Below are 56302 nucleotides of genomic sequence, written 5' to 3' on the forward strand. Positions count from 1 at the left end.
GACGCCGGCATCTGCTCGACGACGACGACGTCGAAGTGGCCGTCCTCCATGTCGGCCTGCCCGCCCTCCTCGACGAACTTCCGGGCGTTGCCGACGAGGACGCAGGTGGCTTCCCCCGCCCACGACCGCGTCGGCGACTCGACGCGCACGTCGAGCCCGTCGAACGCCATCGTCTCACGGGCGCCCGCGAGGAGGAACGCGAGGGTTCCGAATCGTTCCTTCAACTCGTCGGAGGTCGCCGTGCTCGCGTCGGCCGGGAGCCCGGCGATACACGAGACGAGGAACGGTTCGGCGACCTCGTCATCGCTCTCGTCCCCGTCGGCGGGATCCTCGCGATCCGTGGCGTCGTCCCCCTCGGTGACGCCCACGTCGAGCGTGCGGACCTCACCGGTGTCCGACAGCTCGATCCCGTGGTCCAGCGAGTCGATGCCGAGCCTGCCGGCGAGGAGGTTCGCCGTGCCGGCCGGGAGCACCGCGAGCGTCACGTCGCCGAGGGCGTCCGCGCGGTACAGTCCCCGGAGCGCGTCGTTGATCGTACCGTCGCCGCCGCAGACGGCGAGCGTCGAGACGCCGGTTTCACCGGCTTCCCGGGCTAACTCGACCGTATGGGCGGCGTCTTCCGTCTCGGTGACGGCGAAGCCGCGCGCCTCCATGGCCTGGCGGACGTGCTCGGCGTGGTCGCCCGTGCCGCTGTGGGGGTTAACGAGACAGCGACGCGACCCGATCTGCATGCCCGAGGAAACGCCGGCGGCGCACTTCAACCCGGCGCGTCCGTGGTCCGCCACGACCGGGCGGCTCGTCGCACGGGTGGTCCGAGTAGGGATCGTTTTGAGCCGAGGCAGTCCGAGTCGGAACGGTTTGAACCGGGGCAATCCGAGTCGGCGGAACCGGCCGGCGGAGGTACGGTTAAGTCCGTCCGAGGGAGTTGTTCGTCACATGAGCGACGAGACTGCCGCGAGCGTCGGCGACGACGTGCTCGATCGGATGCTCCGGGGCGGGCTCCCGCGAGGACAGGCGACGCTGGTGCGCGGTGGCCCGGGGACCGGGAAGTCGACGCTGGCTATGCAGTTCCTCGACGACGGCGTGCGGGCCGGAGAGGAGTGCCTATACGTGACGACCGAGCAGACGCTCGACGACGTGGCGGACTCCTTCGCGGCGTTCCCGTTCGCCCTCGACGACGACTGCCTCGACGTGCTCTCGCTGCACGCGACGCCGGGGACGACGCTCGAACACCCCGACGGCGCGGGCGACGTGATGACGCTCCAGCGACTCGACGACGACGCAGCCATCGGCGGGGACTTCTCGTTCGGGGAGTACACTCAGGAGCTGACGGCGGCGTCGCTCCGCGAGGAGTTCCGCCGCTACGCCGACTACGACCGCGTCGTCCTCGATTCCGCTAACGGCCTCGCCGGGTTCACCGACAGCCGGACGTACCGGCGGATCCTGCTCGACGTGATCGCGACCCTCACCGACGAGGGCGACGCGACGGTGCTGTTCACGGCCGAACGAGGCGGCGACAGCGGGGAGTCCGTCGGCGACCTGCTCCAGTACGCCGTTCACGGCGTCCTCTCGTTGTCGCGCGAGCGCATCCGCGACGACAGCCACCGCTTCATCGAGATCACCAAGCTGCGCGGCGTCGACCACGACACCCGGAAGCTCGAGCTTCATATCGACGACGAGCGCGGCGCCCGCGCGGTGCCCGGCCGGCGGAGCCAGCCGCCGGCGGTGAAGACCCACGGGCACCGACCGGTCGGAGTCGACGGGTTCGACGACCTCGTCGGCGGCGGGGTCGTCGCCGGCGCGGGTGTCCTCTTCGAACACGACGGGACGGCGAACGTCTCGACGTTCCTGGGGTCGTTCCTCGACGCCGCGCTCGCCCGCGGCGACCGGCTCGCGGTCGTCCCGACCATCCACCTCCGCCCGCACGGGCTGGAGACGATCCTCTCGGGGTTCGGCCACGACGCCGACGAACTGCTCGCCGACGGCCGGCTCCATGTCGTCGACCTGATCGGCACGTGGGACGCCGACCGCGACGGCGTCCACGCGCCCGACACGGCCGACGGCGTCCGCGACGCGTTCGATTCGATCCGGCCCGGCGACGACGAGACGGTGCTCACGTCGATCGTGAACGCCGACGCGTACGTGAACGCGCTCTCGCCCGCGGAGGCCCGCGAACTGCGCTACTACGAGGAGTCGCACCTGGTCCGTCCGACGGACACACTCGTGCACGTGCACAACCCGGGAATCGCGGCCGACGAGGTGTCGGCGTTCCTCGAGAACACCGCCGAGCAGGTGATCGAGACGTGGCTCTCCGACGGCGGGCTCCAGTACGTCCACCTCCGGAAGTCGCCGTGCGGCTTCGTCGGCACGACCTCGCTGGTCGAGTACCTGAACGAGGAACCGTACGTCGCGGTCCAGGGGCCGCCGAGCGATCGAGAGAACCCGATGGCCGAGGAGCCGTATCCGGAAGCGTACCCGTCCGGGAAGTAGCCGAGGAGCGGAGCCGAGAACGTTGACGGCCGCACGGAAGCGACAGCGGCGCGCCGGTTCGTGGTCAGTCGGCGCGCTCGAACACCCGCACGGTGTCGTCCCCGAGCGCCTCGACGGCCGTCTGCGTGAATCCGCGCGACTCGAACACCGACCCCCAGTCGTGGCGGTACAGCGGGAGGCCGTCGTCGACCTCCACGATGCCGCCGCCGCCGTCGCCCTCCAGCTCGACGGTCACGAGCGCGTCGCCGGCGACGCGCGCGATCTCGTCGAACGTTGTGGACATCTCCGTGGGGTGAACGTGCTGGAGCGTCTCGACCGAGTAGATCGCGTCGAACGCCTCGTCCTCGAACGTCGGGAGCACGTCGGCGATGGCGCCGGCGTGGAACGACCCGGCGTCGGCGAGGTCGGGGTACTCCTCGCGGAGCACGTCGAACGAGTTGGGGTTGATGTCGACGCCGCCGAGGTCGGTGAACCCGTCCTCGTGGAGATGTGCGAGATGTCGGCCGGAGCCGCAGCCGAGTTCCAGCACGCGCGCGTCGCGGCCGACGGCGCCGCCGAGGCGGTCGGCGACGACCTCGCTCACCTCGTTCGGGCCGTAGTGCGCGTAGTACCGCGGGGAGAACTCCCCAGTGCGGTCCGCCCAGGCGTCGCGGAGGTCGTTTGCGTTCATATCGTCGAATGGGGACGACCACGGAGAACCCTTCCGACTGGCGGCGTAGTCGGAACTCGGCATCAACACGCCGACTCGGTCGCCACACGGGACCGGACAACGCCTATGCGCCTCGGGCGCCAATCGCCGCCGTGTCACGGATCACCCGCATCCTCGTCGCCGCCGCGGTGCTCCCGCACGAGGCGGCCCACGCCGCCGTCGCGCGCCTGTTCGGCCTCGACGTCGAGATCGAGGTGCTGCCGGCGTGGGCCGGCCCCGGGCGCCCGCTCGGGCGATTCGACGCGCCCGTCTCTCGGGAGACGCCCACGGCGGTCGTCCGGGCGGTCGCGCTGGCGCCCGTGGCGTACGTCGGCGTGGCCGCGGCCCTCGACGCCCTCCTTCCGGGCGGGTCCGGGGTTCGCTATCTCGCGATCGCGCCGCTGGCGTACTGGGCGGCGCTGTCGAGCGGCGACCTCGCGGTCGCCGCCGACCCGGAGACGGTCCGCGAGCGCGGACACTTTCTCGTGGCCGACGAGGGGTGGAGCGGTCCGACCGCGGACGCGCTGACCGTGCTCACGACGGGCGCCGTGGCTGGACTGCTCATCGCGTGACCCGCATCCTCCGACGGTCCCCGCCCTCGAACGGAACCGATTAGCCGCGCGCATCCGTCGCCACGGACGTGCCACTGCTCCGTCGCGCCGGCGCCGCCGTCGCCGCGGCCCTCGCCGGCGCGGGCGTCATCGACGAGTCGCGCCTGCGCGCGACGACGGACCTGGCGTGGCCCCGGATCGTCACCGGCTTCGCCATCATGTCGAAGCGGACGGTCGACCTCGCGCTGGTCGGCCTCGTCATCGGCCCGACGGCCGTCGCCGGGCTGACGCTCGCGAACGCGTTCTGGATGGCCGCGAAGTTCGTCGCGATCGGGCTGGCCGGCGGAACGGTTTCGCTCGTCTCGCAGAACTACGGCGGCGGCGACGACGAGCGCGCCGCCGCGGTCGTCCGCCTCAGCGTCCTGATCGCGGCGGCGCTCGCGGTGCCGGCGGTCGCGGGGTTCGGCCTCGCGGCCGAGCCGCTCGTCGGCCTGCTCGGCGGAGACCGGACGGCGATCGGCTACGGCGCGACGTATCTCGCGGTGGTCGCGCCCGGCCTCCTGTTCGAGTTTCTGAACCTGATCGCCAGCCGGACGTACGCCGGCGTCAGCGACACCGTCACGCCGATGGTCGTCCGCGCGGGCGGCGCCGTCGCCAACATCGCGCTGTCGGCGACGTTCGTCCTCGGCTTCGATATGGGCGTCGCCGGCGCCGCGCTGGGGACCGCGCTGGCGACGGGGCTCGTGACGGTCGTGTTCGCGTGGGGGATGACCGGCCGGAGCTACCTCCGCGGGCGCGGCGCCAGCCCCGTCCCGCTGCGCGTCCGCGGGTCACCCCACGACCGCGAACTCCTGGGACAGATCGCCAGCGTGTCCGCGCCGCTGGTCGCCCGCCGCGCCGCGCAGGGACTCGTCGTGTTCCCGCTGCTGGCGATCGCGGCGACGTTCGGCCCGGTCGCCGTCGCCGCCGTCGGCGTCGGCCGGCAGGTGCGCGCGCTCCTCGGGAGCTTCTCGTGGGGCTTCTCCATCGCCGCCTCGACCCTGGTCGGACAGGAACTCGGCCGCGGCGACGAGGCCGAGGCCGAGGCGTACGGCCGCGGGATCACCCGGCTGTCGCTGCTCGTGTACCTCGTCGCCGCCGCGGTCGTCGTCGCCGCGGCCGAGCCGATCGCGGCCGTCTTCGTCGACGACCCCGCGAACCTGGCGCTGTCGGCCGATTTCGTCCGCGTCGCGGCGATCTCGGTGGTCGCGCTCGGCGTCGACGGCTCGATCACGGGCACGCTGCGCGGCGCCGGCGACACCCGCGTCCCGTTCGTCGCGACGCTGGCGGGCGCGTACCTCGCGGCGCTGCCGCTTGCGTGGATCGGGACGGTGATCCCCGCGCTCGGGGTCGGCGGCCTGCTCCTCTCGTTGCTTGCCGAGACGGCGGTGCCCTTGGTGGTGAACACCCGCCGGTTCCGCTCGAACCGGTGGAAGGCCGTCAGCCGGGAGTATCGCCCGAGCGCGGGCGACTGAGCGGCTCAACGGGACGCCGGCGAGGTCCCGGTTGCCGCCGCCCTGCCGAGCCGGGTCGAGTCGGCCGCACCACCCACCCTTATACTCGCCCGCGGCACCTCCCAGCTATGCGAGTCACGGTACTGGGCGCGGGGACGATGGGCGCCGGGATCGCGCAGGCGGCCGCGACTGCCGGCCACAGCGTCGCGCTGCGGGACGTGGAGGAGTCGTACGTCGAGGACGGTATCGCCAGCGTCGACGACACGCTCTCGGAAGGCGTCGAGCGCGGGAAGGTGGAGCCGGCCGCGCGCGAGGCCGCCCTCGATCGAATTACGGGTACCACAGATCTCGCGGCGGCGACCGAGGGAGCCGACCTCGTGATCGAGGCGGTGCCCGAGGACGTGGACCTGAAGAAGGAGGTGCTCGGCGAGGCCGAGACCCACGTCGGGGCCGACGCGGTGCTGGCGTCGAACACGTCCGCGCTGTCGGTGACGGAGTTAGCGAGCGCGCTCGACCGGCCCGAGCGACTGCTGGGTCTCCACTTCTTCAACCCGGTCCACCTGATGGGGCTGGTCGAGGTCGTCGTCGCCGAGCGGACCGACGAGGCGTCGCTGGAGACCGCCCGCGGATTCGTCGAGTCGCTGGACAAGACCGCCGTCGGGGTGCGCGACTCGCCGGGGTTCGCCTCCTCGCGGCTCGGCGTCGCGCTCGGCGCCGAGGCGATCCGGATGCACGAGGGAGGCGTCGCGAGCGCCGCCGACATCGATGCGGCGATGGAGTTGGGGTACAACCACCCGATGGGACCGCTGAAGCTGACGGACGTGGTCGGGCTGGACGTGCGCCTAGACGTGTTGGAGTACCTGCGCGAGGAGCTGGGCGAGCGCTTCCGCCCGCCGCAGGCGCTCAAGCGGAAGGTTCGGGCCGGCAAGCTGGGGAAGAAGACCGGCGAGGGGTTCTACGTGTGGGAGGACGGCGAGGCGGTCCGGCCGGCGGATGAGGCGGGTGAGGAACGATGACCTGCGGCGTCGGCGCCGATCCCGAGACCGTCGCCGCCGACTGCGAGTTCGTCGACTGCGCGGTCGGCGACCGCGCCGACGGCCTCGCCACGGTCACGCTCTCGCGGCCGGACGCGCGAAACGCCCTGAACGCACAGCTTCGCGAGGAGCTGAAGCGTGTCCTCGACGCCGTCGAGCGCGAGGAAAGCGACGTTCGGGTCGTCGTGCTCACCGGCGCCGACGAGGCGAAGGCCTTCGTCGCCGGCGCGGACGTGACCGAGTTGCGCGAGCGCGATATGGTCGAGCAGCGACGCGCGAGCGAGCGCCCGCGGGTGTACGAGCGCGTCGCCGATCTCCGGCAGCCGGTGATCGCCCGAATCAACGGCCACGCCCTCGGCGGGGGCTGCGAACTCGCACAGGCGTGCGACGTACGAATCGCCCACGAGCGCGCGAAGCTGGGTCAGCCGGAGATCAACCTGGGGCTCATTCCCGGCGGCGGCGGTACCCAGCGGCTCGTCAGACTGGTCGGCGAAGGACAGGCGATGAAGCTGATCTGCTCGGGGGAGCTGATCGATGCGGACGAGGCGGCCGATATCGGCCTCGTCGACGAGGTCCACGGCGACGATGACTTCGACGACCGCGTGTACGATCTCGCGGCGTCGATGGCCGACAAGAGCCCCGTCGCGCTGGAGCACGCCAAGAAGGCGGTACGAGCCGCCTCGCGGATGGGGCTCGACGGGGGGCTCGACTACGAGTCGGAGCTGTTCGTCGGGCTGTTCGCGACCACGGACAAGGACGAGGGGATCGACGCGTTCCTCGAGGGCCGCGAGCCCGAGTGGGAGGGTCGATAGGGGAGCGGAGGAAGAAGAAGCGGCCCCGGAACCGGCTCAGTACCGGGCCGCCGCGTCGACGATGGCGACCGTCTGGCCGACGCCGACGAGCGCGAGGCCGGCCAGCCGGACCGACGCGTCGATGGGAGCACCGGCAGCGAGCGCGGCGAGGTAGGCGACGGCGCCCGCGAGCGAGAGCGTCGCGGCCGCGTAGTTGACCGTTCGTGCGGTTCCCCGGGACTCACGACCCGTGTACCACAGCGCGGGAACGGGGAGGAGCGTCCAGCCGACGACCGACACCGCGACCAGCGGCGACGACGCGGGGTCGGTCGCCGTAAGCAGTCCCACGGTGCCCGCGAGCGTGACGGGGATCCCGGCGAGGATCACGAGCCGCCACGCCCGGAGAACGCCCGCGGCCATGTCGTCCCACGAGAGGCCGACGAACGCGACGAGCAGCACGTCCATCACCAGATGGGCGATCAGCACCGGCCGGTCGGCGACGAGTCCGAGGTGGGCGGCGACGGTGAATCCCCACGCGAGCGGGACGAGCCCGGCGGGCGCGGTCTCGCGGGTGCGCCGGAGCACGGCTACGGCGTTCCGGCCGCGTCGTCCGCGTCGGTTGCCGTGCCGTCGACGCGGACCCACTCCTCCAGCGTGAAGCGATCGTACTCGGCTGACTCGACGAGCTCCCAGTCGGCTTCGTCCCACTCCGGGTAGGCGGTGTCGCCGTCGTACTCGCCGTGGACACGGCTGAGCGCCATCCGATCGACGCGCGGCTGGAACAGCTCGTAGATCGCCCCGCCGCCGATCACGTAGCCGGTGTCGACCCCGAGCGATTCGACGATCGCGATCGCCTCGTCCAGGTCGGCGGCGACGTGTACTGTGTCGGCGTCGACAGCGTCGACACTGCGCGAGAGGACGATCTGTGCCGACCCGGGGAGGTCGTCCAGCATCGACTCGAACGTCCGTCGGCCGAGGATCACCGGGTCGTTCGCGATCCGGTCGCGGTACTGTCGTTTGTCCTCGGGGATGGAGGGCCACGGGAGTTCGCCGTCGTCGCCGATGACGCCGTTGTCCGCGACCGCGGCCACGGACACGAGTTCGACCATACGGTGAGCACGTGGTCCCCGAGCATACCGTTTTTCCCGCGACGTGGCGGGCGAGCGCCGCGACGCTGTCGCGGTCGCTGTCGCTGATCGACCTGACCTCCATCGAACCGCGCTGCTTTGCCCCCACTGCTCCACCACGGTTATGTACTCGCGGCGGCCGCGTTCACTCGATATGCAGATCGGAGTCGTCGGCGTCGGGGGAGGCGGCACCGCGCTTACGGACGCGCTGCTGGCGGACGACGCGGGGCGCGCCGCGGACTACCTCGTCGGCGCGGTCGCGATCGACACCGACGCGGGCGCGCTCGCGGCGCTCGATCGGGTCGCCGAGGACGATCGGCACCTGCTCGGGGCCGTCCACACGGAGGGGGCGGGAACCGCCGGCGACACGGAGCTGGCCGCCGAGATCGCTCGCGAGGAGCGGCCGGAACTCCAGGCGGCGGCCGATTCGCTCCCCGTCGGACAAATGGACGCCGCGCTGGTGTGCACCGCGGTCGGCGGTGGCACCGGCGCCGGCGTCGCCCCGGCGGTCGTCGACCTGCTCGGTCAGGTGACGAGCACGCCGGTGTACGCGCTCGGGGTCCTCCCGGGCGTCGCCGAGGTCGGCGGGGACGGCGACGCCGCCGACGCGACGACCGACGGGCCGAAGCGGTCGTCCGCCGCCGGCGCCGGTAGCGACGCCGGGAGCGGGGACGTGGACGAGGTCGCCGCCGGGGACGATGGCGACCGCGACCGACCGGATCGACCTGACGGACCGGATCGCCCGCTCGCGTCGAACGCGGCGGGCGCGGTGCGCGCGCTCTCGGCCGCGAGCGACGATCTCCTGCTCGCCGACCTCGACGTCTGGCGCGCCAGCGGCGGCACGTACGCCGACGTGTGGCCGCAGCTGGACGCCGTCGTCGCCGGACGGCTCGGCTCGCTGTTGGCCGCCGGCGAGACGGCCGACCCGATACCGGAGCGCGTCCTCGACGCCAGCGAGCTGACGAACACCCTCGGCGCCGGCGGCGTCACCGCGCTCGGTTCCGCGGCGACCGCGGTGGAGAACGGTCGTCGCGAGGGACTCGTGGGCGGTCTGCTCGACCGAATCGGCGGCGCCGACGGGCCCACCGTCGACGAGGGCGAGGCGGTGTCGGTCGCGACGAACGCCGCCCGGAAGGCTATCTCTCACCACCTCAGCCTCCCGTGTGACCGCACGACTGCGTCGCGCGCGGCGGTCGTGTTTCACGCGCCGCCGGCGTGGCTCAGCCGCCGGGGGCTCGAACGCGCGCGAGGGCTGATCGAGGAGGAGACCGGCGTGCCGGAGATCCGCTGGGGAGATCACCCCGACCCGACCGCCGAGGAGTTCCGCGTCACGGTGCTGCTGTCCGGGATCTCGACCGCCGACCGGCTCGCCGCGCTCAGCGACGCTGTCGACCCCACGCGGTTGGGGTGATCGGCTCTCGGAGGCTAATCGCCGTCGTCGGACCGCCTATCGCCGCCGAACCGACCCGTTTAGGGCGGTCCCCGCGCGAGCGTTGTGTATGACTACCGACGGGACAGACGGGATCGACGACTCCCCCGGCGGGGACGACGAGCCGACCGTCCCCATCGTCTGCGAGGAGTGTGACACCCGGACGCGCGTGCCGCTGTCGGACCTCGCGGACCAACTCGAGCGGCACAACGAGACGAGACACGACGGCGAGGACGTCGCCGGGGTCGAGCCCGCGCTCGCCGACCGGATCGCCGATCTGGTCGCCGAGGACATGGGGCTGCTGGACGGGGAGTAGCGCGACGCAATCGCCGAAAAGACACCCGGTTGAACGGCACCCGGTCGATCAGTCGTCCGCGGCCAGCTGCGACTGGAGGTGGGCGCCGATCTGCTCGACCTCTGATTCGAACGTCTCGAGGTCGTACTCCTGCGCGTGGATCATGCCGCTGTACCGGGGCGTGTAACCGGCCAGGAACGACAGCTCCGCCAACTCCTCGTCAGTCGCGCCGTGCAGCTTGGCCGCCTCGCGGTGGAAGTGAATGCAGTACGGGCACTTCAGGTTCGCGGCGACCGCGAGGTTGATCAGCTCCTTGTACTTGGCCGGGATCGTCGTCTCCCCCAGCGCCATCCGTTTGAACGTCGGCCACTCGTCCACCAAGTCGTCCCGGTTCAGATCCCCGAAGAACCCCGGAACCATGCCGAGGGTCTCCTCGATTTCGGTCACCGTGTCGTCGTACGCGTCCGCCGTCGATGTGGTCGCCATGTCTGTATCCCTCCGGTGACGGTATCCGTCCGCCACGCGTGATTCACGACGGTTCGGCCGGACTTTGTTATGAACACGGGCGGATGAGGTACGAGCGATCGCTCGAGAGAGTACGGTGCCACGTGGATCGAGTACTGTCTGATGTCCAACATCAGTTCGGCGGTGAACGCGTTTCCGAGGTCTGTCGACAGACAACACGTGACCGCGAGTAATTTCTTGATTCCAGTGGGTTCGATACTGTGTGATCACGGGCGCTCGCCGGTCAATCTGAGCGAGGTCGGATAACGGGTTCCCGTAGCGCCCACGTGTCGGCCGTCGGGGTGAGGGAACTGGGCTCCGAGCCGCGGGTCGTCAGGATCCCCGCGTGATACAGCATGGTCTTCAGTTGGAACACCGTCGGCGCGTGATACACGTTCCCGTCGGTCAGTTCCTCTCGCTGTAGCTCGCCGTCCGCGTCCAACACGCGACTCCGAACCTCGTCGTCGCCGCGCACGAACAGCTCGACGGTGAACGACGGATGCAGTTCGTGGAGGTACTCCACGAACTGTGGGAGCGTCGGATCGGCGACCCCGTCCTCGTGGAGCCGCTGGAGTTCCTCGACGAGCAGTTGCGTCGCCGGATACGCGAAGACGACGCGTCGGGTGAGCAGCCCCCACTTCGGTGCGAGATCACAGAACCGGGCCCGCGATCGCTTCCACTCCTCGAACGCGGCCAACGCGGCGTCGACGGAGCCGTACTCGCCGAGCGCGAACCTGACGACCTCCCTTCCCAGCGGCGTCAGTCGCACGCGATCGGGTCGGTCGTCCACGAGGTTCAGAAACGCGGCGCCGGTGCGCGCGCCGTCGACGGCCCGAACGACGTGCTCCGAAAGCACGCGTTCCGCCTCGTCTGGATGATACACGGCGAGGGGATACGCGAGGTAGTTCTTCGGGTGATTGAGGCTGAAGGACTTGTCGGCGACGCCCTGCGCGCTCGCTTGAAACCGGATCGCGGAGGTCTCGCTGGTCGTCCGGTTGCCGACGACGCGTGGCACCTCGACCGCGTCGACAGTCCCGTCGATGTCGACGCCGAGGACCCCGACGTTGAGTTCGCGTGCGAGCGTCCGAACCGATTGGCCGATCGATTTCCTGGGCGCCGCGACGTACACCGCGTTCGCCTCGTTGAGTCGGTCGTACGCCTGCACGACCCCCCGTTCGACGTCGACGCTGCCGCGGTCGTCGTATCCCTTGGCCTCGACGGCGACGAGCGGCGGGTCCTCGCCCAGCCGGTCGACGGCGAGGAGCTCGGAATCGAGGACGCGGACGCCGACCAGGTCCGGGTAGCCCGACCCGACGCGGACGTGGTTGAACGGCGCGAGCAGGTCCCTGACGCTCGGATCGATGGCCTCGTCGGCGAGCCACCGATCCGCGGCGAACTGCGTGTCGACGACGGCGTATCCGTCGTCGGCGTCCCCCGGGAAGAGCCGGCGCTTCGTGTGCGCGAGGACGTGCGGCTCGGTCAACGAGCGCGCCGCGCTAGCCATGCGGCCCGAGTTTTGACGGCGGGAACATGAAGATTCGGCTCAGCGGTAGCCTCTGGTCGGGCGAGTACCCGACTCGATGAGCGTGAACTAGCGCATCTCCGTTTCGAAGTCTATAGACGCTCCGGGTCATCCGCGAAAGCTGAGTAATCGGAGGCCGTTCAGCGAGACGAGCACCGTCGAGCCCTCGTGACCAACCACTGCAAGCGGCAGCGGAATCCCTCGGAGGAGGATCGTACCGACCATGAGCGCGATCGCACCGAACGCGATGGCGAGATTGACGGTGAGCGTCCGGCGGGTCTTGCGACCGAGACCGAGGACGTAGGGGATCTTGCTGAGATCGTCACCCATCAATACCACGTCGGCGGTGTCGAGCGCGACATCAGTTCCGGCGCCGCCCATCGCGATCCCGAGGGTCGCGGTCGCCAGCGCCGGCGCGTCGTTGATCCCGTCGCCGACCATCGCCACGTTCTCGTGTCGGTCGACCAGCTCCTCGATGGTCGCCACCTTCTCCTCGGGCAGCAGTTCCGCCTGCACTTCGTCGATACCGACCTCGTCGGCGATCCGCTGTGCGACACGCTCGTTGTCGCCCGTCAGCATGACGATGTGCTCCACGCCGAGTTCGCGGAGATCCTCGATCATCTCGGCAGCCCCGGGGCGAACCGTGTCGGTGAACGCGAGCCACCCCAACACGGTGACGCCGTCGCCGTCCTCCCGGGCGACGATGACGCTCGTTTTCCCCTCCGATTCTAGCGTTTGGAGCCTGTCAAGGCCAGGTTCGAGCCCCTCGATCGCTGCGTCTCCGAGGACGGTCCCGAAGTAACTCCGATTTCCGATGTGGACGGTGCCGGCGTCGACATCGGCGCGGACGCCTTTCCCCGCAACTGACTGAAACCGCTGTGCGTCGGGAACATCGAGTGACTGGTCTTCGGCTGCCGCCACAGTCGCACGGGCGAGGTGGTGCTCCGAGCGGGCCTGCACCGCGGCCGCGAGCGAGAGCAGGCCATCGTCGGTCAGCGATTCGGCTGTCGTCTCGCGGACGAAGACGTCGGTCAACTGCGTGTCGCCCTGCGTGAGCGTTCCTGTCTTGTCGAACGCGACCGCGTCGATATTCGCTGCCGCCTCGACGTGCTCGCCGCCCTTGAACAGGACGCCCTGCCTGCCGCCCGAGGCGATCGCCGAAAGCACCGCCGCTGGCGTCGAGATAATGACCGCACACGGCGATGCCGCGACCATGAGCGTCATGGCACGGTAGAACGTGCCGGTGAACTCGCTCCCGAGCGCGAGCGGGATCGCGATCGCCGCGGTCGTGAGCGCGAACACGCCGAGGACGTACGGTTGTTCGAGGCGGTCGATGAGCCGCTGTGTCGGCGCCTTCTCGCTTTGGGCGTGCTCGACCATATTGATGAGGCGGCTGATCGCCGATTCGTGGGCCTGCCGAGTCACTTCGATCTCGAGGCTCCCGCTCTCGTTGATCGTTCCGCCGAACACCTCGTCGCCGGAACCCTTCGGTACGGGCACGGACTCGCCGGTGAGCGAGGCCTGGTCGACCGTCCCCTCGCCGGACGTGACGACGCCGTCTAATGGAATGTTGTCTCCGGGTCGGACGACGAACACGTCGCCGACGGCGACGTCATCGATGGGGACGGTGACTTCCTCCCCGTCGCGGAGCACCTGGGCTTCGTCCGGCCGCATCTCGACGAGGGACTTGATCGCCCGGCGCGAACGCCCGATCGCGTAGTGTTGGAGCGTATTCGACAACGAGAACAGGAACAGAAGCATCGCGCCCTCGAACGGTGCCCCGATCGAGAGGGCACCGAGCGCCGCAACGATCATCAGGAGGTCGATGTCGACAGCGCCGTGGCGAAGCGTCTCGACGGCACCTGTGAGTCCGTACCAGCCGCCGAAGGCGTAGGCGACGCCGTAGCCGATCCACATGAGGAGTGGCGGACCGTCGAGCCAACCCGTCGCAAGACCGGTCACCATTCCGAGCAGCGTCAGCCCGACGAACACCGCTTCCCGCCCGAGTTCCGAACGAGTGCTCACGTCGTCCGTTGCCGTGTCGGGGTCGTCCTGGATCGAGACGTTTCTGTCGCGGACCGCGTCTCGAATCGTCTCCTCGGAGGTGACGCGTTCGTCGTAGGTGATCCGAACAGTCCCCCGTCGGAACGAGACGGCAACCTCGTGGACTCCGGCGATGTTCCGGAGGTGTCGTTCGAGTGCCCGCGCTCCCGCTTCCCCACGACCGCCTCGTCGTTCAATTCGGACAGTACACGTAGCTAACGAGTGCGATTCAGGTATGGCCACGTTCTCGTTATGTGTGATCTGTTCGGATCTTCCGCGTTAGGAACGCCAACGAGTATTCGTATTCTCGCCGTGTGCGGGTCATGCGATGACCGTCACCGGAATCCGTGCTCGACGGGTGACTCTCTCTGCAACACTTCCGAGGAGCGTCCGGTCGATTCCTGAGCGACCGTGGCTACCCAAAACGATCTGATCGATGCCGTGGTCGTCCACGTATTCGAGGATCGCTCGTGCCGGTTTGCCGACTTCTGTGACCGTATTGAGGTCGATATCGTGGGTAGCCGCGAGATCCGTGGCCACCGTGTGGATGCTCGTCGCGCGTTCTCGGGCATCGTCGTACCAGTCTTTGGCGACCGGGATGCCGCCAGCCTCGACGTCGATAACCGAGTCGATCGGGTTGATGACGTACAACGAGGTGATGGTCGCGTCCGGGAAGTTCTCGATAGCGTATGTGAGCGCACGCTCGGAAAGCGGAGAGCCGTCGAAGGCGACGAGAACGTTGTCGGGCATGGGAGAACGGTTTGGCCAAGTTGACATGAGTGTACTGCTCTGCGTACGCGCGTTTACTCCGTGTTTTTGCGACCAGAACCGCATGACTGCGAGTGGACGAAAGTTGTGACCGACGGAGTTCCGCAGAATACGCTGTCCCCGGAGATCCCTCCAACGCCGCATTCGGCAGCGAGAGACATGCTACCGCGAATGAGGTTGCCACCGGAACGAGTGGAACACGACTGGGCGCTGCGGTCTCCGGTTCGACTAGCGAACGAATCGACCGTTGAGTGGCCTTGTTGGAATTCGTAGAATATCAATGGCGGAACAAGTATAACCGTCCAGCGACCCTCCGTGTTGAGTGATCGCATGGATATCACAGAGATCCTCTCCGACCAGTTCATGGAGTTCGACATCGGCACACCGCTCTCGAAGGTTGCCGGGACGTTCGAGAATCAAGAACTCGACGCCGTCATCGTGACGGACGGCGACGAGTATCGCGGTGTCGTTAGTCGCCGACAGCTGGCGTCCTCGTCCAACCAGCCGTCTGCGAAGGTCGGCTCGCAAGCACAGCACGTTCCGACTGTCGAGCGCACCGAGGACGTCCGCGAGGTCGCGCGACTCATGATCGGCAGCGACGCCAAAACGCTCCCCGTACTCAACGACGACCGTGTCGTCGGCGTGGTAACCGGCGATGCCGTCCTCGAGGCAGTGCGTCCCTTCCTCGACGCAGTGACCGTCGAGGACGCCTACACGGAGGAGTTGATCAGTGCGACGTCCGAAACCACGATCGGGAAAGCGCTCAATCTGCTTCGAGAAGGCGGGATCGCCCATCTCCCCGTCGTCGACGAGGGCGACCTCGTGGGAATGTTGAGCCTGTACGACGTCATCGATTTCACGACCCGGGGGGGCACGAAGAGCCAGGGCGGTTCGTCGAGCGACTTCGGTAGCCGCGGCGGTGGCGGGCAGAACCGTGGCGGGTTCGGCGCGCGCGAGGGCGATGCCGACCGGATGCTCGACCTGCCAGTGCGGGACCTGATGTCCGATGCGGTCGTGACGGTCGAGCGGAGCGCGCCGCTCGACGAGGTCGTCGAGACGATGTTCGAGCAGGAGATCTCCTCGCTCGTCGTCACGGCCGACGACACCGCCGATCCGATCGGTATCGTCACGAAGACGGACGTCATCGAGGCGCTCACCTGGGAGCGCGATGACCGGAACGCAGTGCAGGTGTTCGGGATCGACCTGCTGGAGGGGATGGACTACGACGGCGTCTCCGATCTGATCGAGGGCATGACCTCGAAGTACGGCGAGATGAGCGTGATCAAGGCCAGCATCGAACTGCAAGAGCACAAAGAGCAGAGACGGGGTGTGCCGGTGGTGCTCGCACGAATTCGGCTGACCACCGACCGCGGCTACTTCACGGCCGATGGGGAGGGATACGGCGCCTCTCACGCCCTTCGAATCGCCGCAAACGCGGTCGAACGCCAACTCCTCAAAGGGAAGACCTACGGCCACTCGATGAAGCGTGTGGACACTGACGAGCAGGCACAACTCTATGGCTGGTGGCTTGGGGGGTGATCGGATCGATATCTCCATCCGGACGAGTACTCGTTGCCGGCTAGCATACTCGTTACCTGGAAAAGAGTGGTCAGGGTATTCCCCGTTATTGTCCATACTGAGCTAGGAATTTATCAAATTCCCCGGTGATCGGGACTCCAATGGCGGAACATACTCGAACACTGGATTTCAAGATCGCCTTCGCGATCGGCCTCGGCACGATGATCGCGGCGGGGATCTTCTCGCTGTCCGGAGCCGCTGTCGCGATGATCGGGTCCAGTGCCGTCATCGGGTTCGTCATCGCCGCGGTCGTCGCGGGCATCACCGCCGCCAGTTACTCCGAGTTCGCCTCGATCTACTCGGAGAACGGCGGAGGATACCTCTTCAACTCTCGAACGTTCGAGGACAGGCGGCTGCTGACCTACGGGGTTGGGATGTCACTGTTCCTCGGGTACACCGGCACTACCGCCTTCTACCTCGCGACGATGGACGAGTGGTTCGTCCGGTTCATCATCCCCGAGTCGTTGCAGTGGCTCCCACACGGAACCGTCGCTGTGGTGACAGCGGTTCTCCTCGGCGTGTTGAACGGCCGCGGTACCGAGGAGTCGGGGATCTTTCAGCTGTTCGTGACGGGCGCGAAGGTGGCCGTTTTACTCGCCTTCATCGCCGGTGCGTTCGCCTTCCGCGGACCAGCCACGGCAACGGCCAACTTCGCGGGTCAGTTCCAGGCCGACGCCGTCGGAATCATCACGGTTGCCGCGCTGGCGTTCATCACGTTCTTCGGCTTCTCGGCGATCGCGGCCAGTGCCGGCGAGATCATCGAGCCCCGCAAGACCGTCCCGCGAGCTATTGCCGCCAGCATCGTCACTGTCACCGTCCTCTACGCGCTCGTCATCGTCGCGATGACGAACTCGACAGTGCCCCCGGAAATCGTCGCCGAGGAGGGTGAAACGGCGATGGGCCTGGTCGCCGAGGGATTCCTCGGGCCCGCCGGGCGGTCGCTGATCGTCGCCGGCGCGGTGTTCTCGATGGTGTCGGCCTCGAACGCGTCGATACTGGCCGCGACAGGGATCGGGTCACTGATGGGACGACGCGGGCAGGCTCCTCGCCCCTTCACGCGCATCCACCCGGAATACGGAACGCCGATCTGGAGCGTCACGACCGTGATCGCAACGATCGTGGCGATGATCGTCTTTTTCATCGCTCTGTTCCCCGCGGAGGGCGCCCCACTCGGGCTGGATCTCGGGTTGACGGCATTGACCGGGTTCGCGACGCTGAACCTCCTGTTGCCGCTGTCGGTGGTGAACGGCGCGCTGATCGTCCACCGCCGGAAGTTCCCCGACATGGAACGTGGCTTCAGCGTCCCCGGCGTCCCGGCCGTTCCCATCCTGGGTATCCTCGCGAACCTCGCGCTCATCATCAATCTGCCAGTCGATGGGATCGTCACCGGAGTCGTGCTTGTAACCGTACTCGTGGTTGCGTACCTCGCATGGGGCGGAGCACCCGAGATCGAGGACCTGTTCCGGGAGGCCGTGCCGGCCGAGCAAGCCGAACCCATACCGGCAGGCGAGGCTGCCAGTGGAGTCGACGGAACGCAGACACATGAGGATGTATCCGAGACGGGTGAAGAGCCCGAAACAGCGCACTTCCGCGTGCTGGTTCCGATCGCGCGACCCGATCGCGCGCCGCGCTACGTCCGGTTGGCCGCGGCCCTCGCAGGGGGCCGCGAGAAGGAACCGTTCGTGCAGGTGGTCAACGTCACCGAGCTTCCGGACCAGACACCACACGAGATGGTCGCCGAGAGTGCCCAGAGACGGGCCGACCGTATCGCCGATCACCTCGCTGAGGAGGACTTGGCCGTCGAGTACTCCGTCGAGGGCCACACCTCGAGGAACGTCGCGTTCGACATCGTTCAGACCGCCCGGAACGATGAGGTAGACCTCATCCTGATGGGCTATCCCGAGGAGCGTCCGGAACTCACCCAAGCGGTGGAGTACAAGGCGCCGTGTGACGTGGTGTTCGCGTCGGGCTTTGGGAGCACAGCGATCCCGCCGATCAAACAGGTGACTGTGGGCGCAGGAGGGGGACCGCACCACCGGGGATCGCTTACGATGGTGCGCGCGCTCGTCGCTCAAGGAGCTGATGTCCAGATCGTCTCGGTTACGTCGAGTAGTGACGAAACCGCCGAGGATCCAACCGAGACCGCCGCTGCATTCGAAGAGTTCGAGGTCGACGTCACGGAGATCGAGGCGCCCACGATAGCCGACGGACTGGTCGAGGCGGCCACGGTCGAGGGCGGCGTGCTCGTGATCGGTGCGTCTCGGGATCGACGCCTCAGCCAGTGGGTGTTCGGCAGTACGCCCGATCGCGTGGTCGAACACGCCGAAGCGAGCAACGTTCCAGTCCTCGTTTACGCGACGTCCGGGGGTATTACCGGACGCATTGAGGACTATTTGTTCCCGGTCTACCGCTACCTGCGTGCACGCCTGAGCCGGGGCGACACAGCCCCGACTGGTAACCCAGCGTCAGAACAAGGTAGATGATTCCGGCCCTCCGCAAACCCCTTGATCGGTGTTGGGTTTCAGCGACCGTGCTGCATACAGTCTCTCAGCACCTCTATTCAGCAGATTATCTCTGAAAACAATTTGTTAGAGCGACCAGCTTCTGATGCATATCGGGCACGTTTCGATCACCCGTCCCACGACGTCAGGGGAGGAATGGGATCGATAGCGACAGGTAACATCCACATCGATACTCCACTTCGCGTCGGTTAGTCCGGTTGATCCACACGTGGAAGAGCGATGACGGGGAGATCCGCGTCAGTGACCAGTTTTAGCGAAATATCACCGGACAAGAACTGCATGAGCCGGTTTCCGCCACGAGATCGATAGGCGATCGCGGTGGCCCCGACCTCCTCGGCGGCTTCAAATATTTTTCCAGCAACGTCTCGCCCATAGGCGGTATGGCCGTCAGCGTCAGGGAACACTCTGCGAACGGCTGCATACGATTCTTCTGCCAACTCTTCCGATTGTTCGACGGGCGTTTTATCCGGAACTCCGCCCCCTTTCTCGACGACGTGAAGGGCAGTTACGTTCTCGGGGCTATACGGTTCGAGAGCGGTCGCCGTCGCCAGCGCGTCTTCCTCGTGAGCAACCGGGAGAAGAACATGCGCGAGCAGCTCCTGAGAGACCGTGTCACTTTCTCTCGTCATATTGCCCACTACGGACCCTTGAGTTAAGAATATGTATCCGACTGGGAGATCGGAGTGAGGGGTCTATTCGTTTGCAGTATGAGAACAGAGGTCACTACGGGATTTTGATCGATTCTGGGCGGATCCCCGGCTTACACGTATAATTATCGGACGGATATTCCTGAAACAGTATCGACCCGACGAGCAGCACGTCGAAGTACGGCATCGCCCCGAGACAGGAACTCCAAGCAAGAACCAGGGTGACGGCGAACGGCTGATCGCCCTCTCCGACGACATCTGTGACCTCCTCGACGACTGGGTCGATACTCAGCGTCGCGACGCCAGGGACGGATATGGCCGTGAAGCACTATTGATGACTGCCCCGGGTCGGCCCTGCAAGTCGACCTTCCGAGTCTCCGTCTACGAGTGGACACAGCCCTTCCGATACGGTACAGAATGTCCCCATAACCGCGACCCGGATCGCTGCGAGGCGACTGACCGCGACCACCGCTCGACGTGTCCGTCGTCGGTCAGTCCCCACGTGATTCGTCGCGGGAGTATCACGCATCGTCTGAACAACGATATGCCCGACAAGGTCGTCGGTGACAGGGCGAACGTCAGTCAGGAAGTGATCGATACTCAACTCGATTTGGGGATCGTTACCGTAGCAAGGGGGCTCGCAATGCCATTTTCCCACCTGCCCACCTCAATCAGTCTATAACAAAGCCGCTACAGACTCGACTGAATCAGTGGATGGTGACGTACAAGCAGGCCCCGTATCACCCCACAACCGATACCAGCACGAGCGAACCACCCCCGACTACGGAGGCCCAGGTTGCGAACCGAGTCCACACACTCGATTGAATGTGCGTATCGAACACTACTCCCGAAAGTGCGTTCGCCGCGTCAGCAGCCGACCTGAATGAAGCCCCGTACTTGCGGACGCTCGTTGAGGACACCTCCGACGCGATTCTCACCCTCGACACCGACAGCACCATCGTCTTCGCGAATTCGGCTGTCGAGCGTCTCCTCGGCTACCAACCCGAGGAACTGGTCGGACAGTCGAACATGCAACTCATTCCCGAACGGTTACGCGACCGGCACTTCACGGGATTCAGTCAGTATCTCGATACCGGTGAACGCACCATCGACTGGGACGGCATGGAACTGCCCGCCCTCCACAAGGACGGTCACGAAATCCCTGTCTCGATCTCGTTCCATGAACACGAGTTCGCCGGTCGACGCCTGTTCACCGGTATCCTCCGCGATATCTCCGACCGGAAACAACGCGAACACGAACTCCGACGGGAACGGAACCTCGTCGACCAACTGCTAGACATCAGTCCCGTCGGCCTCGTGATCCTCGACAGGGACGGCGAAATCGTGCGTGCGAACGACCGGGCGGCGACCATCTACGGCACGTCACAGAGCGTGCTCCGCTCGCAAACGGCCGACAGACTGTGCGACGCGGTCACCGACGACTCCGCCGATTCCGGCCCGGGCGCCGACCACCCGTTCGCCCGCGTCTTCGCCACCGGCGACCCCGTCCACGACTGGGAGTGTGCCCTCGACCGCCCCGACCGTACCCGGAGCTATCTCTCGCTCAGCGTCGCTCCCGTTCTCACAGACGCCGGAAAAATCGAAGCAGTCATCGCCGCCGTCGAGGACATCACCGACCGCAAGGAGCGCGAACAGGCGTTGCGCCACCAGCGAAACTCCCTCGAACGGGTCCGCAAAGTCACCGACAGCCTCCGCGCCATCAACCCGCTGCTCACGCAAGCGACGACCCGCGAGGAACTCCAGCAGTCGGTCTGTGACCGGTTGGCGAGTTCGGAAGCCTACACGTTCGCGTGGATCGGTGACTACGTTACCGACGATCACACCATCGACCCCCACACGTGGGCAGGCATCGAGGACGACTATCTCTCCGAGGTCGACATCACTGCCGCGACCGACCCCGAGAACGGACACGGGCCGACGAGCCGGGCTATCCGGACCCGGTCGGTACAGGCCGTCCAGGACATCCTTCACGATCCGTCGTTCGAGCCGTGGCGCGAGCAGGCCCTCGAACGGGGGTATCGAGCGGTAGCCGCCGTCCCGCTCGTCTACGGCGGGACTCTCTACGGGGTACTCGATGTGTACTCTGACCGACCGTTCGCGTTCGACGACTACGAACAGGCACTCCTCGAAAACCTCGGTGAACGCATCGGCCACGCCATCTACGCCCTCGAGAATCAACGGCTCCTGCACACAGACTCCGTCGTCGAACTCGAATTCCAAAGCACCTCGTCGGAGGCCCTTTTCATCCGGTTGTCCGAAGAGTTGGAGTGCCGGTTCGAACTCGACCGACTGGTTCCCCACTCGGACGGCAGATACACGGGGTACGTTTCGGTTGACGGGGCAGAACCGTCCCGCGTCCGTGACCGGCTCACCAGCACAGCGATCGTCGAAGACGTGCGGGTGATACGGGCAACTGGGTCGCAGGGCGTCATCGAGTGTACGCTCACCGGGGCGTCGCCTGCCCTCACGCTAACCAAGCACGGCGCGAAGGTCACGGCCGCCGTGGTCGAAGACGGGACGGAGACGCTCGTCGGCGAACTCCCGGCGGAGGCGGACACGCGACCCGTCATTGAGCAACTGCTTGCCGAATTTCCCGGCACCGAGTTCGTCTCGAAGCGCACACTCGACCGCTCGGTGAACCCGCTCGCCAAACTGGATGGCGAGACGCTCGATGCCGTCCTGACTGATCGCCAGCAGGAGGTGTTGGAAGCCGCCTACCACGCCGGGTTCTTCGCCTCGCCCCGGGATTCGACGGGCGACGAGATCGCGGCGACACTCGACATCTCCCCACCGACCTTCTATCAACATATCCGTAAAGCCACTGAGAACCTACTGGACGTGATACTCGACGACGCGGCCACGTCTGGATCGCCACCGCCCTAGCCTACTAGCGTCCAAGTGGAAGTCTCCGAATTGTGGACCTAGTAGACTATCCGCCGAGGCTTTGCCCGGATATCTTGTACAGAGAGTTGAACAATGAAAGAACCCCGGTCCCCGTATACAGACCCCCCGACTACCGACTCTGGGTCGTCGAGTACGCCTTTCGAGTTGCTGGCAAATGAACGCCGTCGCTATACACTCCAGTACGTCCGCCAGCAGACGGGCGCTGTCGGACTCGATGAACTTGCCACCGAAATCGTCCACTGGGAACAAGAGGACACCACGGAGGTCGAACACATGAATCACGAGGACCACCACGAGCGTGTCGTGGCGAGCCTCTGTCACGCGCACCTCCCGAAGTTGGCTGACGCGGGCGTACTCGACTACGACGCCGACCGTGGAACGGTCCAGTCTGGGTCCGACGTCCGGTTGGAGACCGTTCTCTCGACGGCGGAGGACTTCGATCTGTCCGACGCCGAGGCACCGCCTGATGCGGTGTTCGACGTCCTCGCTAACGCCCGGCGGCGCACGGTGGTCCGGATGTTGATGACCCACGGCGACGTAGCGCTTCCGGACCTCGCCGACGAGGTCGCGGTCGCCGAGCACGACCGGCCGCTCACCGAGATCGACGGTGACGCGGTCCAACAGGTCTATCTCTCGTTGTACCACACCCACGTCCCGAAGCTCGCTGATGTGGAGTTTGTGGCCTACGATCAGGACACCGATTACGTGGCCTTAGCCGATGTCGGTTGTGCGAGTGCATCTTTCTGAGGGTTTACTGGTTGCTGTGCAGGTCCCGGGGTTGCGAATGGCGGGCGGCGATAGGCAGTGCAGAGTTGTGGTCGGTCGCGGCGTGAGGGGTGTCCTGACGTTTGAGCTCTCCTGTACGGTCTGTCTGTTCGAGCGAGAAGTCAAGTCGTTAGCAGTAGCTTTCGATCTCGAAGCAGAACATCGTGATGAACGGGGGAACGCTCATCTCATTGAGATACTCCGACGTGATCCGTTCGACAAACGAATAGGCGCTGCAGGCTTCTGTTCGAGTATCGAACGATTCCCCTTAGAGGCTGTGAGGCGGTCAAAATCAGCGGATCGGAGATACACCGAAAGACACAGTATTCTGTGTATCCATAGATCCCTGTATGCCCACTATCACCGTCAACGTGGATGACGACCTCAAAGAGCGAATGGAAAACCACCCCGAGATCAACTGGAGTGAAGTCACGCGCCAAGCCATTCAACAGAAGGTCGAGACGCTGGAGGTGATGGACGAACTCACCAGCGAGAGCGACCTCACCGAGAACGACGTCCATGAAATCGCCCAGAAGATCAACGAAAGCGGACGTAGGCGCGTTGACGAGGAATCAGCGTAGACACGGCGAATGAAGCTGGTCATCGACGCCAACGTCGTCATCTCTGCACTCATCGCCGATTCGAAAACGCGGGAACTCATCGTCACGCTCGAACCTGACCTGTTGACACCTGCGTTCGTCCACGACGAAATCGGGAACTACCAAGATCTGATCGTGGAGAAGTCCGGGATGGAATCGGACCGAGTAGCACAGTTCATCGATCTTCTGTTCCAGTATGTCGAAATCGTTCCAGCCGAGGAGTTCTATCCCGCTATCGAGAGAGCAGATGAAGCAATTGGCGACACCGATCCCGACGATGTACTGTATTTGGCGTGTGCGATAGCCTGCGATGCGGCCATCTGGAGTGACGATTCAGATTTCGACGATCAGGATCTAGTTGAGACGTACTCAACGAGTGACGTCATCAACTCGTTCGACACGCTCTGACTCAATGTGCGATTGATTTTCTGAATCAGTATCTGTTTGGCTGTACGCGAACCTCGGAGGGAAGCGCGCTCGTTCGGAATCGTTCGCCTATCGAACGAAATCACACTCAGCAGTAACAGGAGAAACGTGAACAACCCACCCACGTCTATCGGTTCGGACCGTTCGAAAAACGAATGGGCGCTGCAGGATTTGAACCCGCGGCAACTTGGTCCGAAGCCAAGCACTCTGTCCAGACTGAGCTAAGCGCCCGCATCCGTTCGTACCGGACAGTCCCGCTTAAGTCCCGCGCTTCGGCTCGATCGATAACTACGGGCGAAAATATTCATATAGCACATGTTAGTCACCGATCGGCGACGACGGCCACCAACGGTCGGGGCGGAGGCGGGCAGTCGGTCGGGCGCTAGTTCCATGTCGGGTTGGGCTCCGATGTCGGGCTCTCCGCGTGGTCGCAGTTCAACCGGCGGAATAGTGGCACCGGGACGTTCGGGCTCCACCGCCCGAACACTCTCTCAGGATCCGACAGATGTCGAGGTGTACCGCTGACAGGCGTCGCGGTCGTCCCGCGTCCTTTATCCCTGACGGGCGGGTGACCGCGAACGATGGACGCGACCCGGACGATCGGCGGCTACCTCGAACTCGCCCGCGTCGGCAACGCGGTCGCGGCGGGTTCGCTCACCTTCGTCGGCTCGTTCGTCGCGGGAGGGCTCGATACGCTCTGGGCGGTCGCACTCGCGGTGATCGCGACCGCGGCGGCCACGGGCGCGGGCAACGCGGTCAACGACTACTTCGATCGCGACATCGATGCCGTGAACCGACCCGATCGCCCGATCCCGAGCGGTCGGGTGTCGGCCCGCGCGGCCGCCGGGTTCGCGGCGACGTTGTTTCTGGTCGCCACTGCCGCCGCGCTGTCGCTGCCGCCGCTGGCGCTGGCGATCGCGATCGTGAACCTCCTGGCGCTTTTGGCGTACACGCAGCTGTTCAAGGGACTGCCCGCGGTGGGGAACGTCGTCGTCGCGTATCTCACCGGCTCGACGTTCCTGTTCGGGGCGGCCGCAGTCGGCCCGATCGCGCCGCCGACGTGGACGCTGTTCGGGCTGGCCGCGACGGCGACGTTCGCCCGCGAGGTGGTGAAGGACGTGGAAGATATGGCGGGCGACCGCGAGGAGGGGCTTCGGACGCTTCCGATCGTCGTCGGCGAGGGTCCCGCACTCGCGCTCGCGACCGTCGCGATGGCGGCGGCAACGCTGGCGAGCGTGCTCCCGTACGTCGACGGGACGTTCGGCCCGGCGTACCTCGCCGTGGTCGTACCCGCGGACGCGACGATGCTCGGCGCGACTGTGTGGGGATTCCGTGACCCGGCGGCGGCCCAGCGGTGGATCAAGCGTGGGACCTTCTTCGCGGCGGCAGCGTTCGTCGCGGGTCGTCTCGTAACGGTGGTCGGATAGTCGTGGAACTGCATCACGTCGCCCATCTAATCATAAAGAATAATACCCGCTCACGGCAACCAACTCATAGTTGGATGACTCCCGGCGAGACGGAGCGAACGACGAGCCCGCGGGAGCGCGCCGTCTACGCCGATCGGTTTGGGGGAACACTCTATGTATGAGGTCGAGGCGTTCGGGACCGAGATCGAGCCCGGATCGAACGTGCTCCTCACCGGACCGGCCCTGAGCGGAAAGCGCGAACTCGCACTCGACGTGCTCGCGGAAGGAACCCGCAGCGGCGAGGGCGCGATCATGGTGACGACCAAGGACTCCGCCGACCGGCTCCTCAAGCAGTTCGCCAAGCGGGAGCCGTACGAGGGTCGGCCGGTCGCCGTCGTCGACACGGTCACCCGGCAGCAGGGCGTCAACGACGTGCGCGACAGCGACCGCATCAAGTACACCTCCTCGCCGGTCGACATGACCGGCATCGGAATCAAACTCTCGTCGTTCCTCGAGGCGTTCTACAAGGACCGCGGCATCCGCCAGAACCGTGTCATGGTCCACTCGCTGTCGACGCTTCTCATGTACTCCGATCTCCAGACGGTGTTCCGGTTCCTGCATGTATTCACCGGCCGGATCCAGAGCGTCGACGGGCTCGGACTGTACTGCATCGACTCGACGGCCCACGAGGACCAGACGATGAACACGCTGAAACAGCTGTTCGACGGGATCATCGAAACCAGCGAGGACGGCGAGCCGACGGTCAGGCTGGCGAACGCCTGAACTCGGTTCGACGCACGAACCCTTTTGACCCGAGACGCCGCACCTCCGAGTATGCCAGTCACCGACGACGACGGCCTGCGCGAACTGCTCTCGATGGACCCCGTCGCGGTCGTGGGGTGTTCGAGCACGCCGGGGAAAGCCGCCCACGACATCCCGGCGTACCTGCAGGACCACGGGTACGAGGTGATCCCGGTAAACCCCTATGCCGACGAGATCCTCGGCCGTGAGGCGTACGACTCGCTGGCGGACGTCGACGAGGAGATCGAACTGGTCGACGTGTTCCGTCCGAGCGAGGAGGTACCTGGTATCGTCGACGACGTGCTCGGGCGCCACGAGGACCGCGGCGACGTGAAGGGCCTGTGGCTCCAGCTCGGCATCACCGACGACGAGGCGCTCGCGCGCGCCGAGGACGCCGGGCTGGCGGCCACGGAGGACCGCTGCATGAAGGTCGAACACGGACGGCTGATCGCGTAGCGCAACCGTCGCGTCGCGTACCTGTCGTGTCTTCCGTCAGTTCCGTCTCGCGCACGACGCTGCCGCGCACCCGGTTGGTCCCTCGGTGCCCGCTCAGAACGACTGCTCCTCGTCTTGCATCCCGCTCTGGCTGCCGCGGTCGTCGTAGAACTTCCGCCCGATGAACGCGTCGTCGACGAACGTCACGACGCTGTCGTACAGTTCGTCCGGGGAGTCGAACTCGGCGGTGTCCACCCGATCGAGCACCGCCGCGACCGTCGTGTCGTCGCCGTTCGGTGCCTCGAGCGTCACGTCGCCGACGCGCTCGACGACGGTATCGCGGTCGGTCGGGAACGAGAGCTGGGTCGCGAACGCCTCACGGGCCTCGGGGAGTCGCATGGGTCCACACACGCGACAACGCGGGAAGTGTCTGGTTTCGGAATGTGTTTCGAGTGTCTACCGCCGAACGCCGCGCGACGTACCATCGTGGGTCCGCGGGGCGTGCCATCGTAGGTCTGCAGGCGGCTCGCGGCGGTCGGCGCGGGACACGCCGTTTATCCGCTCGCCGGTCGAAGCCGAGCGCATGACCGCACGCGCCCCGAACCGGAACACGCTGTGGGGTCGCGCCGTCGCCGACGAACTCGCTGCCGCCGGCGTCGGCGCCGTCTGCGTCACCCCCGGTTCGCGTTCGACGCCGCTGACCGTCGCGCTCGCCGAACATCCCGATATCCACGTGTTCTCACACCTCGACGAGCGCGCCTCCGCGTTCTTCGCGCTCGGCCGGGCGCGCCGAACCGGCGGGGTGACGCCGCTGGTGTGTACCTCCGGCACCGCCGCCGCGAACTTCCATCCGGCGGTGATGGAGGCTGGGCAGTCCAGGGTGCCCATGCTCCTGCTCACGGCCGACCGTCCGCCGGAGCTACGCGACTCGGGCGCCAACCAGACCGTCGACCAGGAGAAGCTCTACGGCGATGCCGTCCGGTGGTACAAGGACCTGCCCGAGCCCGAGGCCGACGACCGGAAGCTCAGGTCGCTGCGTACCGATCTCGCCCGAGCCGTGTCGACCGCCGAGGGCACCCCCGCTGGCCCGGTCCACCTGAACGTCCCGTTCCGCAAGCCGCTGGAGCCGGTCGAGGTCGAGGGCGACGTGCCCGACGCCCTCTCGGAACTCGCCGCCGGGGGTCGCGACGGGGATCGCCCCTTTGTCTCGACGACTGCCGGCCACCCGATGCCGGACGACGGGGACCTCCAGCAACTGGCGCGCGCGCTCGCGGTCGAACGCGGATTGATCGTCGCCGGCCCCGCGGACCCGCCCGGCCCCGACCCGCAGGCGGTGACGGCGCTGGCGCACGCGACCGGCTTCCCCGTGCTCGCGGACCCGCTCTCGGGGCTGCGGTTCGGCTCGTCCGTCCGCGTCGCCCCCGTCCTCGGCGGGTATGACGGGTTCCTCGCGGCCGGCGCCTCCGATGAATGGCCGAACCCGGAGGTCGTGCTCCGCTTCGGCGCCTCCCCGACCTCGAAGCCGCTCCGGACGTACCTCGCCGGCACCGGGGCCCGCCAGTTCGTCGTCGACCCCGCGGGCCGGTGGCGCGAGGCGGAGTTCGCCGCCACGGACCTCGTCGTCGCCGACCCCTCCCGGCTGTGCGGCGCGCTCTCGCGGCAGGTGGGGCAGGTCGGGAGCGATCCCGACTCGACGGCGTGGCGCGAGCGCTGGGAGGCCGCCGAGGCCGCCCACTGGGACGCCGTCGAGGCTGCCGCCGACGAGAAGCGCTTCTTCGAGGGGCGGGTCCTCGCCGACGTGGCCGAGTTGGCCCCCGAGCCGTCGACCGTGTTCGTCTCGAACTCCATGCCCGTCCGCGACGCCGACCGTTTCGCCGCCCCCGCGGCGAAAGGGCTCACGATGCTCGGGAACCGCGGCGCCTCCGGCATCGACGGCATCGTCTCGACGGCGCTGGGCGCCGGGTCGGCGACGACGGACGACCTGACGCTCGTGACGGGCGACCTGGCGTACTACCACGACATGAACGGCCTGCTCGCGCTGGCGCGCTGTGACGTTGACGCGACGGTCGTCCTGATCAACAACGACGGCGGCGGCATCTTCCACATGCTCCCCATCGAGGAGTTCGACCCGCCGTTCACGGGGCAGTTCAAGACGCCTCACGGCCTCGAGTTCGAGCCGACCGAGGACCTGTACGACCTCTCGTTCGCCCGCGTCGACGGCGACGGCCGTGAGCGGTTCCGCGAACTGTATGATGAGAGCACCGCGAGCGCGGGGACGACCGTGATCGAGGTGACGAGCGACGCCGAGGCGAGCCACCGCGTGCGCGAGGGGATCGCCGACGAGGTGGCCGAGCGCGTGGCGTCGCTCGAGTAGCGGCTCGCCGACCGCGACCCGGCCCGGAACGCGCCGTTCGGGGTGACGGTTTTTGTCGTCCGGGCGCCCACTACAGGTATGGTCTCCCGCGGGACGGACGAATCGACCGAACGGCGCAAGCTCCGCCCGCGCGAGAGCACCGACCGCACCGGGCGATTCCTGGAGGACATCTTCGACGCCTTCGGCGAGCTCGGACTGATCGCGGTGCCAGCGCTGGTGGGGGTCGCGCTGTCGGTCCCGCCGCGGGAGTCGACGGCCCTGCTCGCGGGATACGTCGCGCTCGTGCTCGGGTTCGCGGTGGTCCGCGGGAACCGCCTCGCTGGTCGGGACCGCGGACCCATGTTCCCGGAATGGCCCGACGGTACGGGCCGGATGCTGCTGGTTCGCGTCGGCTACTACAACCTCACGGTCGTCGCGCTCGCGAGGCTCGCCACCGCGGGTGCGGCGCCGGGATGGGGTGAGTCGCCGGCGTCGCTGGCGGCGGCCGCGACCCTCGGCCTCACGCTCGGCGTGGGGTTCCCCCTCGTCGCCGCGGCGGTCGCACGCCTCACGGGCGGCGGGCCGCGGGCCCGCCCCCGCGACTGGGACTCCCTGCGGGCCGACCGCAAGCGGCGCGACCGCTGATGTCGCCGTCGCAGCCGCTACCTACTGCCGGTCACGACCGTCGCCGGCGGACCCGTCCGGGTAGCTATTTGAGGCCGCCCGCCGGGGATCCGGTATGAGCGACACGGAGGCCGTCTCGGAGATCTTCGACCCCGACCGGTGGGAGCCGGTCGACGGCAGCGACGCGTTCGACGACATCACCTATCACCGCGCCGTCGACTCGCCGACCGTCCGGATCGCGTTCGACCGCCCGGAGAAGCGCAACGCATTCCGTCCCGGCACCGTCGACGAACTGTACGCCGCCCTCGACGACGCCCGCAAGCGAGCGGACATCGGCTGTGTCCTCCTCACCGGGAACGGCCCGTCGCCGAAGGACGGCGGCTGGGCGTTCTGCTCGGGCGGCGACCAGTCCGTCCGCGGCGAGTCGGGCTACGAGTACCGCGACGACGACGAGGCCGACGAGTCCGACGACGAGTTGGTTCGGGAGGCGAAGGCGGGCCGCCTCCACATCCTCGAGGTCCAGCGGCTCATCCGGTTCATGCCCAAGCCCGTCGTCGCGGTCGTCCCGGGCTGGGCGGTCGGCGGCGGCCACTCGCTGCACGTGATCTGCGACCTCACGCTCGCCAGCGAGGAGCACGCGAAGTTCCTCCAGACGGACCCGGACGTGGCGAGCTTCGACGGCGGCTTCGGCTCGGCGTACCTCGCCAAACAGGTCGGCCAGAAGAAGGCACGCGAGGTGTTCTTCCGCGGGAAGACGTACTCTGCGGAGGAAGCGGTCGACATGGGGATGGCGAACGAGGCGATCCCGCACGAGGAACTGGAGGAGGTCGCGCTGGAGTGGGCCGACGAGATGACGAGCAAGTCGCCGACGGCGATGCGGATGCTGAAGTACGCGTTCAACATGACCGACGACGGGATGGTCGGACAACAGGTGTTCGCCGGCGAGGCGACCCGGCTGGCGTACATGACGCCGGAGGCGCAGGAGGGCCGGGACGCGTTCCTGGAGGGGCGCGAGCAGGACTTCTCCGGGTATCCCTGGCACTACTGACCGACCTCTTTTGCCGGAGTGGCTTCCTCGCGAGCGGCTTCGCCGCTCGCTGCGGAGAGCCACCCCGGCAAAACCCGTCGATGCCAAAAAGGCCGCTCGCTCGCCCTCCGGCCTCGCTCGCGGTACGATTGCTGGCGACTCCCGCACTGCCACAACACCGCCACCGCAACCGCGACAGCACCGCCGCCGCGACCACGCCGGCTACTCCCGCGGATCCCAGCCCACGAACTCCTCGCCGTCCTCCAACTCCACGTCGAGGGCGTCGATCACGCCCGCCAGCGACGTGTAGCCGTTCGCCAGCGACGCCACGCCGACGGCCGTGGAGTCGTCGCGGGCGGCGACGAACTCCTCGTGGACCGCGTCGTCGACCTGGCGACCGAGCGCGGCGTGGGCGTACCGCAGCAGCAGCGCCTCGTCGTCGTCGAACGCGTCGAAGTCGCCGTCGGTGATTGCGGCCATCTCCTCGCGGGTGACGCCCGCGTCGCCGCCGATCCGGACGTGCTGGTGCCACGCGTATCGACACCCGTTCTCGGCCGCGGCCAGCAGGATCACGAGCTCACGCTCGCGGTCGTTCAGGCCGCTGGACTCCCACAGCGACGAGAGGAACGCGCGTGTCCCTGCCAGCACCTCGGGGTTGTTGCCGAGGGCGGCGTACACGTTCACGGGCTTGCCCTGCAGCTTCGAGACGACGAGGTCGCGGTGCTCCTCGGGGAGGTCCTCCGGGTCGACGTAGGGAACGCGTGCCATACGACGCCCCTCTCGCGGGCGACGTATAGCTCTCCCCGTCTCTGCAGTGTTCTTCCCGTCCTTGCAGTACCGTCCCCGGCCGCGAAGCCCACCCTTCTTGCCCCGCCCGCCCCTGCCTCCGGCAATGAGTACGGAGACGAGTCAGGCGGACATCTCCAGACGCCGGGCGTGGGTGATCGCCGCGCGCCCGCAGACGATGCCGGCCGCGCTGGCGCCCGTCCTCGTCGGGACGGGCCTCGCGGTCCGCGATGGGGTATTCGCGCCCCTGCCGGCGCTCGTGGCGCTGGTGGGCGCGGCGCTGATACAGATCGGGACGAACTTCGCGAACGACTACTACGACGCCGAGAAGGGCGCGGATACTGCGGATCGCGAGGGGTTCACCCGGGTGACCGCGGGCGGCCTCATCGACCCCGCCGAGGTGAAGCGCGCGATGTGGCTCACCTTCCTCGCGGCGATCCTCGTGGGGGCGTACCTCGTCGCCGTCGCGGGCCTGCCGATCATGATCGTCGGGCTCGTCTCGGTGGCGATGGGGGTCGCCTACACCGGCGGGCCGTACCCGCTGGCGTACCACGGGCTCGGCGACGTGTTCGTGTTCGTCTTCTTCGGGCTCGTCGCCGTCACGGGCACCTACTACGTGCAGGCGGCCGCCGCGCTGGGCGTCGAGTTCCTCACGCTCGTCCCGCGCGCGGAGTTGGTTCCCCTCGCCGCGCTCGTCGCGGCGCTGCCGATCGCCGCGATCTCGACGAACATCCTCGTCGTCAACAACCTCAGGGACAGGGAGGAGGACGCCGCGACCGAGAAGAACACCCTCACGGTCCGGTTCGGCTACGGCTTCTCGCGGGCGCAGTTCGTGCTCCTGCTCGGCATGGCGTACGCGATCCCGCCGGTGTTCGCCGCCTCGACGGGCGATCTCACGGTGTTGCTGCCGATGGCGACGCTCCCAGTCGCCGTCCCCCTCACGAGGACCGTCCTGACGGAGACCGCGGGCGACGCGCTCAACCCTGCGTTGGAACGCACCGGGAAACTGCTCGCCGCGTTCGCGGCGCTGTTCGCCGTCGGGCTGGCGCTGTGAGCGTCGTCGCGCTCCGCGAGTTCGCGCTCGATCTCGCGGCGCCGCTGTCGACGGCCGCCGGCGACATCGAGACCAGAGCGGGCCTGCTCGTCCGGGTCGATCTCGGCGACACGACCGGCGTCGGCGAGGCGGCGCCGCTGCCGGGATGGACCGAGTCCGTGGCCGCGTGTCGCGCGGCGCTCGAACGTGCCCGCGACGAGGGCACCCCGCCGGGGCCGGAGACGCCCGCGGCGCGTCACGCGGTCACGCTGGCGTACCGCGACGCGTTCGCGCGACGAGCCGGCTGCTCCGTCGCCGCGTCGCTGGCCCGGGACACGCCGGCGGCATCGGTCCCCGCGAACGCGACCGTCGGCGACGCGTCCCCGGTCGACACCGTTGCGGCCGCGAAGACGGCGGTCGATGCCGGGTACCGAACGGTGAAACTGAAGGTCGGTGCGCGCGACCTCAACGAGGACATCGAGCGGATCCGCGCGGTCGCCGGGGCGGTCGACGATCGGGTACCGGGCGACGACGCCGTCGCGCTCCGAGCCGACGCCAACGGCGCCTGGGACCGCGAACCCGCGCGCGAGGCCCTCGCCGCGTTCGACGGACTCGTCGAGTACGTCGAACAGCCGCTTCCCGCAGACGACCTCACGGGCCACGCCGCCCTTCGCGGCGTCGGCGCCCCGATCGCGCTCGACGAGTCGCTGGCGCGGTACGGGATCCGCGAGGTGATCGCGGCGGGCGCCGCCGACACGGTCGTGCTCAAGCCGATGGCGCTTGCCGGGCCGTCGCGGGCGCTCGCGGCGGGTCGCGCGGCCGCCCACGTCGGGATCGATCCGGTCGTCACGACGACCATCGACGCGGCGGTCGCGCGGACGGCGGCGGTTCACGTCGCGGCGGCGCTTCCCGGCGGCAGTGAGCGCGCCCACGGACTCGCGACTGGCGACCTGCTGGCGGCCGACCTCGTCGACGAGGATCCGGTTCCCGTCGAGAACGGCCGGATCGCGGTGCCGGCCGGGCCGGGACTCGCCGGCGACGCGTTCGACGGACTCGCGTGACGGGATGTCCGCGGCCAACCGTCGTCGCGTTACCCGTCGACGACCTCGACGGCGCCGATCATCCCGAGGTTCTCGTGGGGGGTGCAGTAGTACTTCGCGACGCCCGGCTCCGCGAACTCGTGGGAGAACGTCGCGCCCTCGGCCGCGTAGTAGGAACTCTCGAACCCGCCGGCGTCGTCAACGACGTTGTGCCGGCTCCCCATCCCGCTCCACTCCCAGGTGACGGTCGTCCCCGACGAGACGCGGACGGCCGCCGGTTCGTAGGCGAACCCGTCGCCCGCGCCGACCGCGATCATCACTTCGTCGGCGTCCGTGCGGTCCGCGACCTCGCCGTCGTAGCCGTTCGCGTTGGCGAGCCAGCCGTCGTACTGGGCAGTCCCGTCGCCGCTTCCGCTCCCGCCGCCGTCGCCGCTGGCGGCACAGCCCGCGAGGGCCGCAGTCGCTCCGGCTCCGACCGCCGTGAGGAGTCGTCTGCGCGTCGCCGCGGGACGATCGCGGTCGCGTCCGGCTGTCGTCGGATCGCTCATGCGCGCCCGTCGGTCCCGCACCGCAATGGCTCCACCGACTCGCGATCGCTTCGCGTCACCGGATCGGCCCGCGACTCACGGACGGATCCCCGCCACGCGGATCGCCCGGCGCCGTCCACCTTCGTGAACGACCGGGAAAGACTTTAGCCGGGACCGACCTTCCGGTCGGATGGCATGACAAACCTCGTCACGAACGTCGGTTCGACCGCGGAGGAACACCCGGACGAGACGGCGGTGTGGTACGACGGGACCGACATCAGCTATCGGGATCTGTGGGGCCAGATCGGCGCGTTCGCGTCGGGGCTCGACGATGCCGGCGTCGACGTCGGCGGGCGCGTCGGCATCTACCTGCCGAACCTCCCGCAGTTCGTGATCGGCTTCCACGGGACGTTGCGAGCCGGGGGCGTCGTCGTCCCGATGAACCCCCAGTACAAGGCTCGCGAGATCGAGCACATGCTCGCCGACTCCGGCGCCGAGGTGGTCGTCACCCTGCCGGATCTGGCGGAACACGTCGCGGAGGTACGCGACGAGACCGACGTTCACACCGTCGTCACGATCGGCCAGGCCGTCGAGGGGACCGTCTCCTTCGAGGAGTTCTGTGGCGACCCGGCGTTCGAGACCGTCGATCGCGCCGCCGACGACATCGCCTGCCAGCCGTACACCTCGGGGACGACCGGGACGCCGAAGGGCGTCCTGCTGACGCACGACAACCTCGCGTCGAACGCGGAGATGTCCGTCTCGCTGGTCCCCGACGGCATCGGGACCGACGACAGGCAACTGGGCGTCCTCCCGCTGTTCCACATCTACGGGATGACGGTCGTGATGAACGCGACGCTGTTCGACGGCGGGGCGTACTACCCGCTGCCCGCGTGGGACGCCCAGCAGGCGTTCGACCTCATCGAGTCGCAGGAGCTGACGCTGATGCACGGCGTTCCCGCGATGTACAACGACGCGATCAACCAGCCCGACGCCGCCGAACGAGACCTGTCCTCGCTCCGGCTGTGTGGCGTCGGCGGCTCCGGCATCCCCGTCGAGGTGCTTCGGCGCTTCGAGGAGCTGTTCGACGCGACGATCTACGAAGGGTACGGCCTCACCGAGACCAGCCCGGTCACGCACTTCAACACGCCCGAGACGGGCCGTCGCGTCGGCTCGATCGGGAAGACGCTCCCCGGCGTCTCGTCGATGATCGTCGACGACGAGTTCGCGGAGATCGCCCCCGTCGACGAGGGACCGGTCGACGAGGACGAGGTCGAACTGGACGACGTGACCGGTGAGGTCGTCGTCAGCGGGCCGAACGTGATGAAGGGGTACCACAACCGCCCCGAGGCGAACGAGGAGGTGTTCACCGAGTCGGGCGGCAAGCGGTGGTTCCACACCGGCGACATCGGCTACCACGACGCGGACGGCTACTTCTACATCGTCGACCGCGAGAAACACATGATCAACACCGCCGGGTACAACGTCTACCCGCGGGAGGTCGAGGAGTTGCTCTTCGAGCACGAGGCCGTCGCCGACGCGGCCGTCGTCGGTATTCCCGACGAGCGCCGCGGCGAGACGGTGAAGGCGTTCATCGTTCCCACGCCCGACTCGGACGTGACGCCCGACGAGATCAGGCAGTTCTGTCTCGACAACCTCGCGGAGTACAAACACCCGCGGGAGGTGGAGTTCGTCGAGGAACTCCCGCGGACGACGACCGGGAAGGTCCAGAAGTTCGAGCTTCGCGGGGAGTAGGTTCGCGAGCGAGCGCGTCCCCCTCCCTGAGGCGGGGAAACGACCAAACCCCAGGGCTCCGTCGCCCCGGTATGGCAGACGTCACTGAGTTCTCCGACGGGACGGTCCGACTCGAACGCGACGACGGCGTCGCACGTATCGTCCTGAACGACCCCGACCGACGAAACGCGCTGTCGGTCGCGATGACCGACGGCATCGAGGCGGCGATCGACGAGCTGGAGGGTGGCGACGCCCGCTGTGTCGTCGTCGAGGGTGAGGGGCCCGCGTTCTGTGCCGGCGGCGACATCGACTCCATGCTGGAGCGGCAGGAGTCCGACGAGCCGGTGGACCACGCGGTTCGTCACATCGTTCAGGAGATCGGGCGGTGCGTGAAGCGGGTGTACGAGTGCGAGTTCCCGACGGTCGCCAAGGTGGACGGCGCCGCGTTCGGCGCCGGCGCGAACCTCGCGATCGCCTGCGACGTGACCGCGCTCCACGAGGAGGCCCAGATCGGCTTCGGCTTCCGCGAAGTCGGCCTCGCCGTCGACTCCGGCACCTCCTATCTCCTCCCGCGGCTCGTCGGCGAGAACGTCGCGAAGGAACTCGTCTACACCGGCGAACTGCTGAGCGCCGAGCGAGCCGAGGAACTCGGCGTCGTGAACCACGCCGTCGACGACGACGAGTTCGAGGCCCGCGTCTCGATGCTGATCGATCGGATCGCGTCGGGGCCGACGGTCGCGCTGCGGACCTCCAAACGCCTGCTGCGCTCGGAGTTCACGACCTTGGGCGAGGCGATCGAACACGAGGCGGGCGCGCAGGCGGCCGTCTTCGACACGCACGACCACGACGAGGGCGTCGCCGCGTTCACCGAGAAGCGCCAGCCGGAGTTCGAGGGGCGGTGACGCGGGCACTCGCGTGTCGGTCGCCTGCGCCCGGTCTCGACGCCTCCCGCGCTCCGCCGGGCGGGACTCCTCATTGCGGATTCCACGGGCGCTGATCCGCCGATCGGCCCTTTTGTCGCCGGGCGCCGTCGACGACGGTGATGGAACCGCTTCAGCTGTTCCCGTGGAGCGAACCCGACCGCCTCGTGCGGATCGGCCAGCAGATCGCCGAGTTCGTCGTGGTCGTCACCCTGCTCTACTTGCTCGGTCGGTTCGTCGTCGTGCCGGCGGTGAACTGGGCGCTGGAGGCCCGCGGCGTCGAGCCGACACTGGCGTCGGCCATGCGGAAGGCCAGTCGGACGGGGGTCGTCGTCGTGGCGGTGGTGTTGGCCGGGGGGTTCGCCGGCTTCTCTAGGCTGCTCGGCGGGTCCGCGCTGCTCGCCGCCGCGGCGACGATCGCGCTGGGGTTCGCCGCCCAGGGCATTTTCGTCAACTTCATCGCGGGGGTGTTCATCGTCCGCGACCCCTACTTCAACATCGGCGACTGGATCGAGTGGGAGGACCAGGTGGGCGTCATCGACGACATCAGCTTTCGAGTGACGCGGATACGCACGTTCGCCAACGAGGTGGTGACGGTTCCGAACAGCCAACTGGCGACGAACGCGGTCACGAACCGGATGGGTAACGAGACGCTTCGGATCTCCTGCGAGTTCGGCGTCGAGTACGGCGCCGACCTCCGGGAGGTGAGCGCGATCCTGCTGTCCGTGGCCGAGGAACACCCCCACGTCCTCGATGACCCGTCCCCGTCGGTCCGGATCGCCGACCTGTTGGGGGATTCGATCGACGTGCAGGCGCGGTTCTGGATCGAGGACCCGAGCCGGGGGGACTACCTGAGCGTGCGCTCCGAATTCCTCCAGCGGGCCACCGAGCGGCTCGCGACCGCCGACATCGGGGTGGGAACCACGACCGACCTCTCGGGCGAGTTCGACGTGCGGACCGGCGAGGGGAGTCGGCGGGACCGCGACGGAACCTGAGCGGCGCGGTATCGACAGCGGGACCGACCGCGTCGCGACCCGGGGCGGGCGGGAGAGGACGAGCGAACGGCCGGACACCAGAGCGAAACGTAGAAGGGAGAACCCGAGAACACTGGTTGCATGGCCGAGTACACCGTAGAGTTCGTCGGCACCGGCGAGACGATCGAGGTGTCCGACAAGCAGACCATCCTGAACGCCTGCATCGAGGAGGGCATCGCACAGGAGTACTCCTGTCGCGTCGGGATGTGTCTGGCGTGCACCGCCGAGATCGTCGAGGGCGAGGTGGCCCAGCAGGCGGCCGTCGCCCGCGCGCTCACCGAGGAGGAGGCAGAAGATTACGCGCTCACCTGCATGGCCCGTGCGCAGTCCGACCTGAAGCTCGACCGCGGCAAGTACCCGCCGAGCATCGAGGACGACGCGGCCGCCAGCGGCGACGCCGGCGTCGCGGCTGACGACGATTAATTCACGGTAATCGCGTCGAAAGTGTTTCCTCGCGAAGCCGCAAACAGCGTGACGTGACCCACTCACGCGGGGCGTGGTTGGCCCCTGCCGCGCTGGCGGGGGCGGTCCTCGTTCTCGCGGGAGTCCATCTCGTTCTCGACGACGACCGACTCGCGGTCGAACTCGCCGAGGCATCGATCCTGGTGGTGTTCGCCGCCGCGCTGGCGTTCGTCGCGGTCCGGGTTCGACGTGAGGACCGGGGGCGCGACCGAACGGTTCGCATCGTCACGACGAGTCTAGTGGCCGGCGTCGTCGTGGGGCTGCTGTCGACGCTGTACCTCTTCGCGCGGCTTGCGAGCGACGAGCCGGTCACTGAGGGGTGGTTCGCCGTCTCGATCGGGTGGAGTCTGGGAGCGAGCGTCGGCGCCCTCGTCGGCTACTACGTCGAGCGCGTTCGACGCGAGCGCGCCGAGCAGTCACGCCTAACCGGCCGTCTCACCGTGCTCAACCGAGTGCTCCGGCACAACATCCGCAACGAGGTGGGCGTCATCAGCGGGCTCGCCGAGAACGCGATCCAGTCGACTGACGACCCCGAACTCGTGCGGGAGTTGGAACTGCTCTGTACCCACGTCGACCGGATCCACGGACTCTCGGAGAAGGCACAGCTGCTTGCGAACCTCTGGAACGACGTGTCGACGGTCGAGACTGACCTCTCCGCGCTGACCCGCACGGAGGTCGAGCGGTTCAGAGACGCCAACCCACGCGCCGAAGTCCGGCTGTCGTCGCCGGACGGCGCCGCCGTGGCGGTCACTCACCGCCACGTCGAGGCGGCCATCCGCGAGGCGCTCGACAACGTCGCACAGCATAACGAGACGCGGACGCTCTCGGTCGACGTCACCGTCGCCCGCGAGGGAGAGTGGACGACCGTGGACGTGGTCGACGACGGGTCGAGTATCCCCGACGAGGAACTGGCGGCGCTGTCGGCCTCACGGGAGCTTCCACTCCAGCACGCCACCGGGCTCGGTCTGTGGGTCATCCACTGGGTCGTCGAACTGTCGGAGGGGCGCCTCGACATCGAGAACCTCGACCCGTGCGGCGTCCGCGTGTCCATGCGCTTCCGGTCGGCGGAGTCGGCCTCGAGTTCGTCTTGACGAGCGCCGTCTCAGCGGTTCGCCTCCATCCACTCGACGGCGAAGTCGACGAGCGGCCGCATCCGGCAGACCGTGGCCTCGGCGTCGCCGACGGTCCCTCGCCACACCTCGTCCCCGCGGGCGGCCTCGAAGGCGGCCTCGATCGCCCGGAAGTCGTCGCGGGACTCCGGCTCGGCGAACTCGATCCACTCGCGCTCGCCGCCGACGAGCACCGGTCCGCCGTTGGGTTCGGGCTCCCCGCCGTAGTCGGCGCGGTACTCCGCGAGGTGCAGCGAGGTGTTCGCGTCGACGCCGATCCGGACGATCAGCGCGTCGCGCTCGTACAGCCGCGCGAGCGGCGAGTCCTCGCCCATCGACGAGTCGTACGCGTGATCCGCCGTCACCGCCTCGGCGTCGGCACCCCACGCCGCGAACGAGGTGGTCGGATGGCGGCTCCGCTTCGCACCGGGGTAGTCGCGCAGACACTCCGGGATCGCACCCACGCCACGCGTCGGCGTCACCGCGGGACGGTACGGTGCGGCCTCCGCTTTGATCTCCTCGACCCACTCGTCGGGAACGGGCGGGTTCTCCCAGCTCGCGGGGTCGGACAACTGCGTCGAGTGGGTCGGCACCGCGAGCGTCCCCCGCGCGGTCACCGCCCCCAGCAGCGCGTCGACGGCGGTCGGCGCGCCGCCGGCGACCCAGCCGATCGCCGACAGCGACGAGTGGACGAGCGCGGTTTCGCCCGACGTCACGCCCAGCTCACGCAGGTCCGCCCGCAGCCCGTCGGTCGTCAGCGGCGCGTCGGTACGCTCGACGACCTCGCGTTCGCTCATGGCACGACGGCACCGCCGAGGGTGAAAACAGCTCCGGGGGCGTGCTACTCGACCGCACAGTTGTTCGGCCCCAACTCGGCCTCGAACGCCTCCTCGTCGTCCATCGACTCGGTGCCGAGGTTCGCCGCGACGATGCGCTCGAAGTTCGCCGGACGCGGGGGAAGCTCCCCGGCGACGCGGTCGACGAACGCCGCTCGGTCGAGCGCACACACGTCGAGGTCCGCGATCCGCGCCAGCGGCGCGGCGTAGTCGCTCGCGCGGGCGTCCGCCGGGTCCGCGAAGTGTCCCGGCGCGACGAGCGTGTCGACGGGCAGCGCGAGCAGTCGGTCGTGGAGCGTGTCGTACGCCGTCGACGCGAGGTCGCGGGCGCCCTCGTCGCCCGCCTCCAGGTCCGGCCGACCGACGCTCCGCAGGAACAGGGCGTCGCCCGTGAGGAGCATGTCCGCGTGCTCTCGGTTCGGTCGGCGGAGCCGGAGACACGTCAGCTCGGTCGTGTGTCCCGGCGCATGGATCGCCTCGATCTCGACGTCGCCGACGCGGAGCACGTCCCCGTCGGACAGCAGGGTCGCGTCGAACGCCAGCCCGCGCTCGGTCGCGCCGGCGGGGAGGGCGACGGCCGCGTCGCCGTCGGTCGCCTCGCTGACCGCGCGGACGCCGCTGACGTGGTCGGCGTGGACGTGCGTGTCGACTGCGTACCGCAGCGAGGCGTCGTGTTCCTCCGCGTCGGCGACGTACCGGTCGGCGAACGCGCGAAGCGGATCGACGACGGCGGCCTCGCGCCCGTCGGGGCCGTCGGCGACGACGAGGTGCGCCAGACAGCCCGAGGAGGGCCGTTGGTACTGGATCACGGTCACGTCGTCGTCGCGGACGAGCGGCTCCGCGAGGTACGTCTCCGCCCACGCGTCCATGCCGCCCGCGAGGTTCACCGCGTCGACCCCGGCGTCGGCGAGGTCGCACGAGACCTCGGCGCTCGCCTCCCCGCGCCCGCAGACGACGACGATCGGTTCGGGCAGGTCCTCCGGGAGCGGGTCTGTCGGCTCCCCGCGCGCCCCGGCCGCGACGAAGTTCACGTGCGGGACCTGGCGGGCGGTCACGGCGCGGCCGTCGACGTGCCACGCCTCGAACTCCGGTCGGTCGCGCACGTCGAGCACCGACACCGGGTCGCCGGCGCGAAGCCGCCGCGCGAGCGCTTCCGGTGCGATCTCGCCGCCCGCCGGCGGCCCGAGCGCGGTGGTACGGCCGGATCCGTCGCCGTCGCCGTCGCTGGTCGAGGTGTCGTCGCCGGTCGGGTCGCCGGCGCCGGTCTTGTTGTCGTCACCCGCCCCGCGATCGTGATCGCGCATCGAGCCGGCTCACTCCCGCGGTTCGAACGCGTGTCTGACGACCTCGCTGTCGTCGTCCCACTCGAACTCGTCGTGGACGCGGTTCAGTCGCTCCCTGTACGCCTCCAGGTCCTCGGAACCCTCCGCGCGGGCGTCCTCGTCGGTGAGGTCGCCGAGCGTGCGGTGCTCGATCCCGGTCACCTCGAACGTCGCCCCGTCGATCTCGAAGGTGTCGCCCTCCTCGGCGTAGGCGTGCCCGCGGTGGAGCTGTGTCACCGCGCCCTCCGCGGCCAGCTGCTGGACGTGACCGTTCGGCAGGATCTCCGAGGCGTCGATCTGTGCCATACCGGATCGGTCGTGTCGCGCGGGGGAAACGTTAACGCCGCGCTCGGCGACCGATCGATCATGGATGGCGAGGCCTTTCGCGATCGCGTCGAGTCGGCGAAGGCGACCGAACTGGAGCGACTCGGTTCGAACAAGCTGCTCATCGCGCTCACCGACGCGACGCTGGAACCCGAGGCGGTGCTGCGGGCCGCAGCCGACTCCGAGCACGCCGCCCACACGACGTTCGCAGGGTGGACGGCTGACGAGAAGGTGGCCGACGACGGGGCGACCGACGCGGACGGCGAGAGCGACGAGGCCGCCGCGAAGCTGTTCGAGTGGCTCGCCGAGCGCGAGCGCGACCACCGCGAGCGCGTGCTCGACTCGCTGGCGGATCTGGGCGTCGATCACGACCCCGCCGACGGCGGCACCATGCACGAGTACCTCCGTGCCCGCGAGGGGCCGGTCGAGCGCGTCGCCGCCGGCACCGTCGGCCGCGGACTCGTCAGCGACCGGACGCACCTCCAGATCGTCTCGTTCTTCGTCAACGAGGGCGACGAGGCGCGCGCGGACCTGTTTCGCGACTTCCGGACGGAAACCGAGGAGGAACTGGATCGCGGGCTGGCGCTGCTGGAGGACGCCTGCGAGACCGACGAGGACTGGGAGCGCGCCCGGATGGTCGCCGAGTACGTGGTGCAGATCGCCTACGACGACTACGCCGACGCGCTGGCGGGGATGGATATCGACGTGAAGCCGGTGTGTTGACGGACGCGAGGGACCGCGTCACGGTCGACGAGTCGTCGCGTCCCGAACGCCGAGGCGAGCCGCGATACTCGTCCGGCTGGAACTGTGCGACGACTTATTGTCAGTGATCCCGACACTCACGACTGCACATGTCAACCACTGCAAAGGTGATCGAGCTGGTGGGCAACTCGAACGAATCGTGGGAGGACGCCGCGCAAACCGCCCTGAACGACGCGGACGAGACGCTGGAGGACATCAGCGGGATCAAGATCGTCTCGCAGACGGCAACCGTCGAAAACGGGCAGATAGACCAGTACAAGACCGTTCTCCACGTCTCCTTCCAGCTCAAACGGTGACGGGGCCGCGGCACTGACCGCCCGTCTTCGAGCGCTGGTGAGGTGACGAGCCACTCGGAGGCAGGTCCGTACGGGCCGGTCGGTCGGAGACGGGTCCCTCCGCGCCGCTCGGTCGACGGGCGCGACGCACCGAGCGTGAGTCGCGGATCGTCGATCCCCGGGCACCCGCGCGCACCATCGCCCGACAGGTCGGCCGCCAGCGTCGCTTCGTGTCGGCGACCCGCCGTTTCGAATCTCGAAACCGCGTCGTCACCGGGGTACACACCCGTGCAAAACCGCCCGACTACGGCAGGATCGTCGAGCCGAGCGATTGAAGGGAGCCGGCGACCGCGTATTCGATGATGCGACACGACCACCTCCTCTCGGCGGGCCAGCTCACCCGGGGGGACATCGAGGCCGTCCTGGACCGCGCGGCCGACCTCGCCGACGACCCGGGAGCCGTCGGCGAGCGCCACGCCGACCGCCTGCTCGCGCTGTGCTTCTTCGAGCCGAGCACCCGCACGAAGATGTCGTTCGACACCGCGATGAAGCGCATCGGCGGCGACACCGTCGACATGGGCTCCGTGGAGTCGTCGTCGGTGAAGAAGGGGGAGTCGTTGGCCGACACCGTCCGCGTCATCGAGGGGTACGCCGACGGGATCGTTCTCAGGCACCCGAGCGAGGGCGCAGCGAAACTCGCCTCCCAGTTCGTCGACGTGCCCGTGATCAACGCCGGCGACGGCGCGGGGCAGCACCCGAGCCAGACCCTGCTCGATCTGTACACGATGCGCGAGCGGGCGGGGCTCGACGACCTCACCGTCGGGATCATGGGCGACCTGAAGTACGGTCGGACGGTCCACTCGCTGGCGTCGGCGCTCACCAACTTCGACGCGCGGATGCACTTCGTCAGTCCCGAGTCGCTGCGGCTCCCGCGGGGCGTCCGGTTCGACCTCCACGACGCGGGCGCCCGGCTCAGGGAGCACACCGACCTCGACGAGGTGCTCGAGGAGTTGGACGTGCTGTACGTCACCCGGATCCAGCGCGAGCGCTTCCCCGACGAGAACGAGTACCAGCAGGTCGCCGGCGAGTACCAGATCGACGCCGGGACGCTGGAGCGCGCCCGCGACGACCTCACCGTGATGCACCCCCTCCCGCGGGTCGACGAGATCGCCCCCGACGTGGACGCGACCGACCACGCCGCCTACTTCGCGCAGGCGCACAACGGCGTTCCCGTGCGGATGGCGCTGTTGGACGAGCTGCTCGGCGGGGACTCGACCGAATCGGACGACGCCCGCGCCGCGTCCGACGGAGGTGACGCCCGATGAGCGACGCTCCCGACCGGGAACTCCGGATCTCGAAGATCCGCGACGGCACCGTCATCGACCACATCACTGGCGGGCAGGCGATGAACGTCCTCGCGATCCTCGGCATCGACGGCGACGAGGGGATCGGGGTGTCGATCGGGATGAACGTCCCCTCCGACAAGCTCGGCACGAAGGACGTGGTGAAGGTGGAGGGCCGCGAGCTGAGCCAGGGCGAGGTCGACGTGCTCTCGCTGCTCGCGCCGGAGGCGACGGTCAACATCGTCCGCGAGTTCGAGGTCATCGAGAAGAAGCGCGTCGAGCGCCCCGAGCGCGTCGTCGGGCTGCTCACCTGCCCGAATCACAACTGCATCACGAACGCCGACGAGCCCGTGGAGTCGGCCTTCGGCGTCGTCGCCGACGGTGTCCGCTGTGAGTTCTGCGGCGAGATCGTCCGCGAGGACATCGGCGACCACCTCGCCGTTCACTGAATCTGTCGCCCCCGAGTACCTGCATCGGTCCGATGACTCCGGCGGTTCCCGTTCGCCTGTCGTCGACTCCGTTCGAGCAGATCCGGACGAAAAAGCCGAACCTGCACCAACGTGCTGTCAACTGGCAAGAGATATTTTACTGACACACTTCGACGGGTCCGACGGAGAGAGACGATGTTCTACCACGAGAACAAACTCCAGTACACGGTCGAGGTCGAGGAACCGAACCCGGCGTTCGCGAAGATGCTCCAACAGGCCATCGGCGGCATCGAGGGCGAGATGCGCGTCGCGCTGCAGTACTTCTTCCAGGCGGCGGCGGTCCCGGACGAGCACGCCGAGTACCGCGAGGCGCTCCGGGACACCGCGGCCGAGGAGCTGAGCCACATCGAACTGCTCGCGACGGCCGTCAACAAGAACCTCGAGGGAGCCGATATCTCGGTGGCCGACGGGTTCTCCTCGGTCGCCGCCCAGCAGCCGCGGCACTTCCTCTCGTCGGGGATGCACGCCCTGCCGAACGACGCCGACGGCGTCCCGTTCGACGGCAGTTGGATCGTCGCGACCGGCAACCTCGCCTCGGACATGTACGCCAACATCATGGCCGAGTCCGCCGGTCGGCTGCTGGCGAGTCGGCTCTACGAGATGACCGACGACTCCGGGATGAAGGACATGCTCGCGTTCCTCATCGCGCGGGACACGATGCACCAGAACCAGTGGATCTCCATCCTCAAGGACCTGGGCGACCCCGAGGAGCTGCTCGACGTCCACCCGATCCCGGACAGCTTCCCCGACGAGGTCGAGAACCAGGAGTTCAACTACGCGTATCTCTCGACGAACGTGGAGCCGCAGGACGACCCCGGCCACCCGTGGACCTCGGGCGAGTCCCCGGACATGGAGGGGGAGTTCGAGTTCATCGATCAGCACGACCTCGAGGGCGCGCCCGTCGAAGTCTCGGAGGCTGACCCGAGGACGTACAACGACCCCGCCCCGCAGGACGAGGACTGAGGGGCGCCGTGAACGGACGTGTGTCGGGCGTTCGTGATCCTCCGTCCACGTCGCGTTGCTGGCTGCCGAGAACACCACGCCGAACTCGACTCGCTCGCGGGGCTGGTTCCGATCCTCGACGGCGCGTAGTCGCCGAATCGGAAATCCCTATCCCGTTCGGGGCGCCAGTGTGGGGCATGAACGTACTCGACACGCTCCGCCGTCCGGAGTACACCGGCGAGAACCGCTGCGGGCCGTGCACCGCCGTCAACGCGGCCGTCGTCGTCGCCGCGGCCGCGGTCGCCGCGGTTCGGCGCCGGTCGCTCGGGGTCGCCGTGCTCGGGGTCGGCGCGGCGCTCATCTATCTACGTGGCTACCTCGTCCCCGGTACGCCCGCGTTCGCCCCGGACCTCGTCCGGTCACTGGGGCTCGAGGAGCGCTTTCGCCACGTCGCCGCCGACGGCGAGGACCCCGAGCGGCGTCGCGAGTCCGACGACCTCGTCGCCGACACGGACCCGCAGGAACTGCTGGGCGCGATGTTCCGCCACGGTGTGATCGAGGAGGGCGCCGGCGACGACGACGCGCTGTACCTGACGGAGACGTTCGATACCGCCTGGCGCGAGGAGCTGGAGACGCTCCGGGAGGCGACCCCCGAGGACCTCGTCGAGGCGACCGCCGAGGTCGTCCCGTTCGAGGCGGACGGCGAGCGCGAGTACGGCGGCGTCTCCGTCGAGGGCGAGGAGGGCATCGTCTGGCTCCGGCCGACGAACGCCACCGGCGACGTGGCCGCCGTGCGCGCGATGACGCGGCTGGACGTGCCGGAGTCGCTGCGCGCGCCGGCCACGACGCCGCTTCGCCTGTTCACGCCCGAGTGTCCCGCCTGCGGCGGCGACCTCGATGAGCGTACCGTCGCCGACGGCTGCTGCGGCGGAACCATGGGGATCGACGACACGCCGACGCGGGACGTGCTCGCGTGCGTCGACTGCGAGGCGGAAGTGCACGCGTTCGCCGACACGGGCGACGCCGGGGATGCGGGCGACACGTCCGACGCGTGAGGAGCGATTTAATGGCCGATCGCGGAGTCGATCCCGTGGTCGATCCGGGGACGGACGCGCTTCAGGGCGGAAACGATTAGTGCCCGCCCCCTGAACGGAAGCGTATGTCCGGAAAGTCCAAAATCGTCGTGCTGTTCGGTGTCGTCGTGCTCATGTACGTCCTCTTCAGCTCCAACAGCGAGCCGGTCGAGGTCGAAGTCGAGACCGAGGACTGAGGGTCGCCTCCGACAGCCGATCACACAGCAGCTCGATCCACCCCTTCTTTCGAAACACGTACCCTCGCGAGCGGCCAAGCACCCGTATGACCGAGTACGGCGTCGTCACCCGCAACGCGGAGGAGACGGAGTGGCCGGACTTCGACCTGGCCTTCTACGAGGTGAAGGACGTGACCGGCCGCTCGGCCGAACCGATCGAGACGGCCGTGAACATGGTCTCGTGTTTCGGCGACAACGCCGCCGCCGAGGCGACCCCGGACCTCGTCCCCGTCGACGCCGAGGGCCGGCCGGCGACCCGCGACCGGACGTACTTCGACTGGGCGTATATCTGTCCGACACACGAGGAGTACCGTCGCGGCCTGCTGGAGATCATCGAGGACTGCGTGGCCGTCAACGGCGACGTCCGACTGGACGATGTCGGCTTCCCGCGCGAGGGATACTGCCGCTGCGACCGATGTGAGCGACTGTTCGCCGAGAGCGACCACGACGAGTGGGCCGACTGGCGCGCCGAGGTGATCACCGAGTTCGTCGCCGAGGCGACCGATCGGATCCCCGGGAAGGCGTATCTCACGCTGTACCCCGACCCCTATCCGGGCCATCTGTACGACCGCGCCGGCCTCGATCTGGACGCGCTGGCCGAACACGTCGACGAGTTCGTCGTCCCGCTGTACGACACCAACTACGGGACGACGTACTGGCTGGAGACGATCGCGAAGGGCTTCGAGAGCCGGCTCGCGGACCTCGACGTGACGTTCTCGGTGGAACTGTACGCCGTGAACGTCGACATCGACGACCTGAACCACGCCGCGGAGGTCGCCGCCGCCTACGGCGAGGACGTGTTCTTCGGCTACGACGCGAGTCAGGCCGTGGCGGCGCTTCGTCGGATGAAAGCGGACGCGCGAGAGGGACGGAGCTACGGCGGGGACGACACCGACCGCGACCGCGGAGGCGACGGCATCTGAGCCGGGAAGGGCCGCCAAGACGGGAAACCGCGACGAGTCCGCGTAACGGGTCGTGTCTACGACAACGGGCCGTACGCGAGCGCCCAGATGACGACGATCGTCAGTAGGAAGACGATCCCGGCGACACCGGCGAGGAGGAACAACAGCCCGCCGGTCTCCTTCTTTTGGCCCTGATCAGCCATACACGAGACACGGGTCGCGACCACAAAGGTTACTCGGCGCGGACGGATCGGTGGCGCGTTTCCCTCGTCGTCGCTCGTCCGGTCGCCCGTCTCGTGGCCCGATCGGTGGCCCGAATCAGTATTCGCGTCGCGAGTGACTCTTTTCACCGGGCCTCCCGTACCCCGTCTATGACTCTCTACGACAGACTCTACGAGCTGTATACGGAGTTCGACACGGAGACCCTCCGCGCGTATCGGGAGTTCGTCGACTTATTCCCGCCGCTGGACTCTCGCGTCGCGCTCGACAGCTGGGACGACGCGAACGCCGACCTCGAAGAGCGCCGGGAGCGAATCGAGCGCGCTTTCGGCGGCGACGAGGGTGACGCGCTCGCGGAGGTGGCGGCGATGGCCGACCGCGAGTCCGCGTTCACCGCGCTCGACCTCCACGGGAAGTACGGCCGTGCGCCGAACGCGCTCGTGCTCGACGTGGACGAGACGCTGCGCTCGGCCGGCGACACGGACAACGAGATCCCCCGCGAGACGCTCCACCTGCTCACCGAGTTCGCCGAGCGCGGCGTCCCGCTGGTGATCTGCACCGGCCAGACCCTGGAGAACGTGAAGGGCTTCCTGATCCAGGGGCTCGGCAACGAGCTGGTCCACTCGGGGGACGTGTCGGTCGTCTACGAGGCAGGCGCGGGCGTGTTCACGCCCGGCAGCGGCGCCGACACCAAGCGGCTCCTCTACGACGACCTGGACGACGACGTTCGGGGCGTCGTCGACCGCGTCCGCGACGGCGTGCTCCATGAGGCGCCCGAGCGCGTCCGCCGGGGCTGTCACCTCCAGGGCAACGAGTTCAACGTCACGCTCAAGCCCAACTACGAGACCGGCAGCGACGACGCCGAGGCCGTCATCGACGAGGCGATGGTCCACCTGCTCGATCTCGTCGGCGGCGCCGCGGGCGAGCGACTCGACCTCGCCGACGGCCCCGCCGCCGCGCGGGCGTACTACGCCGCGGCCGACCCCGAGATCGCGGGCGCGATCGAGCGGGCCGGCGCGAGCGCCGACGCGGACGTCCCCGACGCCGCCGCGACGCTGTTCGATCGACTCGAGGTCGCGCTGTACCGCGCCGACGCCGCCGAGCTCGCCGCCGCGGAACTGCACAAGGCCGCCGGCGTCGAGGCGTCGCTGGACGTGCTCGGCGTCGACGACCCGTTCGTCTGCATGATGGGCGACTCGAAGTCGGACCTCCGCGTCATGGAGTGGGCCGAGGAGACCGGGTCGGGCGTCTCGGCGGCGCCCGAGCACTCCTCACAGAACGTGTTGGACCACGTCCGAGCGACCGACGACCTCGTGTTCGCCCCGGGCGCTGCCGCCGACGTGCTCCGGACGATGTACGCGTGGTGCGCGCTGGCGGAGCTGAACGGAACGAACTGACGCGATACGGGCGGTTCCGTATTCGGACGGATCGCTCGCGGTTGATCCCGGATCTCGGGGTTTCACGCCTCGTGGCGACGAAGCGCCGCCAGCCCGACCGCCAACAGGAGCGCCAACCCGATCGGGTGGACCAACGCGCCGGTCGTCTCGGTCGTGTCGTCGGGATCGGCCGTCGCGGTGCCGCCGTCGCTCGGGACGCTTGTGGCCGGCGGCGGTGTCGTCGTCGGCCCCGTTGTCGGCCCGGCCGTCGTCGTCACCGTCTCGGAGCCGCCGGCGTCCGCGGTCGCCGTGGCGGTCCCGTCGGACGAAGGTTCGGTTCTGGTCGCGGTGGCCGTCCCGTTCGACGTGGGGGTCTCGGTCGCCGTCCCCGCCGTGCTCGTCGCCGTGGCGGTCGTCGTGGCCGTCGACGATCCGCCGGGAGCGGATCCCCCGCCGGGTTCCGTCGTCGTGTCGGTCGCCGTCGCCGTCGCCGTTGCCGTCCCGGAATCGCCCCCGACGGTCACCGTCGCGGCGTCGCTGATCCCGTAGTACTCGCGCGCGGTGCCGTCGAACGCGAGGTCGCCACGGACGCCCGAGACGACGGTGTACTCCCCGTCGGCGAACTGGCCGGCGTCGATGGTCGTGCGGTAGGTCGTGTCGTTCACCCGGGACGCCTCGTTGACGACCCGCGTCGAGTCGTCGCCGACAGCGACAGTCACCGACTCGAACGCGGGCGGGTCGTCGCGAGGCTCGACCGTCACGTCGACTGTGAGCGTGCCGTCGGAATCGACGGAGGCGGCCACGTCCTGCGTGACATCGTAGCCCTGGATGACGAACGGCTCGGCCGCGTACACCTCCCGGTCATCGCCGGACTCGTTGGTGACGACGACGGCGTAGGTGCCGACTGAGTAATCCAGTTCGGCTTCGAACGATTCGCTCCCACGGGCGGAGTAGATCTTGCGTACGTCTCCCTCGCCGTCGACGATCCGCGCGACGTAGTACTCGCCCGAGGGCGCCTCGACATCGAACGTGAGCGTGCCGCCGGGCGCTTCCCGACCGATCTCGGTCACTTCGACGGTCTCGCCGTCGACTTCGTACGTCGTGTCGGGGATGTCGACGGCGCCGTCGATCTCGAGCGCGTACCCGGTCTGGGCGGCAGCGAACGTGGCCGCCGCTCCCGTGGCGACGACTGCGATGGCCACGATCAGCGCCAGCACTCGCCGGCGGTCGACCGCGGCGACGATACCGCGGCTGCTCATGGTCGAGCTCGACTGCGGCGGCTGACGAGGGACGTTCGCGAGCGCACGTCTACCCGTGGGGACGTGTTCAACAAAAACGTCTCCGATCGGGTGCCGTCTCGAGTGCGCCTGTGCGTCCCGTGGCGGTATCGTTACAGTGGTCGACCGTACAGTGGGGTGTAATGACAGACGCGGTACTCCGCGGCGACGACCTGACCGTCGACCGCGGCGGCGATCGCGTTCTCGACTCGGTCTCGATCTCGGTTCCGAGCGACGCGCGCCTGTTGGTCCAGGGGCCCAGCGGCGCGGGAAAGACGACGCTGTTCAACGTCCTCGGGCTGTTGGAGCCGCCGACCGGCGGGACGTTGTACGTGAACGGCGAGTCGACCGCGTCGCTCGGCGAACGCGCGCGCGCTCGCATCCGCCGGGACACGATCGGCTTCGTGTTTCAGGACTTCCAGCTCATTCCGGATCTCACGGCCAGGGAGAACGCCGCGGTGCCACAGGACCACCGTGGCGAACGCGACGAGCCGTGGCTCGATCACCTCTTCGAGGCGTTGGACATCACCGACCTCGCGGGCCAGTACCCGGCGACGCTCAGTGGCGGCGAGAAGCAGCGTGTCGCCATCGCCAGAGCGCTCGCGAACCGCCCCGCCGTCGTACTCGCCGACGAGCCGACGGGGCAGCTCGACCCCGAGACGGCCGATCGCGTGCTTGACCTACTGTTAGAAATTCGAGCCGACGCGGGAACCGCCCTCGTCGTGATCAGTCACGACCGCCGGCTGCGGGAACAGTTCGACGACTGCCTCCGGCTCGCGGACGGGTCACTCACGCCAGTGTGACGCCCGATCGCTCACACTCCGGCGACTCGGCGTCCGGGACCGCCTCACCGAGCGATCTGCTCCAAGCGGGTCGTATCACTCTCTACGGAGTAAGCGACGACTGATGCGCGACGCCGGCCTGCTCCGACGGTGGTCGCGTCGAGACTGGCTCAGCGTCGCGGTCGTGACCGTCACGACTGCTTTCCTGGTCGGCACCGCGCTGTTGCTGTTGTCGGCTGGCGCCTACACCGCGACCCTCGACGAGGACCTGTCGACGGCCGCAACCGTCTCCTACGAGGGGTCAGTGTCCGGTGGCTCGGCCGCTGCGGACGACCGGATCGCGATCGCCGTCGCCACCGCGGCGGTCGACGGCGTCGAGACGCGGGTCGTCGGAGTCGGGCCATCGGCGCCGGCGATCGTCCCGGGCGCCTCCGTCGCCTGGAAGGACGCACGGATCCCGCAGCCGCAGGACTCGGCGACGGTCGGCCCGGTCGCGTACCCGCGGACGGTCCGGTTCGTCGGCCCCGACGCCACGGTCGATCGGCGCGTCACCCCACCGGCGAACGAGACGATCTTCCCCGGTCGGTGGTACGCCGGCGACCCGGCGCTCGCGGACGAACTGGGCAGCGATGGTCGGTTCGTGATCGACCCGACCGGCGACGACGACGGCTACCGCGGTGGCGTCGCCCTCGTCGGGGCGCTCCCGTTCCTGTACCTCGGGATCCGCGACGTGCTCTCGATCCTCTCGCTGGCGGGCGTCGCGGGCGCGGTCGTGGTGGTGGTCGTGGTGTACAACGTGACGCAGATGACGCTCACCGACCGTCGGCGGACGATCAGCGTGCTCAGGTCGACGGGGATCGACCCGGTTCGGCTGGGTGCGATCATCGCCGGACGGGCGACGGCGATCGCCGCGTTCGGTGTGGTCGCGGGCGCGGTTCTCGGGATACTCGCGCCTCGCGCGCTCGTCATCGCCGCACGAGCGCTTGGGATCCCGGTCTCGCTGCCGACCGCGTTGACCACCGAACGGGTGACTGCGGTGCTCGCGATCGGCGCACTGCTGACGATCGCGGGCGCGGTCGCTGGCGTGGTGACAGCTGTTTCGGCTATCCGTTCCCCGCCCGGATCCGCGGGGGCGGTCGGAGGAGCGCCCCCCGGGCGTCGCGACGGAGAACCCGGTCGATTCGTCGGCCCTCGCGGGTTCCGCGAACGCATCGTCCACGCAGCCGGAATCGAGTCGATGATCGCGGCGGCCGCGGCGGCCGTGCCGTCGCCGACGATCCTCGACTGGCGGACGGCCGTGCCGACGACTGCGACGCTGACGGTCTTCGTCGTGATCGTCGTCGTCGTGTCCGGACTGGTCGGCGCGCTCGCGCCGATCACGGCGCAGTCCACCGGCACGGTCTCGGAAGCCGGCGCGATCCACCCGTTAAACAGCCGGATCGACGCCGGATACGCGAGCGCGCTCCGCGAACAGGGCGTCGCCGCGAGCCCCGAGATCATCGCCGCGCAGGCGCACTACGGGCAGCCGTATCTCCTGCGAGGTGCCAACTTCACAGCGTTCGCTCGCGTCACCGGTGCGGAGGTGACGACCGGCCGACCACCGGACGGTCCCGACGAGGCTGTCATCGGAGTCGGCTTGGCGCGCACGCTCGGGTTTGAACGCGGAGACGAGATCACGATCGGCGGGAGCGTGTCGCCGCTGGTGGACCGCGTCGAGATCGTCGGCGTCTACGCGGCACCCGGCGCGATCGACGACCAGTTGATCGTTCCAAGAGCGACGATCGCGCCGGGCGCGGTGGGTGGCGGCGATCAGGTCCACGTGATCCGGACCGAGGGGCTCACCGCCGACCAACTCGGGAACGCGACTGAGGCCGGCCCACAGGTGATCGTGACTCGGCTCCACGCGCCCGACTCGGTCGACGTCGGGGAGCCCGCGACGATCGCGGTTGAGCTTCGAAACGTGGGCGAGGAAGCCGGTTCGAAGCGGGTGGAGATCCGCGTCGGCAACGAGACACTGACGCGGCGAGTCGAACTCGACGCGGGGTCGACGACGACCGTGACGGTCACCGAGCGGCGCAACCGAACCGGGTCGTACCCTGTCATTGCCGGACCGTTCGAGCGGACGGTCCGAGTGACGAGCGAGACGGCGCTCACGCTGCCGCCGGAGTTCCCGGAGACCGCGCCTCCGGGAGCGACGTTGCTGGTTCCGGCGACGACGGAGAACGGGACACCCGTCGAGGGCGCACGCGTGACGTTCGGCGGGACACCGATCCCGGTCTCGCCGGAAGGGGTCGCGACGGTGCCGCTCCCGGAGGAGCCGGGCGAGTACCGGATCCGCGTGACTGCACCCGATCAAGCGCCGGTGACGACGACGATCGCGGTCAGCTCCTCGGCCAACCGGGAGGTCGGCGCGCGCATCGATGTGGAGCCGTCGACCGGGAGTCCGACGACCCGCCCGAACGTGTCGGTGTACGTCGCGAACCCGTGGGGAACCACCATGGAGCGCAACCTGACGCTTCTCACTCCCGGCGGCGCCGAACGGCGTCAGGTTGTGTTGCGTCCCGGCAACGTCTCACAGATCCAGATCGGCTCCGAGGCGGTAGGGTTTGACGGCCGGGCCGAGCCAGGCACGTACACGTTCCGGCTGCTCGCTGACGACGACCTCGTCGCGACCGCACGGTACACCGTTTCCGGGTCACCAGGCGCGGGAGCCTCGCTGCCTGAGGGTGCCAGTTCGTACGCCGGCGGAACCGGGCTCGGAACCGTGATTCGGCAGGTGTTCGGAAACGTGCAGGTGCTGTTCGGCGGGATGGTCGTGCTTGCGGGGGTGAGCACCGCGAGCGGGACCGTCGCGACGTTCGCGCGGTCGGTTCAGGCACGGCGCCGCACGATCGGCATATATCGTGCGACCGGGATGACACCGTTCCAGTTGACTCGTGTGCTGGTTCGCGACGCCGTACTCGTCGCGACGCCGGCTGCGGTGGGCGCGACCGCGCTCGCGTCCGTCGTGGTGGCCGTACTGGGTTCACTCGACGTCCTCGTCGCGTTCGGCATCCGGATCGACCCCATGATCGCGAGCCCGGCAATCCTCGTCGCGGTGCTCGGCAGCATCGCACTGGCCGCGTGCAGCGTCTGCCTCGCGGCAGTGCCGATACTCCGATCGTCGCCGGCCGACCTAACCAGCCGCGACTCGTGATCAGCTGTTTCAGGATTCTGATACCGACGGACGACCCAAACAGTAAGATCAGCATACCACGTCCCAAACGGCGTGTATCTGTATTATTCGCCAGATCGAATCCAAGCGAAACGTATCAGTCTATCCAAAGTTTTTATGCGTGAAGGGTCAAGTTACCAAACAAATGGATCAGCCGAGGCTCTCGCGTCGGGTCGGAATCGTCATTATAACCGTCGCGCTGGTGCTTTCGCCCGTGGTCGCGCCGGTCTCGGGAGCGCTGCCCGGCGGCGACGCCGGCGCACAATCGGGGTCGTCCACCGCGATCGACGCGTCGACACAGCGGCTCGGTCCGGCGACAGGCGGCGGGGTCGCCGATATCAACGCGTCATCCGACGAGGTGTACGACGCCGGCGGCAACGTTTCGGTGTGGGTGCGCTCCCCGCTCGCGTTGAACGTCGACGAGGAGGAGTACGCCGACGGGAGCGACGTGGAGACGTACCTCGGCATCCCGAAGATCACCGTTTCTGGTGGTGATGGGGAGTCGTCGACACCGTATGAAAAGAGACAGATCAGCGTCTACGACGAGGGCAAGACGATCACCGCCGAACTCGATGAGGCGTCCGCGGGGGGCGGCGGCAGCCTTGATGGACAGGATGTCCAGTTCGTGGCGGTCAGAATGACCGACCAGAACGTGACCTCCGTGGACGACATCGGCGCGTTGCTCAACGGGTCCGCGGACGCCAACGGCCGGATCGTCGGGGAGAACTCCTCGTTCGACGGGTTCGAGAATGTCCAGTTCACACCCGAGGAGTCCGGGCAGTACGCGCTGCTCGCCGTCGCCAAGGAGGAGAACGGCGACTCTGGCGTCGTCGGACCGAGCGGCGACGACCCGGCGGGGGAACTCGCGGTCGAGGGGAACGTGACGGTCGTCGGCGCGGACTTCCTCGCGGTTCGCGAGGATGACGGCGACGCGACCGTCGACGTGACGGCCGGCGGGACCGGCAGCAACGTCACCTTCGATGCGAACACGACGAGTTCGTTCGCGGGCGAGGACGTCGTCCACACCGCGCTCGTGATCGACGAGGGCGAACTGGCGAATCAGAACATCGATCTGGTCGTCGACTCGGAGGACGGCACCGTCGAAGTGAAATCGAGCATCGAGGACGCCCAGGGCGTCGTCCGGACCGAGCCCGGAGTCGACGGCGTGACGGTTCCCTCGATCGCCGGAATCGAACTCGCGAACGGCACGGAGATCAACAGCACTGAGGCGCTGTTCGCGGCGGTCCGAAACGAGAGCGACCGCGTCACGTTCACGCTGACGGATAACACGACCATCAACGCGTCCGCGACCGCCGTCGTCGACGGCCCCGAGACGACGCTCGAGGTCGGGACGTCGCAGTCGTGGCCCAGCCAGGACTACACGTACCTGTACACCGCCGTCTCCGAGGCCGACGGTCGGATGGTCGCCCAGCGCGGGTCGGTGAG

55 protein-coding genes and 1 tRNA gene (2 of these 56 cut by a window edge) are annotated in these 56302 nt (G+C 68.3%); 37 read left to right on the top strand and 19 right to left on the bottom strand.

The genetic code is table 11. The annotated features are described in order from the left end of the window. Positions 1–731: the 5' portion of a diacylglycerol/lipid kinase family protein gene (locus ABJD39_RS11745; protein WP_348608790.1), read on the bottom strand. The gene continues 238 nt to the left of window position 1, outside the view; the window shows 731 of its 969 coding nt (coding positions 1–731); it begins with the start codon at positions 729–731; its stop codon lies beyond the left edge, outside the window. 205 nt (positions 732–936) lie between these two features. On the opposite strand from ABJD39_RS11745, the gene ABJD39_RS11750 reads away from it, so the two are divergent. Beyond that, a complete protein-coding gene (locus ABJD39_RS11750; RefSeq protein WP_348608793.1) occupies positions 937–2490 on the top strand; it encodes an RAD55 family ATPase in 1554 nt (517 codons plus the stop codon). Positions 2491–2554: 64 nt separating this feature from the next. On the opposite strand, the gene ABJD39_RS11755 is transcribed toward ABJD39_RS11750, so the two are convergent. Continuing rightward, on the bottom strand, positions 2555–3160 hold the full coding sequence (locus ABJD39_RS11755; protein ID WP_348608796.1) for a class I SAM-dependent methyltransferase: 606 nt from the start codon (positions 3158–3160) through the stop codon (positions 2555–2557). A gap of 131 nt (positions 3161–3291) precedes the next feature. Between ABJD39_RS11755 and ABJD39_RS11760 the strand changes: the two genes are divergently transcribed. The 4 genes from ABJD39_RS11760 (at position 3292) to ABJD39_RS11775 (ending at position 7068) form a co-directional block, all read left to right on the top strand. Continuing rightward, positions 3292–3750, top strand: a complete 459-nt coding sequence (locus ABJD39_RS11760; protein WP_348608799.1) for a hypothetical protein — start codon at positions 3292–3294, stop codon at positions 3748–3750. Positions 3751–3818: 68 nt separating this feature from the next. After that, positions 3819–5243: an MATE family efflux transporter gene (locus ABJD39_RS11765; protein ID WP_348608802.1), complete on the top strand. Its 1425-nt coding sequence runs from the start codon at positions 3819–3821 to the stop codon at positions 5241–5243. 107 nt (positions 5244–5350) lie between these two features. Further along, the gene (locus ABJD39_RS11770) at positions 5351–6238 is read left to right on the top strand and encodes a 3-hydroxyacyl-CoA dehydrogenase family protein (protein WP_348608804.1); all 888 of its coding nucleotides are present in this window, start codon (positions 5351–5353) and stop codon (positions 6236–6238) included. Continuing rightward, the gene (locus ABJD39_RS11775) at positions 6235–7068 is read left to right on the top strand and encodes an enoyl-CoA hydratase/isomerase family protein (RefSeq protein ID WP_348608806.1); all 834 of its coding nucleotides are present in this window, start codon (positions 6235–6237) and stop codon (positions 7066–7068) included. Before ABJD39_RS11770 ends, ABJD39_RS11775 begins: the two co-directional genes overlap by 4 nt. A 36-nt stretch (positions 7069–7104) precedes the next feature. Here the strand turns inward: ABJD39_RS11775 and ABJD39_RS11780 are convergent, their stop codons facing one another. Beyond that, entirely contained in the window at positions 7105–7632 is a 528-nt protein-coding gene (locus ABJD39_RS11780; protein WP_348608808.1) for a hypothetical protein, read from the bottom strand. 2 nt (positions 7633–7634) lie between these two features. Further along, positions 7635–8156 carry a dihydrofolate reductase gene (locus tag ABJD39_RS11785; RefSeq protein WP_348608811.1) on the bottom strand — a complete coding sequence of 174 codons (522 nt, stop codon included), beginning with the start codon at positions 8154–8156 and terminating at the stop codon, positions 7635–7637. A gap of 172 nt (positions 8157–8328) precedes the next feature. On the opposite strand from ABJD39_RS11785, the gene ABJD39_RS11790 reads away from it, so the two are divergent. Together ABJD39_RS11790 and ABJD39_RS11795 are read left to right on the top strand one after the other, a co-directional pair. Beyond that, positions 8329–9585, top strand: a complete 1257-nt coding sequence (locus ABJD39_RS11790) for a hypothetical protein (RefSeq protein WP_348608814.1) — start codon at positions 8329–8331, stop codon at positions 9583–9585. A gap of 88 nt (positions 9586–9673) precedes the next feature. Then, complete coding sequence (locus ABJD39_RS11795) at positions 9674–9919, top strand: hypothetical protein (protein ID WP_348608817.1); 246 nt, start codon at positions 9674–9676, stop codon at positions 9917–9919. A gap of 48 nt (positions 9920–9967) precedes the next feature. Here ABJD39_RS11795 and ABJD39_RS11800 read toward each other — a convergent pair whose 3' ends face one another. From ABJD39_RS11800 to ABJD39_RS11815, 4 genes are all read right to left on the bottom strand, one after another. Then, positions 9968–10384 carry a carboxymuconolactone decarboxylase family protein gene (locus tag ABJD39_RS11800; protein WP_348608820.1) on the bottom strand — a complete coding sequence of 139 codons (417 nt, stop codon included), beginning with the start codon at positions 10382–10384 and terminating at the stop codon, positions 9968–9970. A gap of 262 nt (positions 10385–10646) precedes the next feature. Beyond that, positions 10647–11906: a hypothetical protein gene (locus ABJD39_RS11805; protein WP_348608823.1), complete on the bottom strand. Its 1260-nt coding sequence runs from the start codon at positions 11904–11906 to the stop codon at positions 10647–10649. A gap of 126 nt (positions 11907–12032) precedes the next feature. Continuing rightward, complete coding sequence (locus tag ABJD39_RS11810; RefSeq protein ID WP_348608826.1) at positions 12033–14210, bottom strand: heavy metal translocating P-type ATPase; 2178 nt, start codon at positions 14208–14210, stop codon at positions 12033–12035. Between the two features lie 78 nt (positions 14211–14288). Further along, entirely contained in the window at positions 14289–14717 is a 429-nt protein-coding gene (locus ABJD39_RS11815) for a universal stress protein (RefSeq protein WP_348608829.1), read from the bottom strand. A 348-nt stretch (positions 14718–15065) separates the two neighbouring features. Between ABJD39_RS11815 and ABJD39_RS11820 the strand changes: the two genes are divergently transcribed. Further along, on the top strand, positions 15066–16274 hold the full coding sequence (locus tag ABJD39_RS11820; RefSeq protein ID WP_348608832.1) for a CBS domain-containing protein: 1209 nt from the start codon (positions 15066–15068) through the stop codon (positions 16272–16274). A gap of 85 nt (positions 16275–16359) precedes the next feature. Here the strand turns inward: ABJD39_RS11820 and ABJD39_RS11825 are convergent, their stop codons facing one another. Beyond that, the gene (locus ABJD39_RS11825) at positions 16360–16575 is read right to left on the bottom strand and encodes a hypothetical protein (protein ID WP_348613733.1); all 216 of its coding nucleotides are present in this window, start codon (positions 16573–16575) and stop codon (positions 16360–16362) included. Between ABJD39_RS11825 and ABJD39_RS11830 the strand changes: the two genes are divergently transcribed. Continuing rightward, the gene (locus tag ABJD39_RS11830) at positions 16475–18796 is read left to right on the top strand and encodes an amino acid permease (RefSeq protein ID WP_348613638.1); all 2322 of its coding nucleotides are present in this window, start codon (positions 16475–16477) and stop codon (positions 18794–18796) included. The genes ABJD39_RS11825 and ABJD39_RS11830 overlap by 101 nt on opposite strands. A 227-nt stretch (positions 18797–19023) precedes the next feature. On the opposite strand, the gene ABJD39_RS11835 is transcribed toward ABJD39_RS11830, so the two are convergent. Further along, complete coding sequence (locus ABJD39_RS11835) at positions 19024–19464, bottom strand: universal stress protein (protein WP_348608835.1); 441 nt, start codon at positions 19462–19464, stop codon at positions 19024–19026. Between the two features lie 915 nt (positions 19465–20379). Between ABJD39_RS11835 and ABJD39_RS11840 the strand changes: the two genes are divergently transcribed. The 4 genes from ABJD39_RS11840 (at position 20380) to ABJD39_RS11855 (ending at position 24179) form a co-directional block, all read left to right on the top strand. Then, positions 20380–22386, top strand: coding sequence for a bacterio-opsin activator domain-containing protein (locus ABJD39_RS11840; protein WP_348608838.1), 2007 nt, complete (start codon positions 20380–20382; stop codon positions 22384–22386). Between the two features lie 93 nt (positions 22387–22479). Next, positions 22480–23154, top strand: coding sequence for a DUF7344 domain-containing protein (locus tag ABJD39_RS11845; protein WP_348608840.1), 675 nt, complete (start codon positions 22480–22482; stop codon positions 23152–23154). Positions 23155–23522: 368 nt separating this feature from the next. Further along, complete coding sequence (locus tag ABJD39_RS11850; RefSeq protein ID WP_277555677.1) at positions 23523–23753, top strand: hypothetical protein; 231 nt, start codon at positions 23523–23525, stop codon at positions 23751–23753. Positions 23754–23762: 9 nt separating this feature from the next. After that, complete coding sequence (locus ABJD39_RS11855) at positions 23763–24179, top strand: PIN domain-containing protein (protein ID WP_348608842.1); 417 nt, start codon at positions 23763–23765, stop codon at positions 24177–24179. A gap of 174 nt (positions 24180–24353) precedes the next feature. Here ABJD39_RS11855 and ABJD39_RS11860 read toward each other — a convergent pair. Next, a tRNA-Arg gene (locus tag ABJD39_RS11860) sits at positions 24354–24428 on the bottom strand. Between the two features lie 350 nt (positions 24429–24778). Here ABJD39_RS11860 and ABJD39_RS11865 point away from each other — a divergent pair. From ABJD39_RS11865 to ABJD39_RS11875, 3 genes are all read left to right on the top strand, one after another. After that, entirely contained in the window at positions 24779–25624 is an 846-nt protein-coding gene (locus tag ABJD39_RS11865) for a geranylgeranylglycerol-phosphate geranylgeranyltransferase (protein ID WP_348608845.1), read from the top strand. A 153-nt stretch (positions 25625–25777) separates the two neighbouring features. Then, positions 25778–26386, top strand: coding sequence for an RAD55 family ATPase (locus ABJD39_RS11870; protein WP_348608847.1), 609 nt, complete (start codon positions 25778–25780; stop codon positions 26384–26386). A 51-nt stretch (positions 26387–26437) separates the two neighbouring features. Then, positions 26438–26860 (top strand): CoA-binding protein, encoded by a 423-nt coding sequence (locus ABJD39_RS11875; RefSeq protein WP_348608850.1) that lies wholly within the window; start codon positions 26438–26440, stop codon positions 26858–26860. Positions 26861–26953: 93 nt separating this feature from the next. Here ABJD39_RS11875 and ABJD39_RS11880 read toward each other — a convergent pair whose 3' ends face one another. After that, complete coding sequence (locus ABJD39_RS11880) at positions 26954–27238, bottom strand: DUF5789 family protein (RefSeq protein ID WP_348608853.1); 285 nt, start codon at positions 27236–27238, stop codon at positions 26954–26956. A 184-nt stretch (positions 27239–27422) separates the two neighbouring features. On the opposite strand from ABJD39_RS11880, the gene menD reads away from it, so the two are divergent. The 3 genes from menD (at position 27423) to ABJD39_RS11895 (ending at position 30864) form a co-directional block, all read left to right on the top strand. Next, a complete protein-coding gene (gene menD, locus ABJD39_RS11885) occupies positions 27423–29213 on the top strand; it encodes a 2-succinyl-5-enolpyruvyl-6-hydroxy-3-cyclohexene-1-carboxylic-acid synthase (RefSeq protein ID WP_348608856.1) in 1791 nt (596 codons plus the stop codon). Positions 29214–29291: 78 nt separating this feature from the next. After that, on the top strand, positions 29292–29837 hold the full coding sequence (locus ABJD39_RS11890) for a hypothetical protein (RefSeq protein ID WP_348608859.1): 546 nt from the start codon (positions 29292–29294) through the stop codon (positions 29835–29837). A 94-nt stretch (positions 29838–29931) separates the two neighbouring features. Further along, the gene (locus ABJD39_RS11895; RefSeq protein WP_348608861.1) at positions 29932–30864 is read left to right on the top strand and encodes a 1,4-dihydroxy-2-naphthoyl-CoA synthase; all 933 of its coding nucleotides are present in this window, start codon (positions 29932–29934) and stop codon (positions 30862–30864) included. Between the two features lie 201 nt (positions 30865–31065). Here ABJD39_RS11895 and ABJD39_RS11900 read toward each other — a convergent pair whose 3' ends face one another. Then, the gene (locus ABJD39_RS11900) at positions 31066–31611 is read right to left on the bottom strand and encodes a carboxymuconolactone decarboxylase family protein (protein WP_348608864.1); all 546 of its coding nucleotides are present in this window, start codon (positions 31609–31611) and stop codon (positions 31066–31068) included. Positions 31612–31735: 124 nt separating this feature from the next. Between ABJD39_RS11900 and ABJD39_RS11905 the strand changes: the two genes are divergently transcribed. Both ABJD39_RS11905 and ABJD39_RS11910 read left to right on the top strand, forming a co-directional pair. Beyond that, positions 31736–32683, top strand: a complete 948-nt coding sequence (locus tag ABJD39_RS11905; RefSeq protein ID WP_348608867.1) for a 1,4-dihydroxy-2-naphthoate polyprenyltransferase — start codon at positions 31736–31738, stop codon at positions 32681–32683. Beyond that, complete coding sequence (locus tag ABJD39_RS11910) at positions 32680–33723, top strand: mandelate racemase/muconate lactonizing enzyme family protein (RefSeq protein ID WP_348608870.1); 1044 nt, start codon at positions 32680–32682, stop codon at positions 33721–33723. Before ABJD39_RS11905 ends, ABJD39_RS11910 begins: the two co-directional genes overlap by 4 nt. 29 nt (positions 33724–33752) lie before the next feature. On the opposite strand, the gene ABJD39_RS11915 is transcribed toward ABJD39_RS11910, so the two are convergent. Further along, complete coding sequence (locus ABJD39_RS11915; RefSeq protein ID WP_348608872.1) at positions 33753–34250, bottom strand: halocyanin domain-containing protein; 498 nt, start codon at positions 34248–34250, stop codon at positions 33753–33755. A gap of 174 nt (positions 34251–34424) precedes the next feature. Here ABJD39_RS11915 and ABJD39_RS11920 point away from each other — a divergent pair, with 174 nt between their 5' ends. From ABJD39_RS11920 to ABJD39_RS11940, 5 genes are all read left to right on the top strand, one after another. Further along, a complete protein-coding gene (locus ABJD39_RS11920; RefSeq protein WP_348608875.1) occupies positions 34425–35981 on the top strand; it encodes a long-chain-fatty-acid--CoA ligase in 1557 nt (518 codons plus the stop codon). A 71-nt stretch (positions 35982–36052) separates the two neighbouring features. Continuing rightward, the gene (locus tag ABJD39_RS11925; protein WP_348608878.1) at positions 36053–36862 is read left to right on the top strand and encodes an enoyl-CoA hydratase/isomerase family protein; all 810 of its coding nucleotides are present in this window, start codon (positions 36053–36055) and stop codon (positions 36860–36862) included. Between the two features lie 140 nt (positions 36863–37002). Further along, positions 37003–37875 carry a mechanosensitive ion channel family protein gene (locus ABJD39_RS11930; protein ID WP_348608881.1) on the top strand — a complete coding sequence of 291 codons (873 nt, stop codon included), beginning with the start codon at positions 37003–37005 and terminating at the stop codon, positions 37873–37875. A gap of 120 nt (positions 37876–37995) precedes the next feature. Next, positions 37996–38337, top strand: coding sequence for a 2Fe-2S iron-sulfur cluster-binding protein (locus tag ABJD39_RS11935; RefSeq protein WP_348608884.1), 342 nt, complete (start codon positions 37996–37998; stop codon positions 38335–38337). Between the two features lie 53 nt (positions 38338–38390). Further along, positions 38391–39467 (top strand): sensor histidine kinase, encoded by a 1077-nt coding sequence (locus ABJD39_RS11940; protein ID WP_348608887.1) that lies wholly within the window; start codon positions 38391–38393, stop codon positions 39465–39467. An 11-nt stretch (positions 39468–39478) separates the two neighbouring features. On the opposite strand, the gene ABJD39_RS11945 is transcribed toward ABJD39_RS11940, so the two are convergent. The 3 genes from ABJD39_RS11945 to ABJD39_RS11955 are packed head-to-tail and all read right to left on the bottom strand — an operon-like array spanning position 39479 to position 41949. Further along, positions 39479–40282, bottom strand: coding sequence for an aminoglycoside N(3)-acetyltransferase (locus ABJD39_RS11945; RefSeq protein WP_348608890.1), 804 nt, complete (start codon positions 40280–40282; stop codon positions 39479–39481). A gap of 44 nt (positions 40283–40326) precedes the next feature. Continuing rightward, positions 40327–41625 carry an MBL fold metallo-hydrolase gene (locus ABJD39_RS11950; protein WP_348608893.1) on the bottom strand — a complete coding sequence of 433 codons (1299 nt, stop codon included), beginning with the start codon at positions 41623–41625 and terminating at the stop codon, positions 40327–40329. A gap of 9 nt (positions 41626–41634) precedes the next feature. Continuing rightward, a complete protein-coding gene (locus tag ABJD39_RS11955) occupies positions 41635–41949 on the bottom strand; it encodes an ASCH domain-containing protein (RefSeq protein WP_348608895.1) in 315 nt (104 codons plus the stop codon). A gap of 60 nt (positions 41950–42009) precedes the next feature. On the opposite strand from ABJD39_RS11955, the gene ABJD39_RS11960 reads away from it, so the two are divergent. The 7 genes from ABJD39_RS11960 (at position 42010) to ABJD39_RS11990 (ending at position 48009) form a co-directional block, all read left to right on the top strand. Next, positions 42010–42690: a rubrerythrin family protein gene (locus tag ABJD39_RS11960; RefSeq protein ID WP_348608898.1), complete on the top strand. Its 681-nt coding sequence runs from the start codon at positions 42010–42012 to the stop codon at positions 42688–42690. Between the two features lie 128 nt (positions 42691–42818). Continuing rightward, complete coding sequence (locus ABJD39_RS11965) at positions 42819–43025, top strand: dodecin family protein (RefSeq protein WP_348608900.1); 207 nt, start codon at positions 42819–42821, stop codon at positions 43023–43025. Between the two features lie 341 nt (positions 43026–43366). Then, positions 43367–44329 (top strand): aspartate carbamoyltransferase, encoded by a 963-nt coding sequence (pyrB, locus tag ABJD39_RS11970; protein WP_348613639.1) that lies wholly within the window; start codon positions 43367–43369, stop codon positions 44327–44329. Next, entirely contained in the window at positions 44326–44796 is a 471-nt protein-coding gene (pyrI, locus tag ABJD39_RS11975; RefSeq protein WP_348608903.1) for an aspartate carbamoyltransferase regulatory subunit, read from the top strand. Before pyrB ends, pyrI begins: the two co-directional genes overlap by 4 nt. Before the next feature lie 174 nt (positions 44797–44970). After that, on the top strand, positions 44971–45798 hold the full coding sequence (locus ABJD39_RS11980; RefSeq protein ID WP_348608905.1) for a manganese catalase family protein: 828 nt from the start codon (positions 44971–44973) through the stop codon (positions 45796–45798). Between the two features lie 176 nt (positions 45799–45974). After that, entirely contained in the window at positions 45975–46832 is an 858-nt protein-coding gene (locus ABJD39_RS11985; RefSeq protein ID WP_348608908.1) for a hypothetical protein, read from the top strand. Between the two features lie 301 nt (positions 46833–47133). After that, positions 47134–48009 (top strand): hypothetical protein, encoded by an 876-nt coding sequence (locus ABJD39_RS11990; RefSeq protein ID WP_348608910.1) that lies wholly within the window; start codon positions 47134–47136, stop codon positions 48007–48009. 56 nt (positions 48010–48065) lie between these two features. On the opposite strand, the gene ABJD39_RS11995 is transcribed toward ABJD39_RS11990, so the two are convergent. After that, positions 48066–48191 carry a hypothetical protein gene (locus tag ABJD39_RS11995; protein ID WP_348608913.1) on the bottom strand — a complete coding sequence of 42 codons (126 nt, stop codon included), beginning with the start codon at positions 48189–48191 and terminating at the stop codon, positions 48066–48068. Between the two features lie 168 nt (positions 48192–48359). Here ABJD39_RS11995 and ABJD39_RS12000 point away from each other — a divergent pair, with 168 nt between their 5' ends. Then, positions 48360–49604, top strand: coding sequence for an HAD family hydrolase (locus ABJD39_RS12000; protein ID WP_348608915.1), 1245 nt, complete (start codon positions 48360–48362; stop codon positions 49602–49604). Between the two features lie 62 nt (positions 49605–49666). Here the strand turns inward: ABJD39_RS12000 and ABJD39_RS12005 are convergent, their stop codons facing one another. Continuing rightward, positions 49667–50842 carry a hypothetical protein gene (locus ABJD39_RS12005; protein WP_348608918.1) on the bottom strand — a complete coding sequence of 392 codons (1176 nt, stop codon included), beginning with the start codon at positions 50840–50842 and terminating at the stop codon, positions 49667–49669. 161 nt (positions 50843–51003) lie between these two features. On the opposite strand from ABJD39_RS12005, the gene ABJD39_RS12010 reads away from it, so the two are divergent. From ABJD39_RS12010 to ABJD39_RS12020, 3 genes are all read left to right on the top strand, one after another. Beyond that, positions 51004–51663: an ABC transporter ATP-binding protein gene (locus ABJD39_RS12010; protein WP_348608920.1), complete on the top strand. Its 660-nt coding sequence runs from the start codon at positions 51004–51006 to the stop codon at positions 51661–51663. Between the two features lie 103 nt (positions 51664–51766). Then, on the top strand, positions 51767–54838 hold the full coding sequence (locus ABJD39_RS12015; protein ID WP_348608923.1) for an FtsX-like permease family protein: 3072 nt from the start codon (positions 51767–51769) through the stop codon (positions 54836–54838). 163 nt (positions 54839–55001) lie between these two features. Then, positions 55002–56302 carry the 5' portion of a CARDB domain-containing protein gene (locus ABJD39_RS12020; RefSeq protein WP_348608926.1) on the top strand. It continues 1879 nt past the right edge of the window, so only the first 1301 of its 3180 coding nucleotides appear in the window; it begins with the start codon at positions 55002–55004; its stop codon lies off the right edge, out of view.

Source organism: Halobaculum rarum (genome assembly GCF_040025155.1).
Lineage (GTDB): Archaea > Halobacteriota > Halobacteria > Halobacteriales > Haloferacaceae > Halobaculum > Halobaculum rarum.

What these genes read in the sequence shown, in the direction of transcription:
- ABJD39_RS11750 (WP_348608793.1), top strand. Translation starts at nt 937, where the DNA reads ATGAGCGACGAGACTGCCGCGAGCGTCGGCGACGACGTGCTCGATCGG.
- ABJD39_RS11755 (WP_348608796.1), bottom strand. Translation starts at nt 3,160, where the DNA reads ATGAACGCAAACGACCTCCGCGACGCCTGGGCGGACCGCACTGGGGAG.
- ABJD39_RS11770 (WP_348608804.1), top strand. Translation starts at nt 5,351, where the DNA reads ATGCGAGTCACGGTACTGGGCGCGGGGACGATGGGCGCCGGGATCGCG.
- ABJD39_RS11775 (WP_348608806.1), top strand. Translation starts at nt 6,235, where the DNA reads ATGACCTGCGGCGTCGGCGCCGATCCCGAGACCGTCGCCGCCGACTGC.
- ABJD39_RS11785 (WP_348608811.1), bottom strand. Translation starts at nt 8,156, where the DNA reads ATGGTCGAACTCGTGTCCGTGGCCGCGGTCGCGGACAACGGCGTCATC.
- ABJD39_RS11790 (WP_348608814.1), top strand. Translation starts at nt 8,329, where the DNA reads ATGCAGATCGGAGTCGTCGGCGTCGGGGGAGGCGGCACCGCGCTTACG.
- ABJD39_RS11795 (WP_348608817.1), top strand. Translation starts at nt 9,674, where the DNA reads ATGACTACCGACGGGACAGACGGGATCGACGACTCCCCCGGCGGGGAC.
- ABJD39_RS11800 (WP_348608820.1), bottom strand. Translation starts at nt 10,384, where the DNA reads ATGGCGACCACATCGACGGCGGACGCGTACGACGACACGGTGACCGAA.
- ABJD39_RS11805 (WP_348608823.1), bottom strand. Translation starts at nt 11,906, where the DNA reads ATGGCTAGCGCGGCGCGCTCGTTGACCGAGCCGCACGTCCTCGCGCAC.
- ABJD39_RS11815 (WP_348608829.1), bottom strand. Translation starts at nt 14,717, where the DNA reads ATGCCCGACAACGTTCTCGTCGCCTTCGACGGCTCTCCGCTTTCCGAG.
- ABJD39_RS11820 (WP_348608832.1), top strand. Translation starts at nt 15,066, where the DNA reads ATGGATATCACAGAGATCCTCTCCGACCAGTTCATGGAGTTCGACATC.
- ABJD39_RS11830 (WP_348613638.1), top strand. Translation starts at nt 16,475, where the DNA reads ATGATCGCGGCGGGGATCTTCTCGCTGTCCGGAGCCGCTGTCGCGATG.
- ABJD39_RS11825 (WP_348613733.1), bottom strand. Translation starts at nt 16,575, where the DNA reads ATGCCCGCGACGACCGCGGCGATGACGAACCCGATGACGGCACTGGAC.
- ABJD39_RS11835 (WP_348608835.1), bottom strand. Translation starts at nt 19,464, where the DNA reads ATGACGAGAGAAAGTGACACGGTCTCTCAGGAGCTGCTCGCGCATGTT.
- ABJD39_RS11845 (WP_348608840.1), top strand. Translation starts at nt 22,480, where the DNA reads ATGAAAGAACCCCGGTCCCCGTATACAGACCCCCCGACTACCGACTCT.
- ABJD39_RS11850 (WP_277555677.1), top strand. Translation starts at nt 23,523, where the DNA reads ATGCCCACTATCACCGTCAACGTGGATGACGACCTCAAAGAGCGAATG.
- ABJD39_RS11855 (WP_348608842.1), top strand. Translation starts at nt 23,763, where the DNA reads ATGAAGCTGGTCATCGACGCCAACGTCGTCATCTCTGCACTCATCGCC.
- ABJD39_RS11865 (WP_348608845.1), top strand. Translation starts at nt 24,779, where the DNA reads ATGGACGCGACCCGGACGATCGGCGGCTACCTCGAACTCGCCCGCGTC.
- ABJD39_RS11870 (WP_348608847.1), top strand. Translation starts at nt 25,778, where the DNA reads ATGTATGAGGTCGAGGCGTTCGGGACCGAGATCGAGCCCGGATCGAAC.
- ABJD39_RS11875 (WP_348608850.1), top strand. Translation starts at nt 26,438, where the DNA reads ATGCCAGTCACCGACGACGACGGCCTGCGCGAACTGCTCTCGATGGAC.
- ABJD39_RS11880 (WP_348608853.1), bottom strand. Translation starts at nt 27,238, where the DNA reads ATGCGACTCCCCGAGGCCCGTGAGGCGTTCGCGACCCAGCTCTCGTTC.
- menD (WP_348608856.1), top strand. Translation starts at nt 27,423, where the DNA reads ATGACCGCACGCGCCCCGAACCGGAACACGCTGTGGGGTCGCGCCGTC.
- ABJD39_RS11890 (WP_348608859.1), top strand. Translation starts at nt 29,292, where the DNA reads ATGGTCTCCCGCGGGACGGACGAATCGACCGAACGGCGCAAGCTCCGC.
- ABJD39_RS11895 (WP_348608861.1), top strand. Translation starts at nt 29,932, where the DNA reads ATGAGCGACACGGAGGCCGTCTCGGAGATCTTCGACCCCGACCGGTGG.
- ABJD39_RS11900 (WP_348608864.1), bottom strand. Translation starts at nt 31,611, where the DNA reads ATGGCACGCGTTCCCTACGTCGACCCGGAGGACCTCCCCGAGGAGCAC.
- ABJD39_RS11905 (WP_348608867.1), top strand. Translation starts at nt 31,736, where the DNA reads ATGAGTACGGAGACGAGTCAGGCGGACATCTCCAGACGCCGGGCGTGG.
- ABJD39_RS11915 (WP_348608872.1), bottom strand. Translation starts at nt 34,250, where the DNA reads ATGAGCGATCCGACGACAGCCGGACGCGACCGCGATCGTCCCGCGGCG.
- ABJD39_RS11920 (WP_348608875.1), top strand. Translation starts at nt 34,425, where the DNA reads ATGACAAACCTCGTCACGAACGTCGGTTCGACCGCGGAGGAACACCCG.
- ABJD39_RS11925 (WP_348608878.1), top strand. Translation starts at nt 36,053, where the DNA reads ATGGCAGACGTCACTGAGTTCTCCGACGGGACGGTCCGACTCGAACGC.
- ABJD39_RS11930 (WP_348608881.1), top strand. Translation starts at nt 37,003, where the DNA reads ATGGAACCGCTTCAGCTGTTCCCGTGGAGCGAACCCGACCGCCTCGTG.
- ABJD39_RS11935 (WP_348608884.1), top strand. Translation starts at nt 37,996, where the DNA reads ATGGCCGAGTACACCGTAGAGTTCGTCGGCACCGGCGAGACGATCGAG.
- ABJD39_RS11945 (WP_348608890.1), bottom strand. Translation starts at nt 40,282, where the DNA reads ATGAGCGAACGCGAGGTCGTCGAGCGTACCGACGCGCCGCTGACGACC.
- ABJD39_RS11950 (WP_348608893.1), bottom strand. Translation starts at nt 41,625, where the DNA reads ATGCGCGATCACGATCGCGGGGCGGGTGACGACAACAAGACCGGCGCC.
- ABJD39_RS11955 (WP_348608895.1), bottom strand. Translation starts at nt 41,949, where the DNA reads ATGGCACAGATCGACGCCTCGGAGATCCTGCCGAACGGTCACGTCCAG.
- ABJD39_RS11960 (WP_348608898.1), top strand. Translation starts at nt 42,010, where the DNA reads ATGGATGGCGAGGCCTTTCGCGATCGCGTCGAGTCGGCGAAGGCGACC.
- ABJD39_RS11965 (WP_348608900.1), top strand. Translation starts at nt 42,819, where the DNA reads ATGTCAACCACTGCAAAGGTGATCGAGCTGGTGGGCAACTCGAACGAA.
- pyrB (WP_348613639.1), top strand. Translation starts at nt 43,367, where the DNA reads ATGCGACACGACCACCTCCTCTCGGCGGGCCAGCTCACCCGGGGGGAC.
- pyrI (WP_348608903.1), top strand. Translation starts at nt 44,326, where the DNA reads ATGAGCGACGCTCCCGACCGGGAACTCCGGATCTCGAAGATCCGCGAC.
- ABJD39_RS11980 (WP_348608905.1), top strand. Translation starts at nt 44,971, where the DNA reads ATGTTCTACCACGAGAACAAACTCCAGTACACGGTCGAGGTCGAGGAA.
- ABJD39_RS11985 (WP_348608908.1), top strand. Translation starts at nt 45,975, where the DNA reads ATGAACGTACTCGACACGCTCCGCCGTCCGGAGTACACCGGCGAGAAC.
- ABJD39_RS11990 (WP_348608910.1), top strand. Translation starts at nt 47,134, where the DNA reads ATGACCGAGTACGGCGTCGTCACCCGCAACGCGGAGGAGACGGAGTGG.
- ABJD39_RS11995 (WP_348608913.1), bottom strand. Translation starts at nt 48,191, where the DNA reads ATGGCTGATCAGGGCCAAAAGAAGGAGACCGGCGGGCTGTTGTTCCTC.
- ABJD39_RS12000 (WP_348608915.1), top strand. Translation starts at nt 48,360, where the DNA reads ATGACTCTCTACGACAGACTCTACGAGCTGTATACGGAGTTCGACACG.
- ABJD39_RS12005 (WP_348608918.1), bottom strand. Translation starts at nt 50,842, where the DNA reads ATGAGCAGCCGCGGTATCGTCGCCGCGGTCGACCGCCGGCGAGTGCTG.
- ABJD39_RS12010 (WP_348608920.1), top strand. Translation starts at nt 51,004, where the DNA reads ATGACAGACGCGGTACTCCGCGGCGACGACCTGACCGTCGACCGCGGC.
- ABJD39_RS12015 (WP_348608923.1), top strand. Translation starts at nt 51,767, where the DNA reads ATGCGCGACGCCGGCCTGCTCCGACGGTGGTCGCGTCGAGACTGGCTC.